At 57.7% G+C, this 57,290-nt stretch carries 56 protein-coding genes (2 of these 56 running past the window's edge); 26 read left to right on the top strand and 30 right to left on the bottom strand.

The window, feature by feature from the left end; translation table 11 throughout:
- On the bottom strand, positions 1-830 hold the 5' portion of the coding sequence (locus ACK509_RS15585) for an amidohydrolase family protein (protein ID WP_410767477.1). The gene continues 526 nt to the left of window position 1, outside the view; only the first 830 of its 1,356 coding nucleotides appear in the window; it begins with the start codon at positions 828-830; its stop codon lies beyond the left edge, outside the window.
- Between the two features lie 105 nt (positions 831-935).
- Here ACK509_RS15585 and ACK509_RS15580 point away from each other — a divergent pair, with 105 nt between their 5' ends.
- Positions 936-1,550: a TetR/AcrR family transcriptional regulator gene (locus ACK509_RS15580; RefSeq protein WP_410767476.1), complete on the top strand. Its 615-nt coding sequence runs from the start codon at positions 936-938 to the stop codon at positions 1,548-1,550.
- A 458-nt stretch (positions 1,551-2,008) separates the two neighbouring features.
- On the opposite strand, the gene ACK509_RS15575 is transcribed toward ACK509_RS15580, so the two are convergent.
- Positions 2,009-3,148 carry a thiolase family protein gene (locus ACK509_RS15575; RefSeq protein ID WP_410767475.1) on the bottom strand — a complete coding sequence of 380 codons (1,140 nt, stop codon included), beginning with the start codon at positions 3,146-3,148 and terminating at the stop codon, positions 2,009-2,011.
- Complete coding sequence (locus tag ACK509_RS15570; RefSeq protein ID WP_410767474.1) at positions 3,145-4,395, bottom strand: CaiB/BaiF CoA transferase family protein; 1,251 nt, start codon at positions 4,393-4,395, stop codon at positions 3,145-3,147. The genes ACK509_RS15575 and ACK509_RS15570 overlap by 4 nt, the downstream gene beginning before the upstream one ends.
- A gap of 148 nt (positions 4,396-4,543) precedes the next feature.
- Here ACK509_RS15570 and ACK509_RS15565 point away from each other — a divergent pair, with 148 nt between their 5' ends.
- Positions 4,544-5,683 carry a 3-keto-5-aminohexanoate cleavage protein gene (locus ACK509_RS15565; RefSeq protein WP_410767473.1) on the top strand — a complete coding sequence of 380 codons (1,140 nt, stop codon included), beginning with the start codon at positions 4,544-4,546 and terminating at the stop codon, positions 5,681-5,683.
- Between the two features lie 114 nt (positions 5,684-5,797).
- Here ACK509_RS15565 and ACK509_RS15560 read toward each other — a convergent pair whose 3' ends face one another.
- The 9 genes from ACK509_RS15560 to ACK509_RS15520 form a co-directional block, all read right to left on the bottom strand.
- Positions 5,798-6,190, bottom strand: coding sequence for a DoxX family protein (locus ACK509_RS15560; protein ID WP_410767472.1), 393 nt, complete (start codon positions 6,188-6,190; stop codon positions 5,798-5,800).
- A gap of 166 nt (positions 6,191-6,356) precedes the next feature.
- Positions 6,357-7,400: a WD40/YVTN/BNR-like repeat-containing protein gene (locus ACK509_RS15555; RefSeq protein ID WP_410767471.1), complete on the bottom strand. Its 1,044-nt coding sequence runs from the start codon at positions 7,398-7,400 to the stop codon at positions 6,357-6,359.
- Positions 7,401-7,571: 171 nt separating this feature from the next.
- A complete protein-coding gene (locus ACK509_RS15550; protein WP_410767470.1) occupies positions 7,572-8,306 on the bottom strand; it encodes an ABC transporter ATP-binding protein in 735 nt (244 codons plus the stop codon).
- Complete coding sequence (locus ACK509_RS15545) at positions 8,303-9,061, bottom strand: ABC transporter ATP-binding protein (RefSeq protein ID WP_410767469.1); 759 nt, start codon at positions 9,059-9,061, stop codon at positions 8,303-8,305. Before ACK509_RS15545 ends, ACK509_RS15550 begins: the two co-directional genes overlap by 4 nt.
- A complete protein-coding gene (locus ACK509_RS15540) occupies positions 9,058-11,031 on the bottom strand; it encodes an ABC transporter permease (protein WP_410767468.1) in 1,974 nt (657 codons plus the stop codon). The genes ACK509_RS15545 and ACK509_RS15540 overlap by 4 nt, the downstream gene beginning before the upstream one ends.
- Before the next feature lie 18 nt (positions 11,032-11,049).
- Positions 11,050-12,393, bottom strand: a complete 1,344-nt coding sequence (locus ACK509_RS15535; RefSeq protein ID WP_410767467.1) for an ABC transporter substrate-binding protein — start codon at positions 12,391-12,393, stop codon at positions 11,050-11,052.
- Between the two features lie 167 nt (positions 12,394-12,560).
- Positions 12,561-13,322, bottom strand: a complete 762-nt coding sequence (locus tag ACK509_RS15530) for an IclR family transcriptional regulator (RefSeq protein WP_410767466.1) — start codon at positions 13,320-13,322, stop codon at positions 12,561-12,563.
- A gap of 659 nt (positions 13,323-13,981) precedes the next feature.
- Positions 13,982-14,548, bottom strand: coding sequence for a TATA-box-binding protein (locus ACK509_RS15525; protein ID WP_410767526.1), 567 nt, complete (start codon positions 14,546-14,548; stop codon positions 13,982-13,984).
- Between the two features lie 78 nt (positions 14,549-14,626).
- The gene (locus ACK509_RS15520) at positions 14,627-15,127 is read right to left on the bottom strand and encodes a hypothetical protein (protein WP_410767465.1); all 501 of its coding nucleotides are present in this window, start codon (positions 15,125-15,127) and stop codon (positions 14,627-14,629) included.
- A 201-nt stretch (positions 15,128-15,328) separates the two neighbouring features.
- On the opposite strand from ACK509_RS15520, the gene lhgO reads away from it, so the two are divergent.
- The 4 genes from lhgO to ACK509_RS15500 all read left to right on the top strand — a co-directional run bounded on the left by lhgO (position 15,329) and on the right by ACK509_RS15500 (position 19,431).
- A complete protein-coding gene (gene lhgO / locus ACK509_RS15515) occupies positions 15,329-16,540 on the top strand; it encodes an L-2-hydroxyglutarate oxidase (protein ID WP_410767464.1) in 1,212 nt (403 codons plus the stop codon).
- Between the two features lie 527 nt (positions 16,541-17,067).
- Positions 17,068-17,790, top strand: a complete 723-nt coding sequence (locus ACK509_RS15510; protein ID WP_410767463.1) for a class I SAM-dependent methyltransferase — start codon at positions 17,068-17,070, stop codon at positions 17,788-17,790.
- 226 nt (positions 17,791-18,016) lie between these two features.
- Positions 18,017-18,742, top strand: a complete 726-nt coding sequence (locus ACK509_RS15505) for an ABC transporter ATP-binding protein (RefSeq protein WP_410767462.1) — start codon at positions 18,017-18,019, stop codon at positions 18,740-18,742.
- Entirely contained in the window at positions 18,739-19,431 is a 693-nt protein-coding gene (locus ACK509_RS15500) for an ABC transporter ATP-binding protein (protein WP_410767461.1), read from the top strand. The genes ACK509_RS15505 and ACK509_RS15500 overlap by 4 nt, the downstream gene beginning before the upstream one ends.
- A 105-nt stretch (positions 19,432-19,536) precedes the next feature.
- On the opposite strand, the gene ACK509_RS15495 is transcribed toward ACK509_RS15500, so the two are convergent.
- The 3 genes from ACK509_RS15495 to ACK509_RS15485 all read right to left on the bottom strand — a co-directional run bounded on the left by ACK509_RS15495 (position 19,537) and on the right by ACK509_RS15485 (position 22,774).
- Positions 19,537-20,562, bottom strand: a complete 1,026-nt coding sequence (locus ACK509_RS15495) for a branched-chain amino acid ABC transporter permease (RefSeq protein WP_410767460.1) — start codon at positions 20,560-20,562, stop codon at positions 19,537-19,539.
- On the bottom strand, positions 20,559-21,419 hold the full coding sequence (locus tag ACK509_RS15490) for a branched-chain amino acid ABC transporter permease (RefSeq protein ID WP_410767459.1): 861 nt from the start codon (positions 21,417-21,419) through the stop codon (positions 20,559-20,561). Before ACK509_RS15490 ends, ACK509_RS15495 begins: the two co-directional genes overlap by 4 nt.
- An 86-nt stretch (positions 21,420-21,505) precedes the next feature.
- On the bottom strand, positions 21,506-22,774 hold the full coding sequence (locus ACK509_RS15485) for an ABC transporter substrate-binding protein (RefSeq protein WP_410767458.1): 1,269 nt from the start codon (positions 22,772-22,774) through the stop codon (positions 21,506-21,508).
- A gap of 402 nt (positions 22,775-23,176) precedes the next feature.
- Here ACK509_RS15485 and ACK509_RS15480 point away from each other — a divergent pair, with 402 nt between their 5' ends.
- The 3 genes from ACK509_RS15480 (at position 23,177) to ACK509_RS15470 (ending at position 26,304) form a co-directional block, all read left to right on the top strand.
- The gene (locus tag ACK509_RS15480) at positions 23,177-23,629 is read left to right on the top strand and encodes a MaoC family dehydratase (RefSeq protein WP_410767457.1); all 453 of its coding nucleotides are present in this window, start codon (positions 23,177-23,179) and stop codon (positions 23,627-23,629) included.
- Between the two features lie 102 nt (positions 23,630-23,731).
- On the top strand, positions 23,732-24,574 hold the full coding sequence (locus ACK509_RS15475) for an acyl-CoA thioesterase (RefSeq protein WP_410767456.1): 843 nt from the start codon (positions 23,732-23,734) through the stop codon (positions 24,572-24,574).
- Between the two features lie 104 nt (positions 24,575-24,678).
- Positions 24,679-26,304, top strand: a complete 1,626-nt coding sequence (locus ACK509_RS15470; protein WP_410767455.1) for an acyl-CoA synthetase — start codon at positions 24,679-24,681, stop codon at positions 26,302-26,304.
- Positions 26,305-26,343: 39 nt separating this feature from the next.
- On the opposite strand, the gene ACK509_RS15465 is transcribed toward ACK509_RS15470, so the two are convergent.
- The 4 genes from ACK509_RS15465 to ACK509_RS15450 all read right to left on the bottom strand — a co-directional run bounded on the left by ACK509_RS15465 (position 26,344) and on the right by ACK509_RS15450 (position 29,036).
- Positions 26,344-27,123 carry an SDR family NAD(P)-dependent oxidoreductase gene (locus tag ACK509_RS15465; RefSeq protein ID WP_410767454.1) on the bottom strand — a complete coding sequence of 260 codons (780 nt, stop codon included), beginning with the start codon at positions 27,121-27,123 and terminating at the stop codon, positions 26,344-26,346.
- 4 nt (positions 27,124-27,127) lie between these two features.
- Positions 27,128-27,949: an enoyl-CoA hydratase/isomerase family protein gene (locus tag ACK509_RS15460; protein ID WP_410767453.1), complete on the bottom strand. Its 822-nt coding sequence runs from the start codon at positions 27,947-27,949 to the stop codon at positions 27,128-27,130.
- 315 nt (positions 27,950-28,264) lie between these two features.
- The gene (locus tag ACK509_RS15455) at positions 28,265-28,549 is read right to left on the bottom strand and encodes a 2Fe-2S iron-sulfur cluster-binding protein (RefSeq protein ID WP_410767452.1); all 285 of its coding nucleotides are present in this window, start codon (positions 28,547-28,549) and stop codon (positions 28,265-28,267) included.
- 1 nt (position 28,550) lies between these two features.
- A complete protein-coding gene (locus tag ACK509_RS15450) occupies positions 28,551-29,036 on the bottom strand; it encodes a GNAT family N-acetyltransferase (RefSeq protein WP_410767451.1) in 486 nt (161 codons plus the stop codon).
- 213 nt (positions 29,037-29,249) lie between these two features.
- On the opposite strand from ACK509_RS15450, the gene ACK509_RS15445 reads away from it, so the two are divergent.
- The 5 genes from ACK509_RS15445 to ACK509_RS15425 are packed head-to-tail and all read left to right on the top strand — an operon-like array spanning position 29,250 to position 31,740.
- Positions 29,250-30,125 (top strand): Phenylacetic acid catabolic protein, encoded by an 876-nt coding sequence (locus ACK509_RS15445; RefSeq protein ID WP_410767450.1) that lies wholly within the window; start codon positions 29,250-29,252, stop codon positions 30,123-30,125.
- A gap of 1 nt (position 30,126) precedes the next feature.
- Positions 30,127-30,501, top strand: a complete 375-nt coding sequence (locus tag ACK509_RS15440) for a metal-sulfur cluster assembly factor (protein WP_410767449.1) — start codon at positions 30,127-30,129, stop codon at positions 30,499-30,501.
- Positions 30,498-30,701, top strand: coding sequence for a phenylacetic acid degradation PaaB family protein (locus ACK509_RS15435; RefSeq protein ID WP_410767448.1), 204 nt, complete (start codon positions 30,498-30,500; stop codon positions 30,699-30,701). Before ACK509_RS15440 ends, ACK509_RS15435 begins: the two co-directional genes overlap by 4 nt.
- A complete protein-coding gene (locus tag ACK509_RS15430) occupies positions 30,698-31,477 on the top strand; it encodes a Phenylacetic acid catabolic protein (RefSeq protein WP_410767447.1) in 780 nt (259 codons plus the stop codon). The genes ACK509_RS15435 and ACK509_RS15430 overlap by 4 nt, the downstream gene beginning before the upstream one ends.
- Positions 31,474-31,740 carry a hypothetical protein gene (locus tag ACK509_RS15425; RefSeq protein ID WP_410767446.1) on the top strand — a complete coding sequence of 89 codons (267 nt, stop codon included), beginning with the start codon at positions 31,474-31,476 and terminating at the stop codon, positions 31,738-31,740. The genes ACK509_RS15430 and ACK509_RS15425 overlap by 4 nt, the downstream gene beginning before the upstream one ends.
- Before the next feature lie 49 nt (positions 31,741-31,789).
- Here ACK509_RS15425 and ACK509_RS15420 read toward each other — a convergent pair whose 3' ends face one another.
- The 7 genes from ACK509_RS15420 to ACK509_RS15390 form a co-directional block, all read right to left on the bottom strand.
- The gene (locus ACK509_RS15420) at positions 31,790-32,221 is read right to left on the bottom strand and encodes a pyridoxamine 5'-phosphate oxidase family protein (RefSeq protein ID WP_410767445.1); all 432 of its coding nucleotides are present in this window, start codon (positions 32,219-32,221) and stop codon (positions 31,790-31,792) included.
- Positions 32,222-32,230: 9 nt separating this feature from the next.
- On the bottom strand, positions 32,231-33,385 hold the full coding sequence (locus ACK509_RS15415) for an acyl-CoA dehydrogenase family protein (protein ID WP_410767444.1): 1,155 nt from the start codon (positions 33,383-33,385) through the stop codon (positions 32,231-32,233).
- A 25-nt stretch (positions 33,386-33,410) separates the two neighbouring features.
- Positions 33,411-34,421 (bottom strand): MBL fold metallo-hydrolase, encoded by a 1,011-nt coding sequence (locus ACK509_RS15410; RefSeq protein ID WP_410767443.1) that lies wholly within the window; start codon positions 34,419-34,421, stop codon positions 33,411-33,413.
- Positions 34,418-35,923, bottom strand: coding sequence for a 3-octaprenyl-4-hydroxybenzoate carboxy-lyase (locus ACK509_RS15405; RefSeq protein ID WP_410767442.1), 1,506 nt, complete (start codon positions 35,921-35,923; stop codon positions 34,418-34,420). The genes ACK509_RS15410 and ACK509_RS15405 overlap by 4 nt, the downstream gene beginning before the upstream one ends.
- On the bottom strand, positions 35,920-37,434 hold the full coding sequence (locus ACK509_RS15400) for a UbiD family decarboxylase (protein WP_410767441.1): 1,515 nt from the start codon (positions 37,432-37,434) through the stop codon (positions 35,920-35,922). The genes ACK509_RS15405 and ACK509_RS15400 overlap by 4 nt, the downstream gene beginning before the upstream one ends.
- Positions 37,431-37,934 carry a hypothetical protein gene (locus ACK509_RS15395; RefSeq protein WP_410767440.1) on the bottom strand — a complete coding sequence of 168 codons (504 nt, stop codon included), beginning with the start codon at positions 37,932-37,934 and terminating at the stop codon, positions 37,431-37,433. The genes ACK509_RS15400 and ACK509_RS15395 overlap by 4 nt, the downstream gene beginning before the upstream one ends.
- Positions 37,935-38,130: 196 nt before the next feature.
- On the bottom strand, positions 38,131-38,637 hold the full coding sequence (locus ACK509_RS15390) for a gamma carbonic anhydrase family protein (protein WP_410767439.1): 507 nt from the start codon (positions 38,635-38,637) through the stop codon (positions 38,131-38,133).
- A 117-nt stretch (positions 38,638-38,754) separates the two neighbouring features.
- Between ACK509_RS15390 and ACK509_RS15385 the strand changes: the two genes are divergently transcribed.
- The 6 genes from ACK509_RS15385 (at position 38,755) to ACK509_RS15360 (ending at position 43,709) form a co-directional block, all read left to right on the top strand.
- Positions 38,755-39,633 carry a fumarylacetoacetate hydrolase family protein gene (locus ACK509_RS15385; protein WP_410767438.1) on the top strand — a complete coding sequence of 293 codons (879 nt, stop codon included), beginning with the start codon at positions 38,755-38,757 and terminating at the stop codon, positions 39,631-39,633.
- A 156-nt stretch (positions 39,634-39,789) separates the two neighbouring features.
- Positions 39,790-41,178, top strand: coding sequence for an acetate--CoA ligase family protein (locus ACK509_RS15380; RefSeq protein WP_410767437.1), 1,389 nt, complete (start codon positions 39,790-39,792; stop codon positions 41,176-41,178).
- Entirely contained in the window at positions 41,171-41,875 is a 705-nt protein-coding gene (locus ACK509_RS15375; protein ID WP_410767436.1) for an acetate--CoA ligase family protein, read from the top strand. Before ACK509_RS15380 ends, ACK509_RS15375 begins: the two co-directional genes overlap by 8 nt.
- Positions 41,872-42,279, top strand: a complete 408-nt coding sequence (locus ACK509_RS15370; RefSeq protein WP_410767435.1) for an acyl-CoA thioesterase — start codon at positions 41,872-41,874, stop codon at positions 42,277-42,279. Before ACK509_RS15375 ends, ACK509_RS15370 begins: the two co-directional genes overlap by 4 nt.
- 75 nt (positions 42,280-42,354) lie before the next feature.
- A complete protein-coding gene (locus tag ACK509_RS15365; RefSeq protein WP_410767434.1) occupies positions 42,355-42,531 on the top strand; it encodes a hypothetical protein in 177 nt (58 codons plus the stop codon).
- Between the two features lie 98 nt (positions 42,532-42,629).
- Positions 42,630-43,709: a cupin domain-containing protein gene (locus ACK509_RS15360; RefSeq protein WP_410767433.1), complete on the top strand. Its 1,080-nt coding sequence runs from the start codon at positions 42,630-42,632 to the stop codon at positions 43,707-43,709.
- Between the two features lie 101 nt (positions 43,710-43,810).
- On the opposite strand, the gene ACK509_RS15355 is transcribed toward ACK509_RS15360, so the two are convergent.
- Complete coding sequence (locus ACK509_RS15355; RefSeq protein WP_410767432.1) at positions 43,811-46,927, bottom strand: FAD-binding and (Fe-S)-binding domain-containing protein; 3,117 nt, start codon at positions 46,925-46,927, stop codon at positions 43,811-43,813.
- Between the two features lie 856 nt (positions 46,928-47,783).
- On the opposite strand from ACK509_RS15355, the gene ACK509_RS15350 reads away from it, so the two are divergent.
- Positions 47,784-48,551 carry an IclR family transcriptional regulator gene (locus ACK509_RS15350; RefSeq protein WP_410767431.1) on the top strand — a complete coding sequence of 256 codons (768 nt, stop codon included), beginning with the start codon at positions 47,784-47,786 and terminating at the stop codon, positions 48,549-48,551.
- A 44-nt stretch (positions 48,552-48,595) separates the two neighbouring features.
- Here the strand turns inward: ACK509_RS15350 and ACK509_RS15345 are convergent, their stop codons facing one another.
- Positions 48,596-49,462, bottom strand: a complete 867-nt coding sequence (locus ACK509_RS15345; RefSeq protein WP_410767430.1) for a UbiA family prenyltransferase — start codon at positions 49,460-49,462, stop codon at positions 48,596-48,598.
- 202 nt (positions 49,463-49,664) lie between these two features.
- On the opposite strand from ACK509_RS15345, the gene ACK509_RS15340 reads away from it, so the two are divergent.
- On the top strand, positions 49,665-51,209 hold the full coding sequence (locus tag ACK509_RS15340; RefSeq protein ID WP_410767429.1) for a class I adenylate-forming enzyme family protein: 1,545 nt from the start codon (positions 49,665-49,667) through the stop codon (positions 51,207-51,209).
- A gap of 57 nt (positions 51,210-51,266) precedes the next feature.
- Here the strand turns inward: ACK509_RS15340 and ACK509_RS15335 are convergent, their stop codons facing one another.
- Positions 51,267-52,679: an SLC13 family permease gene (locus tag ACK509_RS15335; RefSeq protein ID WP_410767428.1), complete on the bottom strand. Its 1,413-nt coding sequence runs from the start codon at positions 52,677-52,679 to the stop codon at positions 51,267-51,269.
- Positions 52,680-52,788: 109 nt separating this feature from the next.
- On the opposite strand from ACK509_RS15335, the gene ACK509_RS15330 reads away from it, so the two are divergent.
- The 3 genes from ACK509_RS15330 (at position 52,789) to ACK509_RS15320 (ending at position 56,481) form a co-directional block, all read left to right on the top strand.
- Positions 52,789-53,421: an MBL fold metallo-hydrolase gene (locus tag ACK509_RS15330; RefSeq protein WP_410767427.1), complete on the top strand. Its 633-nt coding sequence runs from the start codon at positions 52,789-52,791 to the stop codon at positions 53,419-53,421.
- A 111-nt stretch (positions 53,422-53,532) separates the two neighbouring features.
- Positions 53,533-54,762 carry an FAD-dependent monooxygenase gene (locus ACK509_RS15325; RefSeq protein WP_410767426.1) on the top strand — a complete coding sequence of 410 codons (1,230 nt, stop codon included), beginning with the start codon at positions 53,533-53,535 and terminating at the stop codon, positions 54,760-54,762.
- A gap of 228 nt (positions 54,763-54,990) precedes the next feature.
- On the top strand, positions 54,991-56,481 hold the full coding sequence (locus ACK509_RS15320) for an aldehyde dehydrogenase family protein (protein ID WP_410767425.1): 1,491 nt from the start codon (positions 54,991-54,993) through the stop codon (positions 56,479-56,481).
- Positions 56,482-56,528: 47 nt separating this feature from the next.
- Here ACK509_RS15320 and ACK509_RS15315 read toward each other — a convergent pair whose 3' ends face one another.
- A complete protein-coding gene (locus ACK509_RS15315) occupies positions 56,529-56,849 on the bottom strand; it encodes a hypothetical protein (RefSeq protein ID WP_410767424.1) in 321 nt (106 codons plus the stop codon).
- Between the two features lie 351 nt (positions 56,850-57,200).
- Here ACK509_RS15315 and ACK509_RS15310 point away from each other — a divergent pair, with 351 nt between their 5' ends.
- Positions 57,201-57,290, top strand: partial view of a methylated-DNA--[protein]-cysteine S-methyltransferase gene (locus ACK509_RS15310; RefSeq protein WP_410767423.1) — the 5' portion only. 363 nt of this gene lie beyond the right edge of the window; the window shows 90 of its 453 coding nt (coding positions 1-90); its start codon is at positions 57,201-57,203; its stop codon lies off the right edge, out of view.

Raw genomic sequence — 57,290 nt, 5'->3', positions numbered from 1 at the left:
GGCGTGGCAGAGAACGAGACGCCCGCGTCGACGGCGTGTTGGATGTCTTCCTGCGTGAAGTGGTTGCCGTGGGCGACGTTCACGTCAGGGCCGAGCATGTCCGAGAGGGCACCGAAGCCCTGGTAGTCGGGGTTGTACTCGGAGGAGGTCCACTGGGCCGCACCCATATGGATGCTAGAGAGCGCTCCCAATTCGCGTGCCAGTTCCAAATCCTTGCGAGCGGTTTCGTCGGTACAGAAGTCCGGTCCTCGAAGCCCGAGTGCTAGGCTGAGCAGGTCGTCGTCGCGTATCTTCTCGTCGTAGAGAGTACGAATGTTTTCTTCGGGGAGACCGACGTCGCTGTTGTACCACCACTTCGCCGCGTCGTCACCCGGTGGGCCGTAGGTGTACACCGTGCGCAGTCTAGCATCCTTCAGCGCGTCAACGGCCCGTTCGCCGTGTTCGAGTGTGTTGGGGTACGACCAGTCCAGAGCCGTGGTCGTCCCAGTATAGAGCTTCTCCAGTGCGCCGAAGAGCCCGCCGAGATACATGTCTTCGGGCTGGTAGAGTCCGGTGATATTGCCGAGCATGTGTTCGAAGTATTCACCCATCAGCGACCAGTCCCCGGCGATGCCCCTGACTTGCGTCTGTGCGAGGTGGATGTGTGAATCGACGAATCCGGGGAGTACGATGTGGTCCGACGCGTCGATTACCTCGGTGTTATCTGTCGAAAGGCGGTGACCGATTTCGACGATTTCTCCGTCCTCGATGAGGATGTCGGCGTCCTCGAGGTCACCGATATCCGAATCGAGTGAAACAACAGTCCCGCTCTGGATGACTGTGCGTGACATAGTCGTCTGTAATCATGGACCATGACATTAAATAATTTACCGTGCGGTAAACTAGACGAGCGACTGCAGAACAACCACTATGTTCCCCCACGAAAATCGTTCCATATGAATACCCCCACCGACGAACGCGCCACCTCCGACACGCAGGAGGCCATCATGGAAGCAACGTTTCGAGCGCTGAGTAAACACGGCTACAACGACCTGCGAATGCGCGACATCGGCGAGGAGATGGAGATGACTCGACAGGTCATCCACTACCACTTCGACGGCAAGTACGACCTCATGTCGCACTTTCTCGAGTACATCATCGAACAGTACGAAGGAAGCGTCGAAGTCGACTCGGACGCCCCACCCCGTGAAGAACTCGACGCGCGCATCGACCAGTGTCTCTTTGGCCCGAAGTTCGACGACTTCGGCCACTGGGACCGCATGAAAGTCTACCACGAATTGTTCACCTACGCGCAGAACGACGAGCGTCATCGCGAAATGTTCAACACGCACTACGGGCGAATTCGCTCGAGCATCACCGAAGTCGTCGAAGAAGGAATCGAACAAGGTGTCTTCCGTGACGTCGATGCCAGTCGAATGGGTCAACTCATCACCGACATCATCCACGCTGCACGCGGCCGCAAACTCTCGCTCGGACACGACGACGCTCCCGACGAGACCCGAGCAGCTATCGACGAGTTCATCCTCGAATCACTCACATTTGACGAGTAATCGCCTTTCGAACAGACGACGCTGCGACGCTGTTCATCGGTTGGGCGTGCCTTCCTTTCTCTCCACCTCCTTGTTCGTTGGTCGCCGTGTCGGGAGATACGCTTATTCACTCACGGCAGTCAGGCGTGGATTGGAATGCTCGTCACCCGACCGTAACCGATACTCTCCTGCAAACCCCACTCGGTCACCGACTGACACACGCTCTGTGAGTTGCGCAATTAGCTGTACGTCTTCGAACCGTGTAAGACCGAGCCAATTCGGGCTTCGAATGTCTGGTGGTGTCACTTCGACTGTCGTCGCTGCGACCACGGTTCCCTCACCGAGTGTGTAGGTTTCGACGTGTTCACCACGACAGTTCGGGCAACAACTCCGTGTGTAATACCACCGCTGGTCGCAACTCGAACACTGGAAGGCTTCATCGACTCGCAGTCGTTGACCTGAATCGCTTGTGTGTCGCTTCATGCTTCTAATATCGTACAGACGCTGTTGTTTCCGAACCCCGCGACGTTGATTGCGAAGGCAGTACTGGCGTTTGGCACCTGCCGATTCGGTGGAAGGTCGCCGCGAAGTTGCCAGACGAGTTCGATGATTTGAGACAAGCCAGTTGCACCGAGTGGATGCCCACGCGCTTTCAACCCACCACCGGGGTTGACCGGGAGACGGCCATCTCGCCGTGTCTCGCCCTCCATAACCGCTTGCCACGCCGTTCCAGGTTGGTAAAATCCCAGTTCTTCGAGTTCGAGGAGTTCCAAGATGGTGAACGCGTCGTGAATACAGACGACATCCATATCGTCCGGTGTCATCCCTGCGTCGTCGAACGTTCGTTCGCCCGCTTCCCGGACGCTCTCGATTTCGAGCGGGTCCGGTCGTTCCGCAACAGCGTGGGTTCCGGTCGCACTGCCAACACTCAGTATCTGCACATCGTTCATTGTCTCTCGGGTAAGGAGGACAGCGGCAGCCCCATCGGTCATTGGACAACAATCGTAGAGACGGAGTGGGTCGGCGATGACGGGGGATTCGAGCGCGTCTGCGACGCTAATCGTCTTCCGGAACTGCGCCACTGGGTTGTCGGCCGCGTTAGCGTGGTTCTTCGCGGCGACCGTCGCGAGCGTCTCTCGTGGGACGTCGTATCGGTCGAGGTACACACCCGCAGCAAGTCCCCCAAACGATGGGAGAGTGAGTCCTTGTGCATACTCGCGTTCGTGGGTGACTCGGCTGATAGCTTCCGTAACGTTTGCAGTCTCACCCACAGACATCTTCTCGGCACCGACGACGAGCGCAACGTCGGATTGGCCGCTCTGTATCGCCGCGACCCCCCTGTGAAGTGCACTCGCGCCCGTCGCACTCGTGTTCTCTACTCGGTCAGCAGCGACGCCTTCGATGCCAAGCGACGACGTGAGTGCGTTTCCGAGTCCCGCTTGCAACCCGAGCGAATCTGCGAGTGCCGTACCGACGTGAAGTGACGTCACCTCAGAGGCGCGATAACCCGCGTCGTCGAGTGCCCGTGTCGCTGCGAGACTCGCCATCTCGACGATTGAGTACGGTAACTCACTGCGAAAGTTGGTCATGCCGACACCCGGTATCGTCACCCCAGTCATTCGCTCTCGTCGTTGGCAGTCGATTGACTCCCGAACACTCCCATCGCCTCGAACTCGTCCAGTTCGGCTTCCGAGTAGTCGAGGTCACGGAACACGTCGCGGTTGTGTTCTCCGAGAAGTGGAGGTGCCATGTCGAATCCGCTGTCACTGTTCGCGAATTTGAGTGGATGCTCGATGACCGGAATCGTCCCGAGTTCGGGATGTTCGATTTCGGAGATTGCTCCGCGAGCATCCACCTGTGGGTTGTTGAGGGCTTCTTCGACTTCGTACACCGGACCTGCAGGTACGCCACCTTCTTCGGCGATAATTTCTATCCATTCGTCTGTCGTCTTCTCACCGAGCGTGGCCTCGATTTCCGTTTCTAACTCGTCTTGGTGTGCGACACGGTCGGCGTTCGTCTCGAAGCGGTCGTCTACGGGGAGGTCGTTGCGGTCGATGACTTCACACAGCTCGTGCCAGAGCTTCTCGTTTAGGATACAGACGTTGAGATAGCCATCGGCTGTCTCGAACGTCTGGTAGGGAGCAAGTACCGGGTCTTTCGTTCCCATGCGAGTCGGCGTTTCGTCCGCGAATACCTGTCCTGCCTGCTTGGTGAGCCACGGCAACGTCGCTTCGAGCATTCCGAGGTCGATGTACTCCCCTTCCCCCGTCTGTTCACGTCGGTAGAGCGCAGAGGTCGCACCGAACGCCGCCCACATCGCGGTGATGAGGTCAGTTATCGGCAAGCCGACCTTGACTGGCTGTCGCCCTTCTTCGCCAGTCACGCTCATGATGCCGCTCATCCCCTGAATGAGGAGGTCGTACCCAGACCGCTCTGCCCACGGACCAGTCTGGCCGAACGCGGAGATAGCGAGATAGATTACCTCTTCGTTGTGGGCGTTGATCGTCTCGTAATCGACGCCAAGTCGCTCGGCAGTCCCGGGTCGGTAGTTCTGAATGAAGACGTCCGCGTGTTCCGCCAACTCGTACAGCGCCTCGCGCGCTCGGTCGTTCTTCAGATTGAGTTCGAGACTCCGCTTTCCGTAGTTGACCGTCCAGTAGTACGGGGATTCACCCTGGATGAACGGCGGCCCAGAGTGACGAATCGCATCCCCGTATCCCGGTTGTTCGACCTTGACGACCTCTGCACCGAGATTCGCCAACATCGCAGAGCAAAAGCCGCCCGTAACGAACGTCGAGAGGTCGAGGACGGTGATGCCCTCCAGAATCTTCTCTTTCTGTTCCGCTGATGTGCTAGATTGTGACATGATAATTGCCTCGCTAGTGGAATCGTGCGATTGTTATTGACACACGTGCTATCCTGTATCGGTACTATTGGGTACCACACGGTAAAGCTATCGGGAAAACGAGTGTCTCGTGGTAACTGTTTTATCAACCGCCCGTATTGATTGTGGTATGAGTTCGCACAGTGGTGAGAGCCATCAGCACAGCCAACAGGCCAGCAGTGGAACCGAGGAGAACCCAGTCACAGACGAGCAGTACGGCGTTTTGAAGACGGAAAACGACCCACGACCGAAAGAACAGATTATCTCGACTATCGCTCGACGTCATCCCATCGAACTCGAAGAACGAATCGATACGCTCGCCAAACCACTCATCATCGAGTGTGCGAGTCCGGGATGGCAACCTGACGAGTGGCCACCCGAAGATGCATACCCCGAGGGATTGCCGCCAAATTACACAGAGCCGGGAGACACCCGATACCCTGCCGTCCCGTGTTCACTCGAAGACCAGGCTGACGAAATCATCGCCGCCGCCGAGGCCGGTTGTGCAGCAGCACACATCCACCCCCGCGACCCGGAAGACTGTCTTGGGACAGATGACGTGGACATGCTCGCGGACATCTATCGGCGCATCTTCGAAGAGACCGACGTCGTCTCCGTGCAGCACTCGTGGAAAATCACGCCCGACAACAGCATCGACTACATCGACATGGCTGAACAGAAACTCGCCGCAGCTGGCGGGAGCAACAAGTACATCCAAGGAAGCGTGATGCTCTGGCCACCGTTCGACTCCTACCCGAAGAAGTACACAGAACGGATGCGGGAAGGTGTCGAGTTCTACCGCGAACACGGAATCAAGCCGATTCACAAAGTTCGAAGCTCGTACAACACCCGCCGACTCTATCGCGACCTGAACGCCACTGGCCTCCTCGACGACGACGATGGCCCGCTCTGTGTATTTCACGACATGGGCCACCCATTTGGATGGCCACTCGACCAAGACCCGTGGATGCCTATCGAGATGATTACCAGCCTCGAACAGACGAAACAGCGCTTCCCTGACGACACCGTCATCGGCGTCTGTTCGGGTGGTCGCAACTGGCTTCCCATCACGATTGAGGCGATTCTCCGCGGCGTCGATTACGTCCGGGTTGGCATCGAGGACTACTACTGGATGTACCCGCACAGAGACGACGTCATCCAAGAGAACATCGAGGTCGTGAACAAGATTGTGGACTTCTGTAACCTGATTGGCCGCGAAGTTGCGACCCCGGCACAAGCACGAGAAATAATGGGTATCGAGCTGACCTGAGCGGTTCGCCGAAGGTCCGTATCCAAATTATAGAACACATCCACACAGAACTGGCACTCATTTAGACTGCCATCGCTCGGTTCACAGTGCCGAAAAGAACCAGATACGTACGACTCAGTCGTCTTTTGCTGCTTCGTCGAGGAGTGCGATTGCACCACCGATGAGAGCGACGTTCTTACAGAAATTTATCTTGTTCCCGTGGCGTTCCTCGCCTTCCAGTTCCCAGAAGTTGTGGATTGCAGGGGTCGTTCCGACGAAGAAGACGATAACGGCACCAGCGGCCAGTTTGGGGAATCTCCACAGGAGTAGGAACACGTTCGCAACCAGGAGCATCCCCGTCGTAAAGGGGACGAGAAACTCCGGAATTGGGACTCCCTTCTCTCGGGCGATTTCGACTCGTATCTCGTTGTGACGGAAGCCATCCACAGACATGTAGATGAGTATGCCACTGTAGAGGAGTCGGGCGAGCAGCGGCGGAGCGGTATTCGAAGGTGATGAGTCGGTCATTGGTTTGCGCGCAGTACAGTCGTTACAGCTGTTCGAAGCACTTCACTGTCGGGTGTCATCGTATAGCAAATACAGCAGTCCGAGAGCATATATTTGTATCGCCGGTGGCGGAATAGAGACCAGTCTCGGTCTCGGACCTTGGTCGAAAAGGTGTCAGAAGGTGGCGTTAGACCGTCGCAATGAATCCGATGTTCGCTGGAACGCGTCCCACGTCGTGATACGTTCCCCCGTCGTCGCGGCGCATGATACAGCCCTCGATGTCGTCGCGCTGGTCAGGAACGTCGAAGAGTCCGGAACCACAGATGACATCTCCCTCGTAGACGTCCCACGTTTCGATGACTTGTGTCTCTTCTGTGGGGTACGAGACCCGGTCTAAGGTCCTCCCGAAGTTCGTCGATTCGAAGAGGGCAGCGCCGTGGTCGTCGTGGACCCATTCGGGTGGTGCTTCTTCACCCCCACCGAAGAAGAGCGTCCCATCGTGAACGAACGCGTTTCGGATGTACGAGTAGGGGTTTCCAACGTCGATACGTGTCCACGAGTCGCCGCCGTCCACTGTTCGATACAACCCACCGACCCCGACAGCGTGGCCGAGTCCGATTTTCTCGATCGTGTGGTCGAGATAGCCGGTCGCCGCCAACCAGACGTCCTCGGTAATGGGTATAATCTCGTGGATGTCGTCGATGATGGTGTCACGTCGGTCGAGCCACGTCTGTCCGCCGTCACGGCTGAGGTGGATACCGCCAGCCTCGACCCCAGCAATGAGTTGCTCGGGGCGACCGGGGACAGACTTCAAGCACCGAAGCCGAGCATAGTGCGGGTCGATTGGCGACTCCCAGTGGCCTCGGGACGGTAAATCACGGAACCCCTTCATCTCCATCCACGTCTCACCGTCGTCCACAGACCGATAGACGTAGGGGTCGTTCGTCCCGGCGTACAAGGCATCTTGTGTGGAGAGAATGGACCACACTTGGCTTTCTCCGGCGTGCCAGTACCGGCTTCCGAGGGGTACACCGAGATTCTCCCACGTGTGCCCACCGTCCGAGGAACGGAACGCGCCCGTCGTCGACGAGACGAAGATATCGTCTGTGTGGTCGAACGTTTCGACGCCGGTGACCATCCCACAGTCGAGAACTCGTTCGGCCTCGTCTCGTTCGAACGGAATATCACTCACACGGTACAGCCCGTCATCTGTGCCGATTAACAACGACATACATTGACTCTCATGGTACATGGTATTAAATAACTAGGTGGTCGGGGCAGGTAAAAATCAGGGACATCGCAGTACAGCGGAGGCGACGAAGACCAGTCGTACGGGAGTCAGTAGAGAAGCAGAGGCACCTGACCCACCACGCTCCGTGTTCGAAGGGCGTCGAGCAGGCGTTTACAGGTCGTCTGTAATCGACGCACCGACACCGAGGTACTGCTGCTGTGTTTCGTCGTCTGCTTGAAGCGCCGTTGTCGTCCCTTCGTAGACGATTTCGCCTTTGTTCAGGATGTAGTTCCGGTCGGAGACTTCGAGTACGGCGTTGAGGTTTTGCTCGACGAGGAGGATTGGAATCCCCTGGTCGCTAACGTGTTCGATGATATCGAGAACGTCTTCGACGATCTGGGGGGCGAGCCCCTCTGTCGGTTCGTCGAGCAACAGAAGTTTGGTTTGTCCGACGACAGCGCGAGCGATGACGAGCATCTGTTGTTCGCCCCCACTCAGATGAGACGCTAACTGTCCGCTCCGCTCTTCCAGGCGTGGAAGTAACTCGTACACCTCTTCGATGGAGAACACACCGTCGTCTCGGTTCACTCGTCCCATTTCGAGGTTCTCTGCGACGGTGAGGTCTGGGAAGATTGCTCGTTCTTCGGCGACGTAGCTCACGCCGAGCCTGCTAATCTCGTGGTCCGGAAGTGACGTGATGTCAGTTCCGTCGAATTCGATAGTTCCCTCGAAAGGCTTGATGACACCGGAGATGGACCGAAGCGTCGTCGTCTTCCCGGCACCGTTGCGGCCGAGGAGTGCGACGACCTCGCCGTTGCCGACTTCGAGCGAAACGTCACGAAGTACCTGGCTCTTTCCGTAGGCGCTGTTGATGCGCTCGACTGTGAGCAGTGCATCGTCGGTCATGCGTACTCACCTCGGGTGCCGAGGTAGGCTTTCTGGACGGCTGGGTCGTTCTGTATCTCTTCGGGCGGTCCGTTTGCGAGGATGCCACCCTCACTGAGGACCGTTATCTGGTCCGAGATTCCCATGACGATTTCGAGGTCGTGTTCGATGAGGACAGGCGTGATGCCTCGGTCCGCAGAGACACGCTGAATCATGCGAACGGTTTCGACCGACTCTTCTTTGCCCATTCCTGCGGTTGGTTCGTCGAGGAGGAACAGTTCTGGTTCGACTGCGACACCGAGACCGATATCGAGCTTTCGGCGGTCACCGTGACTCAATTCGTCGGCGCGTGCATCCGCGAGGTCGGTCAACCCGATATCTTCGAGGATGGCATCCGCGGCGGCTGTGGGCCCCGAAAGGGAGTCAGCGCGTTTCCAAAACGCATCGTGGTCGTCATCGAGCGACTGTGCCGCGATACGAAGGTTCTCTCGGACGGTCAACCCCTCGAAGAGGTCGGCGATTTGGAACGACCGGCTGATTCCACGTCGAACGATTTGTCGCGGGGGAAGGTCCGTGATATCTTCGTCTTTGAAGTAGACCGTTCCTTCGCTCGGGTCGAGCAAGCCGGTGATGAGGTTGAAGAGCGTCGATTTCCCCGCACCGTTCGGCCCAATCACCGAGTGAATTTCGTCGCGCTCGATGCGCAGGTCAACGTCGTTGACCGCAGTTAGTAATCCGAATCGCTTCGTCAGTCCGTCTGTGTAGAGTAGGCTCATTGGTTTTCACCGGAGACAGTCTCCTCAGTTGCTGGCGTACTCGTCGTTCGTTGGGCGTCGATTCGCTCTCGAACCGAGATTCCGATGCTCACCAGTCCGCGCGGCGCGAACAACACGGTGAGTACGAGGAACAACCCGAGGACGAAGCGCCACTGCTCGGTGTACGTCGAGAGTACGTGGTCGAGTCCGACGAGGACCGCCCCGCCGATAATCGGGCCGTAGAGCGTCCCGGTCCCACCGAGTACCATCGCGAACAGTGCATCACCGGAGACGAACCAGTAGAGTGTGTTCGGACTCACGAACGTCTGATAGGTGACGAACAGTGCGCCCGCAACACCACCGACCGCACCGGAGAATGCGAAGGCACGGCGCTTGTACTTGTTCGCGTCGTATCCGAGGAACGATGCACGTCGCTCGCTCTCACGGATTGCTGTCAGTACGCGCCCAAACGGCGAGTCCATGACGCGGACGGCAAGGAAGTAACACGCCGCGAGACAGACCAACGCGAGGTAGTAGAACGCGATTGGATTGGCGAGGTCGATGACTTGGAAGAGCCGAATATCGGGGATTCCAGTCAACCCGTTGCTTCCTCCAGTGAGTTCGGGAATCGTGAACGAGAGTTGGTAGAGCAACTGTGCGGACGCGAACGTAATCATCGCGAAGTACACACCAGTCAATCGTATCGAGAGTGCGCCGATAACCCACGCGAGTACCGTCGTTACCAGTACAGCGACGAGGAGTGCGAGAACGAACGAGTTCGTGACGTGAATCGTCGTCAGGCCGACTGCATAGGCACCGACACCGAAGAAGGCGGCGTGACCGAACGATATCAGTCCGATGTAGCCCATGACGATGTCCAGACTCAGCGCGAACAGGCCCCAGATGAACATCAGCGAGATGAGTCCGAGGACGTACGGCGAGAACACGCGGTGGACACCCAACGGAACGAGTACGAGAAGTCCAAGCAGTGCGAGTACTCGACGGTCGGTGAGTGGAATCGGGTTGATGGTCTCGTCGAACGAGAGTTTCGCAACTTCGTCCCGAATCTCGTACGAACCGAGGATTCCCTGCGGTCTGAACAAGAGGATACCGAACATGATGAGATAGATGAGAAAGCCACTCAGTTCGGGGACCAGGACGTTTCCGATGGTCTGTAACATCCCGATGATGAGCGCTGCGACGACCGAGCCGAGGTAGCTTCCGAGGCCACCGACGGCAACGACGATGAACGCGATGACCAGAATTTCGTTCCCCATCGAGGGATTGACGTTGAGGAAGGGAGCGGCGAGGACGCCTGCTGCGCCAGCGAGGAGCGACCCGAGTGCGAAGACGAGGGTGAAATACTTCGCCATATCGACACCCATGACGCGGACAGTCTGCTGGTCCTGCGCACCTGCACGGACGATGAGTCCGAACTTGGTGTACCGGAACAACAGCCACGTCGCAATCGCCAGCAGGCCGCCCGCGAGGATGGTGAAGAGACGGTACTTCGGGTAGAAAATCGGCCCGAGTTGGACCGCACCGCTGAGGATTTCAGGCGTGTTGATGAGTTGCTGACCGCCACCCCAGATGAACTCGACGGCGTCCGTGATGATGAGGACGAGGCCGAACGTCAACAGGACGTGGTACAGTGGGCCGCGGTCGTAGATTCGATTGAGTGTCGCTCGTTCTAATCCAGCACCAATGAGCGCGACACCGATTGGTGCGAGAAACAGCGCAACGAAGAAACTCCCCGTCGCTCCGATGACGACGAGCGCGAGGTACGCACCAACCATGTAGAACGCCCCGTGGGCGAAGTTGAGGATGTCGGTGATACCGAAGATGACGGACATCCCAGATGCGAGCAGTACGTACAGCACGCCCAGTGCAAGCCCGTTCAAGAGTTGTAACAGGATGAGTTCCATGCTGAACCCACCTTGCAACGGAGTGAGGGTGTTCGCACCGAAGAGTGAGATGGTTGTTAACTCCATGTTCATGTGCTGTGGTCCTTACAGTGACGGCATCTCACAGCCACCGTTGGCGCACGATTCGGTGATTTCGTCGGCGGGTCGAACCTCGCTCACACTGAGTGCTGGCCAATCGTACTCCTCTGGTGCGACGATTTTACCGACGGGGTAGTCACGAACTGCTTGGTGGTCGCACTCGCGCATCGTGACTGGTCCCATCGCCTCTTCGGATTCGAGATCTGCCATCCCCGAGACGATATCCGCAGTTGCGGTCGAACCGGACTTTTCGGCGGCTTGTGCGTACAATCGAAGGCTACTCCACATCACCGCTCCGGGGTCGTCCGGTGGGGCGTCGTACGCGTCGTTGTAGGCGGCGACTAGCTCTGCGTTGGCTGGAGTGTCGTATTTGTACGAATATCGGATGATAGTGTAGGTATCGACTGCGGCCATCCCGGCACCTTGGCGCAACGGTTGTTGGGAGTTGAGCGGACTCATGATGTCCATCTGATTTTTGAGGCCGAACTGGTCGGCCTGCTTCAGGAAGTTGATGGAGTCGGAGCCACTGAGCGCAGTCAGCACCCAATCGGCGTTCGAGGACTGCATCTGACTGATGTACGACGAATAGTCCGACGTTCCGAGAGGAGTTTTGGTCACGTTGACGATGTTAGACCCCTCGGTGTTCTCGATGACCGATTGCCACGTATCACGAATCGACTGTCCGAAGCTGTAATCCGCGTAGTGAATCCAGACGTTTTGGCCGAGGTTATCTAGTGCCCACGGTGCGCCAGCACGCGCGTCTTGGTCCGCAGAGAACTGATATCGGAACGTCGTCGGTTTGCACTCTGCACCAGTAATCGAGTTCGAACCCCCGTAGGTGTAGTATGGGACGCCAGCACTGTAGGCGTAATCAGCCACCGAGAGGCTGACCGCCCCGGAGACAGCACCCATCAGCACGTCGACGTCGTCGGACTCGACGAGCTTTCTGGCTTTTTCTCGCCCCACCGCAGGGTCAGTCTGGGTATCTTCGAACACGCCAACGACGTTGCGTCCGTTGATACCGCCGAACTCGTCGTTGACGTGTTGGACTGCGAGTTGTGCACCTCGTTGTTCGGCCTCGCCGGGGGCCGATAGCGGCCCCGAAAGTGGAACGACGAATCCAACCTTCAAATCGTTCGAGCCCGATTCCGAAGTTGTCTCCTCTTGTTGTGTTCCAGTCTCTTCTTGGCCACCTCCACTTCCTCCACCACTCCCCCCGCCTCCGCCTGATTCTTGCTGTCCTGCACAACCAGCAAGCCCGGCGAGGCCGACTGTCCCGGCGACTCCGACGTGTTTCAGTAGTTGGCGACGGCTCGGGTAGCTACTCGTTCTCTTGGCGTTTGGTGCCATACCGCAAACGATTTTATTATCACTATTAAATCTTTGGTATGGTGGAATATCCAGATAGACAGTTTCTACTGCCGGGTTTGGCGAAGACCTCCGACGAAATCTGCGTACAAACAGACTTCGAAATTCCCGCAAATCGGGAATTGATGTGGCGGGTGAAGATGTGGGAATCAGGCGTGTTCGATGTGGAGTTCGAGTTCGTTCGTCGCACCGAGTACCGCATCGGGAAGTTCCTGTTCTAACCGGTCGCCTTTCAGCCTCGTCGCAGGTCCCGAGATACTGAGCGCGCCGACGACCTCGCCGTTCTTGCCACGAACGGCTGCTCCGACCGCATGCACACCAGCAGTCGATTCTTCGAGATTAAGTGAGTACCCGCGTTCGCGGACCTCTCTGAGAGCGTTCCGAAGTTCGCCGCGGTCAGTAATTGTATTCGGTCCCGTCTTGGAGAGGTCGAGTGAATCGATGAGGCGGTCGCGTTCTGTCTTCGGCAGATTAGCTATGATTGCTTTTCCGGCGGCGCTCGAATGAATCGGTCCACGGCGACCAGTGTATGCACCGGTTTGAACCGCACTTTCACCCGTCTGCGTGTAGAGGTAGACGCGCTCGTCCTGCTCTTTGATGATGAACTGTACTCGCTCGTTCGTCTTCGCGGCGAGACTGTCTACCTTCGCTTTTATCATTGGATACGCTGTGACGTTGCGCCGGAGTTGCCCACCCATCGTCAAGAGTTTAAATCCGAGACGGTAGGAGCTTCCATCCTTAACGACGTATCCTCGGCCTTGGAGCGTCGTCAGATGCCGATGGACCGTGCTGTTGGTCAGTCCGAGTTTCGTCTCAAGTTCTTCGACTGTCTGTCCGCCTTGCTCGAAGAGGACGTCCATGATGTCGAAGGACGTTTCGGTCGTCTTTACCTTTGAGCTGGATTTTCCCATCTTGACCGTACATCTCACTCATGGAATAAATAATTCCCGCATACTCGGAATCGAGAAATGCTCGTCTGTGTTCTGCGTGTGACCACCAAGTACCTCAACTCGAAGGTACGACACCGAGCAGCCTTACCGTACAGTCGAGTAGTGAGTGTCAGTGACTCTTTGCTGTGAGCCTTCCGTTCCCGCGTAACGGGAATATTGTACCGTTTTGGTCCAATTAGTGGACATATAGCCGGATTTCCCAGTCGATTAGGAGATGCTCTAAAGTAATATTTCCCGCTTTCTGGGAAGCAAACGGGAGTGGGTCTATCGAGTGGACTGGAACTAGTGAAATTGGTGACGGGGTGATTTAAATTACAGAGATAGGCATGTAATGTGTGGCTGAAATTGGTTCGGTCCACGACCGCAACATCTACGCTGGAAATAATCAAACTAATTCTTATTTATTTATTATTTATACCCGCAGTAGATTCTTGCGGTTTTTTAGCATTGAAATTTCGAATGTGTAGAGAGAGGTAGCCAGCGTTTTCACAATATTATTACGATAGACGATAAACACAATATTGTTTCTTATTTTCTGTTACTCGGGGGCCCCACACTGAGAACCGACAAGAGAGGTCGTTTTGTTGAATGGTCGTGTCTAAACCGAGCTGAATCGCCGGTTAGCCGAGCAATCCGAGCGATTCAATTTTGTCGCTGACGACATCGATGGCTTCGCGCGCGTGTTCGACTTGCTTTGCGCCGGTGATGACAATCTTTCCCGAACCGAACAGCAACACGACCACCTTCGGTTCATCGATACGGTAGACGAGACCGGGGAACTGCTCGGGCTCGTATTCGACGTTTTCGAGACCCAGTCCGATGGCGAGTGCGTTCAAGTTGAGAGTCGTTCCGAGGTCGGCACTCGAAACGATGTTCTGAATCGTTACCTCCTCTCGATTGTCGGTCGGAATACCGAGGTCGCTCAACTCACCGAAGACGGTTTCGAGTGCTTTGTCGACGTCGGCCACACTGCTCGCTCCTGTACAGACGATCTTACCGGAGCGGAAGATGAGATTCGCAGCGCGTGGGTCCTGCGTCCGGTAGACGAGACCAGGGAAGTTCTCGGGGTCGTAGTCAGACCCAGTAAGGTCCAATGAGAGTGACTCTAAGTCCAACTCTAAGCCGACCGCCGTGGATGCGACGACGTTTTGAATTTCGAGGGAGTCGAGGCGGGCTTCGTGAGACATCATACAGTTATTTTATATACTGATACTTAAAGAACTTCACCGATTTTCAGACATACTTGATACCACATCTACACCTAGCTACTCCTCTTCTTTGGCATCTTGTACGTCGGTGAGGACGTCGTCGCGGGCGTTGAACTGGGAGCCAAACATATCGACGACGCCGTCTTCTGAGTCCCACGAGACGTAGTAGTTGGTGAGTACGCCAGCAACCGTCTCACCAAGGTTGTCGAGTTCGCCGTTAATCGCTGAAACGGTCTCCCACGAGTCGAATGAGTCGAACGTCTCCGAGGTTTCCCAGTCGTCGGGGATTTTCGGCGCAGTGTATTCGATGCGCTGTCGTTCGTCGTCCCAGTAGAAATCGAACTCCGCGAGTAACCCTAACTCAACGACGACGTCGTACTCTGTCTCGGTGAGTGACGTGTCGATCGTCCACTCGGTGAATCCTTCACCCCAGGCGTTCTCTGTCCCTGTGAGGTATGCGCGTATTTCGGCCCGACGAGTACCATCCGAGACGTACTCGTCGTCGCGGGCCTCTCGATAACTTGACGGTGGGTTGGGTGTTGGCACATCAAGGCCCATACCGAAGATAACGTGTCGAGTGGGAATAAACACTCTCTCAGTGTACTCTTTCTGGGCCAGGAGGCTCGAATGCAGGATGTACACGCATGCACGAGTTATCGCACATCCAACAATCGGGTACGTTCGGATAATCGAGAGACAGAGAACTACTTGGAGCGACATGACTAATGCACAGGTTCGCATTGCTGAGCCTACCGAGCAATGATTCAGCACGACGTGACTATTGTTGGTGGTGGGTGTGTCGGACTCTCTACAGCGAAACATCTCTCAGAGCAAACCGACCTCGATATCGCCATCCTGGAGAAAGAACACCACTTAGCCGCCCACCAGAGCGGTCGCAACTCGGGCGTACTCCACCCAGGGTTCAACTACCCACCCGGGTCGGACAAAGCCCGATTCGCAACTGATGGGACAAAGCGGATGAAAGAGTATTGCGGTACCCACGACATCCCATGCGACGAACTGGGTGTTCTCGTCGTTGCGAAAAATGACCGAGAAGAGTCTCATCTCCAAACACTCGCATCACAGGCAGACGCGAATGGCGTCGAGTACGAACTACTGAACTCCCAGAAAGCAATTCAGGCGCACGAGCCACATGCGGTCGGCCAAGCCGCGTTCTACGCACCACAAGCGGCATCGGTCGATTCCCAACAGTACGTCTACGCGCTCGCAAGAGAGGTGCAGAGCGCGGGCGTTTCGCTCTACACCGGCCACGAGGTCGAAGCCATTGAATCGTTGTCAGCGGGCTATCTACTCACGACGAGCAACAGCACGATTGAAACGTCACTGCTGGTCAACGCCGCCGGACTCCACGCTGATACGCTGGCACAACAAGTCGGTGTCGGCGACGGCTATCAGGTCGTCCCCTTCCGCGGCGAGTACTACGAGGTCGCCCCCGAACGGACAGAGGTGTGCCGCACGATGATTTATCCGACACCTGACCCCGAACTCCCATTCCTTGGGGTTCACTACACACGTCGAACAGACGGGAAAGTTATCGTCGGCCCCAACGCAGTACTCGCGTTTGGCCGTGAAGCCTACCACAATACCGACGTAGACCTTCGAGAGCTTGGCGAGACACTGAGCTACGGTGGCTTCAGACGCCTGCTCGCGTCCAAAACGATGCTTTCTGTCGCGTGGTCGGAACTCAACAAATCCTATCGGAAACAGAAGTTTACCGAGGCCGCCCAGCGCCTCGTGCCGAGCATCAGAGAAGACGACTTACAGAAGAGTTACGCAGGTATTCGCGCGCAACTCGTGACCGACGACGGGAAACTCGTGAAAGACCCACTCACAATCGAGACAGACGACGCTGTTCACGTCCTCAACGCCGTCTCTCCTGGTCTTACGTCCTCACTTCCGTTCGGTGAACACATTGCGACGCTCATCTCCGAAAAGGCGGTGAGAGCGTAATTCAGATATCTCTTGAGAGCGGTCGAAGGAGGTATCGTGGTCGTAAAAAACAATGTTTCTGAAGGAGTAATTCGCCAATAGTATTGTTTGAAATATGCAATATAAATTTGTAGAACTTTGAATCGAATTGTGGTATGAAATATGGTTCATAACCCATATATAAGCAATTTTCGGCAAGCTAGAGATTCATTTTTTAGAATTCTTGTATGGATATTAAGAACCGCATTTTACTACACCAACACACCCAAAGATTCCATTCAGATGCCCCTAATAGGCTAATACCCAATTCTAATTCCAAACATCAATATTGCGAGTTTTTGCAATATTTCTCCCGATGAAAATGCATCACAACCTGAGTCGTTCACGGTATCAGGACCGGCCTACTCCACTCCCGTGACTACGATACAAAGGCAGTCGTTTTCAGCCGTCTGGCTTAACAGAGCAGCTTCTAATGTTGACGACCACAAGTGATAACTCAAAATCATAATCACAACGGTTAATCTAAAGTGGGAGACACAATCGTGTTCATGCCACCTGACGAGAGTCCGACCGTAGAGGGCGCATACGACAAATTGGCGCAGACGTACGAGGCACAAGAAGACGACCCGTACTGCACGGACCTTGAGTTTCCTGCGATGACGGAACTCATTCCGGACATAGCGGGCAAACGAATCCTTGATGCGGGTTGTGGACACGGTCGGTACGCGGAGTGGTTAGTCGAACAGGGAGCGGACGTCGTCGCTGTTGACCAGAACGCCAAGATGCTCGAACAAGCGAGACGACGTATCGGTGACCGAGCAGAGATTCACCGCGGTGATATCACACAGCCTCTCGAATTCGCCGACGGAAGTGACTTCGACGGAGTCGTTTGCGGCCTTGCGCTCCACTACATCGAAGACTGGCGGGAGGCCTTCACAGAGTTCGCTCGCGTCCTCCGACCAGGTGGTTTTCTCGTGTTCTCGGCGCAACATCCAGTCGATGAGTACATCGCGTTCGACGCCGAGAACTACTTCGAAATCGAACAGGAAGTGATGACGTGGTTGGCCTCCGGTGAGGAGGTTGATGTCCCATTCTATCGCCGACCATTCTCCGAGGTCATCAATCCACTCATCGAAACTGGGTTCAAACTGGACGAACTAGTCGAGCCGAAACCGACAGAGGCGTTCAAGGAGAAGAAGCCCGAATCCTACGAAAAGCGACTGAAATACCCGACGTTCCTGTGTGTCCGAGCGGCGAAATTCGAACAGTGACTGCGTGTGGGGGACAAGACAAATGAGTCGCTTCTGACTGTGCGTCCGTTCACTGCTCAGTGGTGTGACGTCAAACCTCAGCGCGTCGTTCTTTCAACTGTCACAAGTATAATTCGAAGATTTCAGGGCGGAAATGACGATTTATTGAACCCAGAAGTGCAGAAAACGCCCGCTGCTGCCGACCGTTCGAGTAAACATTATAACGATGGGCAGACGTCACTGTATCATGTTAGCAGTAACCGACCTCCGGAAGGAGTTCGGCGGACTAGTGGCAGTTGACGATGTCACCTTCGAAATTGGTGATGAAGAGATCGTTGGGCTTATCGGCCCGAACGGAGCCGGAAAAACGACGCTGTTCAACAGTATCACCGGCGTCCTTCAACCGGAAGACGGAACGCGCGTCGAGTTCGACGGCACGAACATCGTCACCCTAGAGACACACGCGATTGCCCGAAGGGGACTGGTTCGGACGTTCCAGATTGTGCGCGTGTTCGACGAGATGACTGTCTTCGAGAACGTGATGACAGGTGCGCTCTTCGGAAACGAAGAGTCCGTCTCCGAAGCAGAAGCCGAAGAGCGTTCCCGAGATGCCTTAGAGTTCATCGGACTCGCAGACAAGGCAGAGATGACGACGGGCAACCTTCCTATCGCACAGAAGAAGCAACTCGAACTGGCACGGGCACTCGCCTCACGACCACGTCTGCTCCTCCTCGACGAGATTGCGAGCGGACTCACTCCCGGTGAAATCGCCGAACTCACCGATACGATTCGCCGACTCCGTGACGAACGCGGCATCTCGGTCTTCTGGATCGAGCACATCATGGACGCAATCATGGGCGTTGCCGACCGAATTATCGTCCTGAACAGCGGGAAGAAACTCGCGGAGGGAACTCCCGACGAGATTCGAGATAATCAGGAAGTCGTCGAGGCCTACCTGGGTGACGAGGCATGATCGAAGTAGACGAGATAGACGTGTCCTACGGCAACATTCAGGTGATATGGGACCTGTCGTTCGAAATCTCCGAGGAGGACCGTGTCGTCTCCATCGTCGGCCCGAACGGCGCAGGCAAATCAACGCTCCTCAGTGTGATGTCGGGACTCCACCCTGTCGATGACGGCACCGTGACCGCGTGGGGAGACGACGTCTCGAAGATGGACCCCTCCGAAGTCGTCGAACACGGATTCGTCCACGTCTCCGAGGAGCGAAACCTGTTCGGTGATATGACGGTCCGCGAGAACCTGGAGATGGGGGCGTACACACAGCGGAAGCATCTCGAAGAGACGATGCAAGAGGTATTCGACCTCTTTCCGATTCTGGAAGAGCGACAAAATCAGCGGGCTGCGTCTATGAGTGGTGGACAACAGCAGATGCTCGCTATCGGTCGCGGGTTGATGGCGAAGCCGAAGATTTTGGCGCTCGACGAACCATCTGAAGGACTGGCACCGAAGATTACGAACCGCGTATTCGAGAAGATCGACGAGATCAGTGAGGACGTGACCATCCTCCTCATCGAACAACACGTCCACAAAGCGTTGGGGCTGGCCGACCGAGCATACCTTCTGGAGAACGGTGAGATAATCATAGAGGACACGGGACCTGGGCTCTTAGAATCCGACCACATCAAAGAAGCGTACCTGTAACGCCGACGCTGACGCTGACGCTACTTTTTTACGTTCTCTATTCGCTGTCTTCTCGACAGTCTACAGAACGACGGTAGTGCGAAAAAAGAATGCCTGCTTGTGGTGTTATCGCCCGCTCTCGACGTCTGTTCCACCCCCTTCTCGATTATTGAGTCCAACGTCCGCGAGTACGTCTTGTACCGACCGGACGACGCCCTGACGGAAGTAGAGGAACAGCACGATGAGGAGTGCGCCAAAGATGGCTGACTGCCAAGACTGGAGGCTCTGAGCTGAACTCAGGAACTCCTCGACGCCGACGATGATGACGGCGCCGACGATTGGCCCCAGCGTGGTTCGCAAGCCACCGACGACGAGGACGATGAGGACGATGACGTCCACGGCGAGGAAGGTGAAGCTACCCGGGAGGATGTACCCAGACTCACGGGCTAAGAATGCACCAATCACACCGATGAGGAACGCGGCAACGAATCCAGCGATGGTCTTGTAGCGAACCACGTCGATGCCGATAGACTCAGCGGCAACCTCGTCCTCTCGGATGGCGTCGAATGCGATACCGTACTTCGAGTGGACGAGACGGAGGTAGAATCCGAGCGTCACCACGAGCAAGAGCAATACGACGTAGTAGAGGACGAGTTTCGTCTCGATACCGATCGCCTCAGCGACGACATCGAGCCCAAAGTACTCGTACGGGAAGCCAGTCGAACCGCCGGTGATGTCACGGGCACCCACGAATATCTCGCTGAACACGAGTTGCAGGTTCAGCGTGAGAATCGAGATGAGGACGACCGTGAAGTTCCGCTTAGCGGAGACGTAACTGACGAGCAGGCCGATAAGGCCACACGCCAGTGCTGCAACAGCTAACGTAATCCACGCGGAGATACCCAGCGCATCGGCTAACAGTGCCGTCGTGTAGGCTCCGAAGCCAGCTAATCCCCCAACGAAGAGGAACAGTTGGTCCGTGTGCCCGAACACGATGTTGAGCGCGACGGCGAACAGCGCGATGAGCAGCAAGTGTGTGAGTACACTCTCGTAGTAACTACTGCCGAGGACCACGAGCGGTGCGAGTGCGAACAGCGCCGCAACGATAGCGACGTTGCGAACTTCGGTTCGAAGTGCTGGTCTGGAACTCATGATATCGCCTCCGGTCGGACGAGAAGAACGACAATCGCAGTCGCAAACAGGATTATCGTCGCGATGTACGACCCGACGAAGAAGTTAGCGAACTGGTTGACGAGTCCGAGGAGGACGCCTGCGGTAATCGCACCCACCAAACTCCGGACACCGCCGACGATGGAGATAATGAGTGCAAACGTCGTGAATTGGAACCCGTTCGACACCGCAACTGCCGAACCAGCGGCGAAGACTAACCCACCGAGACCTGCCACAGCGGCAGAGAGAACGAAGATGAGCGTCCGGATACGCCGCGGGTTGACACCAACGAGGCGTGCGCCACGCTCGTCTTGGAACACCGTGCGGGTCGCTTTCCCGAGGAACGTGCCCCGTAAGAACCCGAACAAGGTGGCGAGGACGACAGCCCCGATTGCGATGATGACGAGCGAACTCCCGGTGAGTGACGCACCCGCGACAGAGACGGTCCCAATGTCTAACGGAAGCGTGTACCGCGACGGGAAGTAATTGATGAGGACACCGTCGAGGAACACTGTCAACCCGAGTGTCGTGAAGATACCGAGGAGGATACGTTCCTCTCCCTCAGAACGATAGACGAGCGAGAGCATCGTCCGGTCTACGAGCAAGCCGAATGCTGCAACTGCAACGAGCGCGACGACGCCACCGACGACGAGACCCATGCCGCTGTTGACCGCGAACGTCGCCACGAGTACCGCCAGTACGGCGAACGTACCGATAGCGAGGTTGAGGACCTCACCGAGGCCAAAGACGAGCGTGATGCCGACGCCCAGCAAGGCGAGGAACACGCCAAAGGCGAGTCCATCGACCGCGATGCCAAGTAGTGTACTAGTCGCTACCATTTATGACTCCGACATCACCAACCGTTCAGCACCCCCACTCGAACGGGTGGACGGCGCGACAGTACTGCACCGAGCAGATGGTCTCATCATTGGTCTGCTGGGAGTGCGGGCAGCGGTTCGGTTCGGAACTGCTCTTCGAAGCCGAAATCGCCATCCGGGAAGTACGAAGGTGCTTCCGACGTCAGTTGACTGTAAATCTGGACCTGGTTCTTCAGCTCGCCGTTCTCTGTGTACTCGATTGGGTTTGCGAACAGCGTGTCGAACTTGATGTTCCGGATTGCGTCGCCGATTGCCACCGGGTCCGCCGAGCCAGCGTTCTCGATCGCCTGGGCCAGCATTTTGCCCGAGACGTACCCGTAGGCGGTGTGCGTGTCGAACTGACTTCCCGTTGCTTCGCCGAATCGCTGTGCGACTTCTGCGAACTCGTCGCTGTACACGTCCGTGTTGTGGACGTGAGTGAATCCACCGTCGAACGCGAGGTCGCCGAGTGCCCCCGCGATGACGCCCGGCGGGAAGCCAGGTCCGGTGAGAACCTCTGGTGCGTACCCGAGTTCGTTCATCTGGTTAGCGATGGTGAGTGACCCCGGTGGGTGACCCGTTGCGACCATCATCTCGAGGTCGTCTGGGAACTTCCGAATGAACGATTTGAAGTCACTTGCACCGACCGGTGCAGCCTCGATGGTGACATCCGTGCCGAAGTATTCCTCAATCCCTTCTTCGACGGAGCGTCCCCAGGCGTAGTCGCCGATGATTGCGCCGACTTTCGAGTAACCTGCGTCTTCGACGAGACTCGCCTGTGCCTGCATCGACGTCGCCGCAGGGAGCAGTCCAACGCGGAACGTGTACGTCGTCTCGGGGGTAATCGCTTGATTCGTCCCCGACATGTGCAGGAGCATCGGAACTTCGAGTTCCTGTGCGGTTCGTGCAGTTCGAATACCGACGTCAGAAGAGACGGGGCCGACCGTCGCCACCGCGTTCTCCTGTTCGACGAAGCGACGGAAGGTCGAGTCTGCCGCTGCGGCGTCACTCTTCGTGTCTGCCTCGACGATTTCGAGTTGTCGGTCGAGGACACCGCCGTCACTGTTGATTTCCTCGATTGCGAACGCTAATCCTGCCTTGTGAGCGTTCCCCCAGGGCGTGAATGGACCCGAGAGAGGTTGCAGGGAGCCGATAACGATTGGGTCGCTCGAACCTCCACCAGAGCCACCGTCTGCTGTCGTGTCGTCGTTGCCGCCGTCCGAGCCTCCAGAGTCACCATCGGAACTGCCACCAGTACATCCGGCGAGGAGTCCAGCGCCCGCGACACCACTTAGCTTCACAAAGTTTCGTCTGTGCATCAGTTTTCGCTTAACCATGACGTTCACAATTATTCACTCCGTTAAAAATCTTTGCAGTGTGTTCTCGTCTGTGATGCCAGTAAAATTTCAGCAGGGAGAGATGTTGAAGCGCAGGATTTTCAAATCTAGTGGGTGCCGAAGTAGCAGAGAGGGGTGTAAAAGGTGCAGAGATTGACCGCTACCGGCGAAGAGACTGACGACGTTGCCGCCGATTTCCCGTTGATTTGAGACGGCATGAGGATGTGACCGGTGAACCAGTCGGCGAGACGGAGAGGCCGTCGGATGAAGCACTCTCGCTCATCCGTGAGTTCGACCCAGACGGCTTCTGGACGAGGAATTGAGATAAAAGCAAAGGCTCAGTTTGGGCGTTTCTTCGCTGACGCAAGCACTTATTAATCTGTTCGCGCGACGTACTGGTCGATGCCACTACGCTACTACGAAGACATCCCTGTCGGCGATGTTCACGACTTGGGTTCCTACGAGGCCGACCGGTCAGAACTGTTGGCGTTCGCCGAGCGCTACGACCCACAGCCAATTCACGTTGACCCAGAGATTGCAGCAGAAACGATGTATGGTGGAGTCATCGCGAGTGGCTGGCATACGGCGAGTTCGTGCATGCGGTTGCTTGTGGATGGATTTCTCGCAGAAACAGAGACACTGGGGTCGTTCGGCCTCGAAGAACTCCGCTGGAGAAATCCAGTCTACCCCGGCGACGAGGTGTCGGTCGAGGTTCGAATTCTCGAAAAGACTGAGTCTACCAGTCGGGATGACCGTGGATACATCACGTCTGAAACGGAGGCGACGAACCAAGACGGCGAGGAAGTCGTCTATTGGCGGGCGACGAACATCTTCCTGAAAGACCCAGACGAATGACGTCGTGTAGTAAGTGACCACCTGCCCAACTGTCAGACGAGAGATGCCGACGTCCTTGCCGAAAACTGAATGCTATTATATAATCATGGTAATTACGCACACGTGCGTACTATTGACAAGCATCCCGTTCGCTTCGGCGAGCTAGCTGGACCACTCGTTCACGGCGCGATGTTCTTCGACTGGCAACTCGTCTCGACGCAGGAATTCGCCCGTGGGATGGAGTATTCGTTCGAAGATCTCGTTGCCGACGGTGCAATCCCCTATGCACCCGTCGGACTCGACACGAGCATATATCGATATCCAACCTTTGGTGAGACAGTTTCGGCCGACGTCATCGTGACCCACGTTGGTGACTCGAGTCTCAAATTGATATACGAGATGACCGATGGAGACGGCGAGACGCTTTCGACAGCGCAGATGACACACGTCACGATTGCACCCGAGGGGGGCGCACTCGCCCACCCGACAGGTGTACGAGAGCGACTCGCAGAACGCCAAACAAAACGAACCGTCGATGTCGGGCCCGCCGAAGAGCCGAGTAGTGACGAGACGTACCCAACGTTCGAAGGAACCTTTAGCGTGAATTCGCCCCATATCGAATCTTCGGAACTCGCGTACTTCGAGGAGTACCCACGCTTTGCTGACATCGCACTCGAATCGCATCTCGCGGACGATGGACTGAGTCTGGCTAAACTCGCCGGTGACAAACAGCCATTCCGCATCCGCGACTGGCACTGGGAGTTCAAGTCCCCGGTCCGATTCAACTCAGAACTCGCTGTAGAGTGCGATGTGCAGGAGGTCACCGAAGACACGGTTCGAGTCAACCATACGTTCCGGACCGAAGGGAAGGTTCGGATACAGGGCGTCACAGAGTACGGCTGTTTCGACCGCGAAGGAAATCCGACGACGTTCACCGCAGAGATGCTTGCACCCTTCGAGGCATAGTCGGACAAAGCCACGTAACGCCCACCGAGGCCCCGAAAAAGAGTTGATTTGATGGCACCAACCACAATCTATTTGACGATTAATACTGATGCTTCAGTCACGCGATGCAAGAGAAAATACCAGAGTCATATCTGCCAGAGGAGGGACCCCAGCTCGTACACGCACTACCAGAAACCCACTATCCACAGGAGATTAACGTTGCGACCGAGCTCGTCGACCAACACGTTTCGGAAGGCCGCGGGGACAACGTCGCAATTTGCTTCGAAGACGAAGAGGTCACGTACGCCGAACTACAGGAACAGGTCAACCGCCTCGGGAACGGTCTGCTCGAACAGGGCGTCGAACCGGGCGACCGCGTAGTCGTCCGGTTCACGAATCGTCCCGAGGCAATCGTCGCGTGTCTCGCCGCCCAGAAAATCGGCGCAGTGGCGCTACCCTCGATGAAGCTCCTCCGCGCGGCAGAACTCGTCCACATTATCAATAACGCTGAGGCATCAACTGTCGTCGTTTACGACGCCCTTCTCGAAGAGATTGACCTCGCGCTTCCGAAAACAGAGAGCGTCGAGAACGTCATCGTCGTCGAGCGTAACGGTGTCGAACACGACCACACGGATTACGACGAACTGACATCGGCTGCCGACGACGAACTGGAAGCCTACGAGACCGAACGCGACGACCTCGCGCTCATGCTCTACACCTCGGGGACGACTGGCGAGCCAAAGGGGACGGTCCACACTCACCGGAAGCTCTTGGCGACTGCTGACAGCTACGCTGAATACTGTCTCAACCCGACCGAAGACGACGTGTTCGGTGGCAACCCACCACTGCCGTTCGCCTACGGATACGGTGACTTGGTGACGTTCCCACTCCGGTTCGGTGCGACCACGAGCCTCGTCGAGAACGCAACCCCCGGTGACCTGCTCGAAGCCGTCGAAGCCCATGGTATCACGATTCTCTGCTCGATCCCGACGGCGTACAACCAAATCCTCGAGAAATACCCAGATGCCCCAGAGGAGTACGACACGTCCTCACTCCGGATGGCAGTCAGTGCAGGTGAACCACTGACTCACAGCACGTTCAACGCGTTCAAAGACAGTTATGGCGTCGAGATTTACGACGGCATCGGTACGACCGAAATGCTCCACATCTTCGTGAGTCACCGAGAGGGACAAGAAATCGACCCCGGTGCGACGGGATACCCCGTCCCAGGATACGAGTGTAAGGTCATCGACCCCGACACGGGCGAGGAACTCCCACGCGGCGAAGCCGGTATGCTCGCCGTTCGCGGCCCGACAGGGATCACCTACTGGAACCGCCCCGAAAAGCAGCGGAAGGCACTCGTCGATGGATGGAGCCTCCCCGGAGACATCTACATCCACCGTGAGGACGGACGACTCGAGTACAAGTCACGGAAAGATGACCTCATCATCTCCAGCGGCTACAACATCCCCGGCCCAGAGGTCGAAGCGGTTCTCCAAGAACGCGACGAAGTCTCGGAGGTCGCTGTCGTCGGTGTGCCCGACGAAGAACGCGGACAAGTCGTCAAAGCGTTCATCATCGTCGCAGACGGGTTCGAAGGAAACGACGAATTGACCGACTCACTCCAGAATCACGTCAAGAACACGCTCGCACCGTACAAATACCCACGCCGGGTCGAGTACGTAGACGAACTCCCACGGACCGAGACCGGGAAGATTCAGCGCGTGAAGCTCCGCGAACGCGAGCAGTAACGACCAGAAACGCGAAAATTTTTCGACGAATTTGCGTGCCTACCGCCGGATGTAGCCGCCGTCAACGTGAATGGTTTCGCCAGCAATCCAACTCGCGGCGTCGCTTGCGAGGAACACGACTGCGTTCGCAATCTCTTCGGGTTGACCGACGCGCCCGAGTGCGTACGACTCGCCTAATTTCTCACGATACTTCTCTATCCACTCTGTGGTCGAAGGCGTCTCGACGGTGCCCGGACAGACACAGTTGACACGAACGCCCGACCCGCCGACTTCCTTGGCCATCGTCTTGGTGAACGACCGGTTCGCAGCCTTGGCCGCACCGTACACGGCCAGTCCGGGGTCGTTTCCACGATAGGAGGAACTCGCGTAGTTGATGACGACACCGTCGTTCCGTTCGACCATTCCGGGGAGCGCGGCGTGCGTGCAGTTGAGCGTCCCGTACAGTGAGACACGGAGTTTCTTGTCCCAGTCGGCAGGTTCGGAATCGAGGAACCGCTTTACGCCTGCCAGTCCTGCGTTGTTGACCAAGATATCGAGTGAACCGAACTCCTCGACAGTCGCCTCGACCATTGCGACTGCAGCGTCGTACTCGGAAACGTCGATTTCGAGACCAACTGATTGGACACCGTACTCTTGGGTGAGGCGATCTGCGACGGCTTGTGCTCCTTCTTCGTCGAGGTCGGCGATGACGACATTCGCACCGAGTGCGGCGAACGCCTCACCAACGGCCTCGCCGATACCCTGGGCCGCTCCAGTCACACAGACGGTCTTGTCAGTGAAGTCAAACGCGTCACGGATATCTGCCGACTCAGCGGTCACGGCCTCACTTCCCCTCGAATTGTGGCTGTTCGTCAGTGCCGAACGCATCGATTGCCTTCGCATAGTCGTCCGATTGTGCGAGCGCGGGCCACGCGTGGCTGCCGTACTCGATACCAGCGTCGTAGCCGACGTTGCGCGTGATGTTGACAGCTTGCTTGATAGAGCGGAGCGCAAGTGGTGGCTTGCTCGTCAGTTTCGATGCCAGTTCGTCAACTCGCTCTTGGAGTTCGTCGCTGTCGGCAACGAGGTCGGTCAGGATACCGTCTTCGGCGACTTCAGCGGCGCTGAGATTGTCCCCTGTCATCGTGATCTCTTTTGCCCGGCTTGCACCGACGATGGTGGTCAGACGCTGTGCTGCGGCACCGCCAGGGAGGACACCGAAGTTGACCTCAGGTTGGCCGAAAGATGCGTTTTCGGTGGCAAAGCGGAAGTCACAGGACATCACAATCTCGAATCCACCGCCGAGACAGAGACCATCGACAGAGACGATGACGGGCGCATCGTACTCTTCGAACGCCGCACACATCTCACAGAAGAGGTCGGGGACTCGCTTTTTCTCGTGATAGGTCGAGAAGTTGGTCATCTCACCGACGTCCAATCCAGCACAGAAGGCCTTGTCACCTGCCGCATCGACGAGTACCGCACGGACAGCGAGACCATCGGCCTCGTCGTCCAGCGCCTGGAACGCATCGAAGGCGTCGATGAGTTCGTGTTGCATCTGGATGTTGATGGCGTTCATCGCCTTTGGACGGTCGAGCGTGATACGCCCCAGTCCGGATTCTTCGTCGTAGGACCAGTCGATAGTCTCGTAGTTCGTATCAGACATCGCCTATCAGTTTCACACCGGTCCATTAATACTTAACGACGGCCGAATCGACCCCGCTCGTAAGTGGAGTATACAATTCCGTATACAATGACGATGAGTGCGAACAGTTGTGTGGACTGCTGGCAGAACTCGGCCTGCAAATTACAACTCTAGAATTGTAATGGGCACTGGTGACCCATATTGACCCAATTACGAGTAAAAACCATGAGAAATTGTATACAAAAGCGTATACACAAATTGTAACAGAAGTGGAATCAGCACTCTTCGACGAACGACGCGAAAAAGGCGACCGTGAAAAGAAGTTACGCAGTGAGATTAGGGACCACAGTTCGAACGGAGTTTGAGGTCCGAGCGCGCCTTTGCGACGCACGTGAGGACGTAGCCCTCCTCTTTTTCTGACTCCGAGAGGAACATCGCTTCGACCTGATCCACTTCGCCTTCGACAACCTGTAGCGCCGAGCAGACGCCACAGACTCCCATCCGACATTGGTACGCGAGGTCCACGCCAACCTCTTCGGCAACCTCCAAGATTGGCCTGTCGTCGGGGACCTGGATGGTACGACCCTCGTCGACAAACTCGACTTCGTAGTATTCGACCATGTTAGAGGCGTTCTTCGTAGACGAGTTCGACGGGGTCCAGCCCGTGCGACTCAAGCATCTTCGCGGCGGCCTCGTCGCCAGCCAGAACATCGATTCGGTAATAATTGACCGCGCGTGGGCCTTGTTTGAACCACTCGGCGGCCGCATCGAGTAACTCCCCAGCAACGCCCTCCCCACGGTACTCTTCGCGCACGAAGAGGCCGTGAACGTATCCGTGATTCTCCAGTCGGAAGATTGGGTGATCGCCCATCACACGGGCTTCGAGGACCCCAATCGGGGCGTCGTCTTCGTCGTTCTCGGCTAAGATGACAGTCCCGTACTTCGAGTCAACGAGCTGATTCTCGAAGTATCGAAGCCAGCGTTCGTCGGCTTGGTCGCTGTGTCCGTATCGGTCGTCGAAGCTCGATAGATGGCTCGTGAATCCGTGCCACAGTTCTAGGATTTCGTCTCCATCGGCTTCATTAGCGTGTCGTGTCCGAATTCCCATACTATGTGTACTATACCCATCTGCCTAAAATATTCGTATCAAATTGAGCCTCCGATTATCTTATCCCCGAACTGTCACCTACAATTGACACCTACGTAACGTGTGAGAATGAGAGAAACATTAATTAACTCACGCTCCAACAACCAAACAGCAGCCCTTAGACAAGCCATGCCAACGGAAAAACAATTTAAAAACCAGCTACAGAACGGTCGCATGATCGAAGACGAGTCCGAGATGACCGAGGGATACAAGAAAGCACTCAAAGCGACACTCAAAGTCTCTGCCGACACGGAACTCATGAGCGCCCCCGCGTACTACGAGATGTCGATGAACGCACCGACGCTCGACGCTCGTGCATCCTGTATCAGTGTCATTCAGGACGAACTCGGCCACGGACACATCGCCTACCGACTGCTCGAAGACCTCGGTGAGGACCGCCAAGAACTCATCTACGAGCGCGAACCCCACGAGTTCAGAAACACGTACGGGTTCGACCAGCACCTCGAAACGTTCGCCGAACTCGTGTGTGCACACGGCCTGTTCGACCGTGCGGGAATGGTACTCCTGAGCGACATCGAAGCGAACACCTCGTACGCACCGTGGAAACGTGCGCTTCGCAAAGTCGGCAAGGAAGAACAGTTCCACCTTCGTCACGGTGAGACGTGGATGCGCCGACTGTCCAATAAGTCCGACAAGACGAAACAGCGAGTGCAGGACGCCGTCGATTGGATGTTCCCGATGGGAATCGAATGGTTCGGAATGTCTGACGAGAAGAAACACAACACGGCGCAACTCGACTACCGCATCAAGGGGAAGACCAACGACGAACTCCGTCAAGAGTGGATGAGCCACACTGTCCCGCTCGCCGAGGAACTTGGTGTCGATGTGCCTGCACACTACGACGAAGAAGCAGACGAGTACGTCCTCGAATACGACATGCCCGTCGCCTTCGACGCAGAGAACAAAGAATGGCACTTCGACGAACCAATCAGCTGGGACGACGTACTCGACCGCTGGCGCTCGCGCGGCCCCGCGAACGAAAAGTACGTCAACCTGCTCCAGTCCGGGAAATTAGAGGTCGAAGTCTAACATGAGCGCACACACCGCAGATGTCGGCACGACCGGATTCGCAATTGGACCGGGAGACGACGCCGACGAATTCGAACAAGAACTGTGGGCGACCGTCGATGAGGTTCCGGACCCGCACATCCCCGTCAGTCTCGTCGATATGGCGATGATTTACGACATCGAAGCCGATGGTGGCGACATCACCGTCACGATGACGTACCCATGTATGGGCTGTCCAGCCTACGACATGATTCAAGACGACGTCCGTGCAGTCCTTCGGACGGTTCGCGGAGTCACCGACGTCACTATCGAGGTGACGTGGGACCCCGTCTGGTCGAAAGACATGCTCACCGACCGCGCACGCGAAGAACTTCGAGAAGCAGGTATCGGACTATGAAGTACCACGTATTCACCCGAAACAGACCAGGAGACGACATGATTCACGCAGGAACAGTACAAGCAGATTCAGACCGTCTCGCCCGCATCTACGCCCATCGTACCTACGACGAAGAGGCGTGGGATTTCATGGGCGTCGTACGCGAAGACAATCTGCTCGAAGTCGACGAAGAACCAATCTCGAGCGGGAGAGTAGCATGAGCGGAGACCAAGAGGCTGGCTGGCCGGACGTCGCACGCGACTACGTCCAAGCCATCGCCGACACGAAACTTCTGCTCGGCCAGCGATACGGCGAGTGGATGCTGAAGGGCCCGAACCTCGAAGACGACATCTCGGGGGCGTCCAACGGCCAAGACGAAATCGGACAGGTGCGCCAGTTGTTCCGCCTGCTCGAAAAACAGGGCGTCGACCGAGACTGGCTCGAGACCGACCGCAGTCCAGAAGAGTACGCGAACGCCCAACCACTCGACGAAGAAGCCGAAGCGTGGCCGACCTTCATGGTCCAGGTCGCGCTCATCGACCGCGCCGCGTGGTTACTCCTCGATGCCATCCAGCACGACGACTTCAAAGGGATGGTTCAGAAGATGGGCGAAGACGAGTACTTCCACCTGGAACACCACGACGCTCGCCTCGAAACGCTCGCCGACACCCAGCCGAAAGCAGTCGAGGCCGCACTCGAACAGTACTTCCCGGGCGCACTCGCGTTCATCGGACCAGCAACCTACGACGAAAGCGAAGACCCACTCATCGACGCTGGCTTCACCGACCGCCCAATCGCTGAGATTCGTGGTGCGTTCCGCGAACACTACGAGGACCTGTTCGCAGGGTCTGACGTGACGGTTCCCTCGCTCGAAGACGACGTCCCGGACCCAGCATCGTGGGACGAGACGCGACGTCGTAGCGGCGACGGTCACGTCGACTCCAGTGTCGTAGACCAGCTCCAGGGTGTCACCAACCGCGAGTACGTCATCAAATGAGTTCGACCGACTCATTCCCCAACAAGGTTAACCCCGGACGCGACCACGAGAGCAACACGATGAACGACGAAGACGGAGACAGCGACTCACCCGAAATCGTCTGCCCATTCTGTGGCTCGGCGGACAACGAGCGTGAATCGAGATTCGGCGGCGAAGTCTCGAAGAGCCAATACTACTGCAACGGGTGTCACACCGTCTTCGAGCGCATCAAATACGACGGTGCGACGCCTTCGACGGGTCGCGAGCGCGACGGGACGCGCTGAGCCTGAGCCGAAACAAAACAAGATACACGCTGCCTGCCGGTCGTCTTTTCTAGCCGAGTTTCCGGAAGTCCCACGAGACAGTTTTCTCGGGAGTCAGTTCGACCTTGACACGTTCGTGGCCGCTCGCGTCGGGAATCGATTTGACCGTTCCAAACAGCGCACGCTCGATGTCTTTCACGAACTCGGAGTCAGTGACGACACGTGCGTCGCCGCGCCATTGCACTCCGCGATGCTCTGCGTACTCGTCTTCCCCGGCGTCGACGATTGCTGCCGCGACACCCGTCGCCTTGATGTTCGAGACCTTGACCGAGTCCGCATCGGTCTCGAAACAGAGTTTTCCATCGACGATAGCGAATGCGACCGGAACGACGTGTGGGAGGCCATCAGGTCCAACGGTGGCGACACGGGCGACGTCGGCCTCTTCGAAGAGGACTGCCTGTTCCTCCTCGGTGAGCGCGATTCGGTCGTAATTTCGGGGCATGGGTGACGTTCAGAGCCCCAGTGCCTTGCTCGCCACAGTCGTCTTCTGAATCTCTGAAGTGCCGCCAATGATAGAGAGGATACGAGCGTCGCGGTAGTATCGTTCGAGTGGGTAGTCCGTCCGGTAGCCCTTTCCTCCGTAGACTTGCATGGCATTGCGCGCACAGAACTCTGCGGCGTCGCTCGCAGTGAACTTCGCGCGCGAAGAGACACGTGTATCGCTCTCTCCATCAGCAATTCGGACGGCTGAATCGTAGACGAGACTTCGGGCAGACTCCAGTCGAGAATCCATGTCGGCGATGAGGACTTGTACTGCCTGATACTCCCCGACTGCCTTTCCGCCTTGTTCGCGGTCGCCAGCGTAGTCCACAGCGTGGTCGAAGGCGGCCCGGCCGATGCCACATCCAATGGCTCCTAATCCCGTCCGAGCCATATCGATAGTACCCATCGCAATACGGAATCCCTGACCAATCGAACCAAGGAGTGCGTCTGCATCGACCTCGACGTCGTCGAACGTCGAATCACCCGTGATGTGGCCGTGCATCCCGAGATACTCGCCGCGTTCGAACGTGAAGCCGTCGGCGTCGTCCGGACTTGGAACGAGGAAGACGCTCACGCCGTGTGAGTCCTCCGGTTGGGGAGTTCTTCGTGCGACGACGAGGTGAACGTCGGCGACACCAGCGTTCGTCCCGAACGACTTCTCCCCAGAGATTCGATAGCCGTCATCGGTTGCCTCGGCGACGGTCTGGAGTTCGGTCGGAGAGGAACCGGCACCGGGTTCGGTCAACAGCATCGAACCAACCGCGTCGCCCGCGACCATATCGGGGAGGAGACGCTCGCGTTGTTCGTCGGTGCCGAAGTTCAACACGGGAAGCATCGCGAAGGTGTGGCCTTGAATCGTCTCTGCGACCGCGCCACTCTCCGCTGCGATTCGCTCGATTGCGAGACAGTACGAGAGGAAGTCGCCGCCGAGTCCGCCGTACTCTTCGGGAATGAGAATTCCTAACAGACCAGCGTCGCCAGCACGCTCGATGACATCGCGTGGGAACTCTCGTGTTCGTTCTATTTCTTCCGCACGCGGGGCAAGTGATTCAGTCGCAAAGGATTCCGCACGGTCCAGAACGTCGTAGTGCTCCTCGGAGAGAGCACGGTCAAGTAGCGACATACATTCCCTTCGTAAGTCAAGTACCTTATCTGTACCGTGAGTGTACCTCCGAATCGACAAGAACGTCACTGAAATCGGGAACCGCAACGTCAGTTCGGACGTACCGGTCAGACTCATCACCGACCTGTTCTGCCAGTCCTCGGGCGACGGCGAACTCCAGATGCGCTGACGCTTCTCCAGCTCCCATCTTGGCATGGATACCCTGCATCTCACCAAAGAGCGACCGAGCGACCGACCACGGAGTCCGCCCGTCACTCTCTGAACCAGGGAGTTCAGCGAGTACGTTCAACACCCGTTCGGCGTGGTGGTCACGAATCACGTCGATGCGGGCAGTGAGTTCGACGGTCGAACCGTGGCCGGGGAAGGCGTTCGGTGAAACCGAACCCGGTTCGACGCGCTCGGTCAACCGGTCGAGTGTATCGAGGTACGTCGTGAGCGAGTTAGTCATCCGCGTATCCGTTCCACCGACGTTGGGCGTGTACATCGGTAAGACTGCGTCACCGAGAAAGAGGGAATCCCCGGCGTCGAGGGCGAGGTGTCCAGCGGTGTGTCCGGGTGCGTGAACGACTTCGACGTCGCCGACCGAATCTCCGTCGGTAAGCGCTGTGACTGGGCACTCGTCTGGCATCGGCGATGGGGTATCTCCCGCTCGAACTGCCGTGACGATATCGTCGGGGACGCCCCACTCGCGGAGACGACGTGCATCACGGTCGATGCGGCGTGTTCGTTCCGTAGTGTAGTCTGCGACCAACGGTGCGTCGTTCTCGTGCATAACTAGCTCTGCACCAGATGCCGAAACCAGCCGCGGAGCCAAACCGGCGTGGTCTGCGTGCCAGTGCGTGACGACGACCGTCTCGACCGACTCGACAGGGAGACCCGTGGTCGAGAGACCGGTCGTCAGAACGTCCCAGGAGTCGTCTCCCGGTGGGCCGGGGTCGATGACGAGTCCACGGTCCGGTAACACGTAGGTGCTGTTCTCGCCCTCAGGGCTGGCTGCCGTGTGAGCGATGCGTTCGACCGTCTTCTCGTCGGTCATTTGTCGTCACCCACTGTATCAGAATCTTGCCTTCCACGTGGTTCGTGTTCGCTCCCGTGGGCGAAACCCATCGCATCCCACTCTTCTCGAACGGCCGTACGAAGGTCTTCGGGGTACATCGTCTCGAAGGTGACTCGCGGAGCGATGTACTCTTCGTCCCACCGAGGGTCCCATGCGGCGTTGACGTAGACGTTCGCACCAGTGGACCCATCTCGCCGATAGTATGGTGCGCGTGCCGCCGGTGCCGCCGAGTCAGAGAATTCCCAATCGTTCGCTGGGTGTGCTTTCACCCAGATGTCGTCGAACGCGCGAGCGAGGTCCATCGGAGGTGTCTCAGTATCGAGGACGACGACCTTGTCGAAGAGTCGTGAGAACGAAAAGAGGGTGTTGGCGAGTTGCCACTCGAAACCTGCATAGAGGATGTCGCTGGCGACGAGACAGATGCCGAGTCCGGCCTCCGCAGGGAGCGCAAGCCACTCGACGGGCGAGACGCCCCAGTAGTTGTTCACGCGGCCATACAAGCGGGCGGACTCGACCATCGAGAGGAGGGCGCGACCATCGGCCATCGGCGCGCCAGTCGGGGAGAACGGGACGATGGGGTCTTCGCGTGTCAAAACGCGCTCCGCACGTGCCTCGATTGTCGCCGTCGAAACCACGTATTCCCATGGCTCGCGGCCTTTCTCAGGGGTCTGGGTTTCGTTGTCGATGGGACTGCTGTCTGTGACTTTCGCTTCGACGATTACCTCGCTCTCCGCAGGGACCGGCCCGATACCCGTCGCCGCTACCGGAACAGGTCCGAACGCGTTCGCGATAAACGGCGCACCAGCGACTTGCGTCTCGCCGGTCCATCGCATGATTGCACCCACCAACGCCGCCGGTGGCGTGCCGAGTGCAAGCGAAAGCGTCGTTCCTTCTCTGAGGTCTGTCGAGACCTTCGCTGGCACCGAAAGTTTGAGCCCGTTGCTCCCCTGAATCGACCCCCGGACAGGGAACCATTCGACGGAGCCAACAGTGACGTCTTCTCCGACCGATTCGTCGGCAGTGCCGCCTGTCTCACTCAACTCGGTTGTGTACGCACCGACGCCGAGGGTAATCGCTGGTACCCCAGGGTCGTGGACCGCTGGGAGTCCAAGTGACCGGAGGTCGGTCTTGGATTCCGTCGCTGCAGGAGGCGTGACCTCGGGTTTCGGTCCACCACGTCGGGCGGCAACCAACGCATCGAGAACGTCGAGGTAGCCTGCGTCGTAGCCAAGACCCAATGCCGCGGCGATACGTGACCACGGTTCGCGTGAGCGCACAGTGAGTCGGTCGGGTCCGCCGACTCCGCCAGCCAATAATCGAGCGTGCCCTCCGGCGTCGGTGAGGAGGACGGCTGGACCGTTCTCTCGTGCTGCTTCTGCGGCAACTGCAAACGCGGTGTCTGCCCAGTGCGTTCGCTCGTCGATTCGAATCAGGTCTCCCACCCCGTCGAGGACGCCGAGGTGGTCGCGAATATTATTCATTGCCGGTCACCTCGTCCGAATCCGTCGATGGTGACACCGGCGTCTGAGAGGATTTCACGGGCACGCTCTCGGATGAAGTCGTCGTCAACCACATCGGTCTCGTGTGTGAGTGCGTCGTCACCCGAAGTAGCGTCGATGTACGCTTTCGTGGTCTTGGTTTTCGAGGTTCCCGTCTCGTCGTCTCCTTTCTCTTCTGGTGTTTGGTAGATGTTGAGCGGCACTTTCGGCATGGCGACGGTCCCGAACTGGTGGAAGTCGGACTCTGGGTCGGCGTGAAGGGCGAGTGCTTCGAGTACCTCTCGGGTCGATAACGGGTCCACATCTGAATCGACGAACACGAAGAAGTCCACGTGGAGCATCCCCCACGTAGTGAAGATGAAGTTCGCCAGTTCGTGGAGGTAGCCGGGTCGAGAAACGTCGGTCGAAACGACGTACACGGTTCGCGGAGTGAATCGCCATGGGACGCATTTTTCGACGTCGTAGCCCGCCGTTCGCAGGCCGAGCGTGGCGTCGGGTCCGACACAGGCAACTTCCACGGTTGCGCTCGTGTTCAGCGTGTGGCCGACACCTGAGCCTTCCACACAGAACGGAATCATCGGCTGCTTGCGGTGGGTAATCGCATCGACCTCGAGGACTGGCATCGACCGACGGGGGCCGTGCATGTAGCCGAAGTAGTCACCGAACGGGCCTTCGTCGAGACGTTTGTTCGGCACGACGTGCCCTTCGACGACGATTTCGGCGTTCGCTGGCACCAACAGGTCGTTCGTCTCGCACTCGACGAGTTCGACTGGTTTGCGTTTCAGACCGCCTGCGAATCCCGCCTCGTCGCGCCCGGTTGGAATCCACATCGAGGAGGTCATCTGTGTCGCAGGCTCGCCGCCGATGACGAGTGCAACCGGCATCCGCTCTCCTTGGCGTTCGTACTTGTAGTAGTAGATGTTGGGTGTCTGCTCGCCCGCGAGAAGGAGGAGACTCGCGTGCTTGCCGTCTTGAACCATCGCTCGGTGTGACGACCAGTCAGACCACGTCGATTCGGGGTCCTTGACGACCATCGTGTGGAGATTCGAGTAGCGACCGCCGTCACCAGCGTGGATGTACGGCCACGGGAGCGAAAGCAAGTCAGCGTCTCGGCCACGCTGAACTACTTCCTTACATGGTGCGTCCGAGGGAGCTATCGTCTCGGGGGAAATCGGCTGTTGAAGCCTGTCGATGACTGTCTCGTAGTATTCATCCGCAGGGAGGCCTGTTGGGAGGCCAAGTGCAAGCGCAACACGGTCCCACGGCCGAGTTCGACTCCCTCGGTAGGGGTCGCCGACGAGCCGAGCATCGAGACCGGTGTTCGAGACTGACTCGAAGATTGGAATCCGGTCGTCACGTTGGTTCGCGAGCATCGTAATCGCACTCGCTTCGAGGTCCCACGACACCGAGCGCTCGATTCGAGTGACTGCATCCCGTTCGTCGAGACGGTCCAAGTACTCCCTGAAACTCTCGGCGGGCGAACTGGTACTCACTTACCATCCCCCCCGATGAGTTGTCTCGAAAGGTCCTCCTGTTCGAGGGTCGTTCGACGCTCGACGTAGCGTTCGAGGAGTTCGGGGCGTGTCTCGGCGAGGTGTTGTCGCACGAACGTGCGGACCGCTTCGGAGACAGAGTCGTACTCACCGGTCTCGACGAGGTACGTGACGAGTGCGCGAACGTCCTCGCTTCGCACAGTCACGACGTCGGACTTCGTTCGACTCTCTTCGATACAGCGGTCGAGAATCTGGTCGTCGATTGGGGTGACGTCGATGTCGGCCTCGATGACCTCGATATACCACTGTTCTTCGGTGTTCTCGTGGGGGCCACGGAGAACCGTCAGTGGAATCGGTTCGTCGAGTTCACCACGGTCTTGCGAGAGGCGTGCGCGCGTCTGAAAAATCTCCTTCGTCTCTTGATTCGTCACCTGTATCGTCACTTCACCGCTCGTATCGGCCGGAAGGTGGTCCTCTGAGGTGATATACTGAGAACTCATTTCGCAACCCCGCGTGCTTCGACCAGTCGTGCCATTAGCAGAACGCTCGTACTACTGGTTGATAAAATCATCGCGCGCGTTTTACTGCGATTGAAGCCTCAATGCGCGAGAATACGATGAGAGTATACTCGATCAGTATACCGCAAGTCGTGTGGGTTACTTTTCGCCCGCACGTACTCGAATCAGGACAGAAGCCTCACGCTTCGTCGTCGAGATTGTGGCCGAGGAACTCCCTCCCGAGTTCGACGTAGTGGTCACGCGTCTCGGCGATTTTCGTGAGTTGGTCGTCGGTGAGTGGCCGGGTCTTCGCAGGAACTCCGTACGCGAGGTGGCCTTCGGGGACGGTCTGGTCGTGGGTGACGACGGCGTGTGCAGCGACGATACTGTTCGATTCGACAGTCGCCCCACCGAGGACGCAACTCCCGATTCCAATGAGCGCGTTGTCCTCAACGGTCGCGTAATCGACGACTGCGCCGTGACCGATGCTCACACCATCACCAATCGTCGCGCCGTGGAGCATCGTGAACTCTTGGACGTTCGTGTCCGCACCAACTGTGACAGCGCCGCGGTCACCACGGAGACAGACGAACGGCCAAATACTGGCACGTGGGCCGATTGCCACATCGCCCACGAGATACGTGAGGTCTGCGACGAACGCACTCTCGTCTAATATCGGTTCGTTCCCGTCGAATGGGTACTGCATTACATGCACGTGTGGGGTCGGATACCATAGTGATTCCCGTCTCATCGAGTGGAACATATCACCAGTTCTACCCGAACCGGTGTAATTTAAACACCTGCATGTGAATCTACGGACGAAATGAGGTTCGTTCGATTCAACCAGAGCCAACTCGGCCTGCTGACCGACGACAGTGAGGGAATCATCGACTTGACTGACCGTCTTGGTCTCACGAGCGAGGAACCGCTCGTCGAATATATGAAAGGAGACTACGACGCGAGCGAATACGCGGATGCTGACGCCGACTACGACGTTGCAGACGTCACGCTCGAAGCGCCGGTCGGCCGCCCCGGAAAAGTAATCGCCGCACCGCTCAACTACGAGAACCACATCGCAGAGGCAATCGCCGACAAGGACATCACGACCGACGAGTGGTTCTCCATCAAAGACAAGGGTTACTTCCTGAAAGCGCCGTCGAGCGTCATCGGCCCCTCCGAAGACATCGTTATCCCGTTCAAGGACCGCCGTATCGACCACGAGGTCGAACTCGGCTTCATCATGGGCGCAGAGTCCAAAGACGTCTCGAACGAGGAAGCCTGGGAGAACATCTTCGGGTACACCATCCTCCTCGACATCTCCGTGCGCGGCGACCAAGACCGCTCGAACCGCAAGTCCTACGACACCTTCACCGTCGTCGGCCCGTGTGTCGTCACCCCCGACGAGGTCGGCGACCCACAGAGCCTCGACCTCGAACTCTCTGTGAACGGTGAAGTTCGCCAGTCGGACAACACGAGTGACATGGTCTACACGTGCGCAGACGTCGTTCAGTACGCCTCTATCGGCGCGACTATCGAAGTCGGAGACGTCATCACCACCGGGACGCCCGAAGGTGTCGGCCCGCTCGCAGACGGTGACGTCGTGGACGCGAACATCGAAAACATCGGCTCGATGTCCATCGACGTCGTGGAGCGCGACGTTGCGTTCGAGGACGTAGACGTACAGAAACACGGCCAGAACTAACCAGCCTCTCTTTTTTTCAGCCAGCGTCGAGCATGCGAGAGTAGTTGCTACTTTGCAGTCCCGCAGTTTTCGGCATCTCCAGCGAGTCGCCAGCGACGAGTGAGCAGTGTAACCGGCGTCGAAAGCACTATGCTCCTGTTCTGATTATGGGAAAATGTGACACACGCATTCGAACTCGGCAGACTCTTCGATCCATCGTCTATCGCGGTGGTCGGAGCGTCTACGAAAGAGGGAAAAATCGGGTACGAGGCGATGGAGAACGTCCACGACTTCGGCGGACGGGTCTATCCTGTCAACCCGTCCGCAGAGGGAGATATTTTCGGCGAACCGTTCGTCGCGTCCGTAACCGACATCGACGACGACGTAGACCTCGCGTTGCTCTGCGTCCCCGCACCAATCGTTCCAAACGTCATCGAAGAGTGTGGCGAGGCGGGAATCGGTGCCGCAGTCATCTACTCAGGCGGCTTCGCCGAGGCAGGCGAAGAGGGTGCAGAGATACAGCGACGGATGACCGAAATCGCCAACGAACACAATATCGCACTCCTCGGCCCGAACACGAGCGGGTTCGTCGTTCCACGGACAGAACTCTATGGTTCGTTCGCGACTGGCGTCGAGAGTTTCCCAGCAGGCGGCGTCGCCATCGTCGCTCAAAGCGGTGGCGTCGCCCATTCTATCGCGTTTCAGGCGACTCGTGAGCGTCGTGGAATCTCGGCGATGGTCGGGCTCGGAAACCGTGCGAACGTCGGCTTCGAGGAGGTCATCGAGTACTTCGATTCGGACCCAGAAACGGGAGCAATTATCCTGCACGTCGAAGGGACCGACGATGCACGTTCTCTGATGCAAACCTGCTACGACGCAGACACCCCTATCTTCGCGTACAAAGTCGGAGAGGCCGACGTCGGCGACTTCGCCGAGTCCCACACCGGCGCACTCACCGGTGACCACGCACTCTACCAGGCTGGATTCGCACAGTACGGCGTCCCGACAGTCGGCTCTTCGAGTCAACTCTTGGATGCCGGGCACGTCGCCGCGAGCGCGCCGCTACCGGACGGGACGAACGTCGGCGTCGTGACTGCTCAGGCCGGACCGGGTATCATCATCGCAGACCGCTTGAAGCAAGCAGGCGTCTCACTGCCAGCACTCGAAGCCGAGACGACCGAGACGGTGAACGAAATCCTTCCGGGTATCACGTACTCAGCGAACCCCGTCGATACGGGCCGACCGATGCCCGAGTTCGGAGAAGTCGTCCGCGCCGTTGCGACGGACGAGAACATCGACGCCGTACTCGTCTACGAACTGCACGAGGCCGCACTCGGCTTCCCTGCAAAAGAACTCGATGGCCTCGCCGAGGAAGTCGAAAAGCCAATCGTGTTCGCAACGGCCGGACCAGAGGCCGACCTCGCACCGGACCGAGCGGAACTCGAAGGAATCGGCGTGCCTGTCTTCGAATCACCGGAGCGGGCTGCCGACGCCATCGTTGCGCTCGCCAGGTACGCACAGGTCAGTGAAGAGGCTGCGCCCGCGGGGGTGATCGACAATGCGTGAAGGCGAGCATCCAATCGAGCAAGCACGCGCTGACGGTCGGGCGACACTCACCGAAGCAGAAGCCAAGACGCTCCTCTCCGACGCAGGAATCGAGACGCCGGACTTCGAGGTCGCATCGTCACCAGCAGAAGCTGCCGAGGCTGCCGAACGCATCGGCTTCCCGGTCGTCCTCAAAGTCTCCTCACCCGACGTGACCCACAAGAGCGAGTGGATGGGTGGACTCGGTGTGACAGTCGGTGTGGCAGACACAGACGAGGCCGCCGGAGTCGCCGCAGACATTCTCGATGCCGCCGAAGAGGCAGGCATCGACGCCGACGTACTCGTCGAAGCGGCCGCAGACGTCGATGCGGGAACCGAGGTCATCGTCGGTGGGCTTCGAGACCCATCGTTCGGTCCCGTCGTCCTCACCGGTCTCGGTGGCGTCTTCACAGAGATATTCGAAGACACGACCCACCGCCTCGCGCCCATTAGCGACGAGACGGCCCGAGCGGCCATTCAAGAACTGCAATCTGTTCCACTGCTCGAAGGCTACCGCGGAAGCGAGCGAGCAGATCTCGACGCACTCGCCGGTGTGATTCGACGTGTTGGCGACCTCCTCGTCGAGTACGACGAGATAGCCGAAATCGACGTGAATCCCGTCCTCGCCACCGGAGACGGTGCGATGGCACTGGACGCACTGGTGGTACTCGAAGAATGAGTTCGTTCGAACACACGTGGACCGTTCGCTTCTCCGATACGGACCCGTTCGGCATCGCACACTACCCGCGAATCGTCGATACGGTCCACGAGACTGCGGATATATTCATGCAAGAAATCGACTTCCCATTCTGGGAGATTTCTATCGAACACGGCTTCGGATTGCCACTCGTCAAGATGGACTTCGAATTCGAGCGACCGATGGAGGCCGGTGACGACATCGTTATCTCTGTCGTTCCCTCGCTCGGAACGCGGAGTCTCCGGTTCGACTACGTCGCACGAAAGGACGGCGAAGTCGCGTTCACCGGATACGAGACACGTGTCTGTGCGAGCAAAGACGACGTCAGTTCGCGCGACATCCCCGACGACCTTCGAGCGGCAATCGAGCCGTACACCGAGTCCTAGCGCACTCCGTATCACATTTCCCTCCGTTGCAGTCGCTGACGACATATTTTTGTGACTACCGGCCCGTGTGAACGTATGGCAGAGTTCGACAATATCTACTCGGAATCGAATCCATTCGTTCGAGCGCACTTCGACTGTCCACAGTGCAGCGGGAAACTCTGGGAGTACGCCATTCAGCGGCAGATGGTCTGCGAAGACTGTCGTAATCTGTTCCCTTCAGAAGACATCTTCGACGCGCAAGTGAAGCAATAATCCGAACAGAAGAAGAATGGCGTTCTTACGGGGTTGAGACCCCGTAAATCGAGAACTGACCCATACATTTATCACTAATCCTCCAGAATATTTTCACCATGGCCGAACAAGAGCCAGAGAAACTCTTAGAGATGAGTGCCGATACACAGGCACTCCTCGAGGAGAACGACCTCCGACCACTCTGGGAAGTCGAGAAGGACCTGGGGAACCACTTCAACGACCTCGAACCGGATATCTGGAAATGGGACGACATCAAGGCGTCTATCGATGCAATCGAGAAGGACGTACCGATTGCTGAACTCCCGCCAGGGTTCCAGCGGCGCGTCGCGGTCCCAATCAACACAGGGTACGGAAACGCTATCTCGAACACCATCTACGTCGGTGTTCAGACCGTCTCACCAGGTGAAACAGCACCCTCCCATCGACACGGGGCGAACGCCCTTCGCTTCACCATCGACGGCAGCGAAGATATGAAGACAGTCGTCGCAGGTGAGGAGTTCCCGATGCGGGATAACGACCTCATCACGACACCCCAGTGGGAGTGGCACGACCACGTCAACGACTCCGACGAAACTGCTGCGTGGCTCGACGTTCTCGACCTCCCACTCGTCCTCGACTCGCTCAACGCCCGCAACACCTTCGAGAACCACGAACTCGAACGCCAACCTGTCACGAAAACGCAGGGCTACTGGGAGTCGCAGTACGGTCGCGCCCGACCATACGAGGACTCGAAGGAAGATGGTATTCCCGGTCCGTTCGAAGGAAACTGTGCGGCGACGCCACCGTACCGGTTTAGCTGGAAGGATACGCTCCAGACCCTCAGACAACGAGCAGACAACGATGACCCAGACCCACACGACGGATACAGTCTCTCCTACGTCAACCCGGCGACGGGGAACGCACCACTGTTCCCGACGATGTCCTTCCGCGCACAGTTACTCCAAGAAGAGACCGACCCCCACTTCCACAACGCCGTGGACGTGTACTTCGTCATCGAAGGCGAGGGCGCAACCCACGTCGGCGACGAGGTACTCGAATGGGGCGAACGCGACATCTTCGTCGTGCCGCCGGACGAGATTCACCACCACGACCCAGACGACGAAGCAATCCTCCTCGGGATGACAGACCGCCCGGTGTTCGAAGCGTTCAACTTCTACGCCGAGGCCGAACCAAATTAAGCGTTCGACGGGCCGCCGTATCTGAACTCTCTCGTTCTCTCTTCGAAAGATAACCGACGACAGCAGTATCGAACCGGTCCGAAAACGATTTTAAAACGGTGCTACTTCGAGAGTGCGTAGGCCAGCAGTTCGACGGGTGTCGGCGGTTCGTCACCGTCGAGTGACGTTCCGGCGAGCGGACTGGTCGTCGGGATTGGCGTGATGCGCCCGTCGCCGAGTTGCGTGCGGCAGGATGCACCGGGTGCCGTGACGACTTCGGCGTGACTCCCTTCGACCTGTTCGAAGAGGATGTCGCCGATGGCCTTCGACATGGAGTAGTGTTCTTTCTCGTAACCGAAGCTTCCTGCCATCCCACAGCAGCCCGAGTCGAGGGGGTCCACGTCGTACCCAGCGCGGCGGAGGGCACCGACTGCGTGGTGGTCTTTCTTCACTGCCTTCTGGTGGCAGTGGCCGTGGTACGCGAGCGTAGTTTCGGGGGTATCCCAGTCGATGTCCTCGTCGAGACGGAACGTGTCGATGTACTCGCAGGCCCCGTAGGTGTTCGCAGCGACGAGTTCGACCGACTCGCCCGAGAGCAAGTCGAGCGCGTCAGATTGGAACATCACGGCGTCCGAGGGTTCGGCGAGGACGACGTCCCATCCGTCGTTCACTCGGGGCGCGAGTTCGGTGACGTTCTCGCCGACTGCGTCGCGAGCTTTCTCGACGAAGCCTTTCGAGAGCGGTGGCCGACCGCTGTTCGTTCGGCGTGCCACGTCGACGTGGACGCCAGCGGCTTCGAGTACACGAATCGCCGCTTTCCCGACTTCCGGATGGCTAAAGTTCGTGTACGTGTCTGCGAAGAAGACGGCTTTCCGAGTGGCCTCTGCTTCTGCGACACGCGACCCACCTCTGGTTTCGAACCAGTCTTGGAGCGTCTCGCGCTGGAAGTTTGGAAGCGAGCGTTCGCGGGCGATGCCGATGGTCTTCTCAGTGAGCGTTCCTGCACCGGGGAGTGATTGTGCGAGATTCGACAGCGGAGCGAGTGCGCTTCCAACGCGGGAGAGTGTATCGACGTTTGCAAAGAGTTTGTCACGAAGACTCGAACCGTGTTCTTGGTGTCGAGCGTGCATGACTTCGGTCTTGAGCTTCGCCATATCGACCTCGCTGGGGCAGTCGCGGGCACAACCCTTACACCCGATACAGAGGTCGAGGACCTCTTCGACGAACTCGTCTCCGGTCGGGTCGTCTGGGAGGTCACCACTCATCGCCTGGCGGAGCAGGTTCGCACGCCCACGGGTGGCGGTTATCTCTTCGTCCGCAGCGCGGTAGGTGGGGCACATCACGCCGCCGGTTGTCTCCTGATTGCCGCGGCAGCCACCGCATCCGTGGCAGAGTTCGACCATTCCTTGCATCCCGTTCTCGTTTGCCCAGTTGAGCGCGGGGGCGAATCCTGCATCGTAGTCGTAGGAGTCGTCGTAGCGAAGGTGCTCGGTCATGTCGTGGCGCTTTACGCCGGGGGAGTCGGCACTCTCCGAAACCTCTGTTTCACTCAACCCACAGACGTTCCCCGGATTGAGGAGCCAATCGGGGTCGAACGCGGTTTTGAGACGTCGGAACGACTCCCAGAGCGTGTCGCCGTAGAGTTTGTGATTCCACTGGGTACGAGCGCGTCCGTCACCGTGTTCGCCGGAGACACTCCCACCGAACTCGACGACCATGTCGGTCACTTCGTCCGCGATTTCGACCATGTGTTCGCGGTCGATGAGTGCCTTCGTGTTGACGAGCGGGCGGACGTGTAGCACGCCGGGGCCTGCGTGTGCGTAGAAGGCGCAGTCCACGTCGCGGTCTTTGTCGGCGAGGAGGGACTGGAATCGTTCGACGAATTCGGGAAGGTGTGTCGGTGGGACCGCACAGTCCTCGATAAAACTGATGTGTTTCTCGTCGGAGGTTCGCGAGAGGAGGATTGGAAGCCCAGCCTTCCGGAGCGTCCAGAATTGGGTCCGGTCGGCGTCGTCGTGAGCTTCGAGTCCTTCGAACGCGAGGGTCTGGTCGGCGTATTCGTCGCTGTCTTCGACTTCGCTATCGACACTCGGCACGCGGTCTGCGAGGAGGTGTGCAGTTTGCTCGCGGCCGTGGTCGTCGTCGTCCGCGTAGAATTCGACGAGGAGTGCGGCCTCGGCATCGGAGGGGACGAGTGCGGCGACGTCTTCGAACTCGGCCGTGTTACGAGCTAATCCAAGAAGAACATCGTCGATGAGTTCGACGGCCGCAGGCTCGTGTTCGAGGACGTGCTGGACGTCGGTCACAGCATCGAGGACAGTCTCGTAGAAGAGAAGCGAGACTGCTTTCGTCTCCGGAAGCGGTTCGAGCGAGACCTCCGCTTCGGTGACCAGTGCGAGTGTACCTTCGCTTCCAGCGAGCAACCGGGCGAGGTTGACAGAGCCACTCTCGGCCTCTTCGATGAGTACGTCGAGGTTGTAACCCGAGACGTTGCGCTTCAGGTCAGGGAACCGTTCGTGGACCGCAGATGCATCCTCGTCGATGATGCGGACGACTTCGGCGTAGACTCGTTCGAGAAGGTCGCCTTCGGCGTCGGCATCAGCGCGAAGTTCTGAGAGGTCTGTCTCACCGAGTGTGGTCACAGTTCCGTCTGCGAGGACGACTTCGCAGGATTCGACGTAGGCATCGGTCTTCCCGTAGACGAGTGAGTGTGCCCCCGTCGAGTTGTTGCCGATAGCGCCGCCGACGACGCTCCGATTTCCGGCCGCGGGGTCGGGTGCGAATTTCAATCCGTCCGGGGCGAGTGCGGCGTTCAGGTCCTCTAAGATGACTCCGGCTTGCACCTGCGCTCGCTGGACATCGGGAGCGATATCGACGATGTCCGTCATGTACCGGGTTACATCGAGAACGACCGCTTCGTTGACTGCCTGACCGGCGAGGCTCGTTCCGCCTCCTCGGGGCAGGACTGGAATCTCGTTGTCGGCACAGTAGGAGACGACAGCAGAGACGTCCTGCGTCGATTTCGGAAACACGACGCCGATGGGCGTGATTTCGTAGGCGCTCGCATCCGTGGCGTACAACTGTCTGGTGTAGGTGTCGAACCGAACGTCGCCCGCGATGCGCGTTTCGATAGCATCGACGAGTTCCGGTCGCTCGACTTCGTCCGAGACGTAGTCGTAATTGGCCCGTGAATCAGTCGTAGGGCCAACACTCTCGGGAGTGACTGACGGCTTAGACATCGTCGAGGGTTCCACATCGTTCACGCGACGCTACGACTCGTTGGCGTACACACGCACGCCGAATGCTGGTCCTACTCATGGACGTACCCCGCTGAAGTCTCTCGGGCGTACTGCGGTTCGCCCACTATCGATACGGTGGGTTAGCATGGTTGGTCGTGGGTATATCACACATGGTCATAAGTCTGACCGTCTTTCGAGTTCGAAAGGTGCCGGCAGTGGTGAAGAAGGCCGAGAGTGTGAACAGCCACACAAGATATTCGGTGTCGCCGAACAAAATAGTACGAATATTAATTCTAATTACAGCCCACAATCGGGTTTTTGATGGTCATATGGACACTTCTTGGAGGTAGTGTGTTGTATTGGGCACTCTTACTCGCGAAGGGACTAGAGACCAAGTTACCACCCAGTGTGCGATAGTCTTTACAACCGTACGTTTGTCATGTGTGTGATGATTTCCCGGGTGAATCGCGATACATTCGTGTGAGCGTTCGAAAGCCACGTATTCGTTCCCCGCGTTTGTGTGTGAGGTAACTACTACAGTCGATGCGTACTCCGGGTTGACGAGTGTACACCAAGAGTTGCCACGCAGAGGTCACTGAGAGCGCTCTACGAGACAGAATCGGATGAGATTCATGCAATTCGGCCTCACCGAACGTGCTTTTTACAAATATCCGATTCAATTAAAAATCAAGACGAATTCTGTACAAACATTCATTGGAGTTCTTCATGGCAAACTCTGACAAATCTGTCGTTTGGTCACACCGAAAACCAAAATGTTCTGTTAGCGGTCGTCTCTAACGAGGTTAACAGTCGAACGACTGAAAGACTTAGTAGTGAGCGCGTTACACAGTGATTTGTGAAAGACGGTCACACCGAACGACGGATGGTGAAGTCGGATGAGACGCTCCTCTCTATCATCGACTACCTCCGCGAGGTCGATGGAGCGGGAGTCACAGAGATTGCGAACCACCTCAATTTGGCGAAGAGTACGGTCTACGACCATCTCGTGACTATGTACGAGTACGGCTTCGTCGTCAAACGTGGGCAGAAATACCACCTCGGACTGCAGTTCTTTAGATACGGACAGTACGTCCGAAACCAGTTCAAAATCTACGAGGCAGCAAAGCCGGTCGTGGACCGTCTCACCGACCTCACCGGAGAGATGGTCTGGTTAATCGCACACGAAAACGGTCGAATCATGTATCTATATGGACACGCTGGAGCGACCGATATCAACGCAAACAGCCTCATCGGGTCGTGGGCGTACATGCACTGCAACTCGGCAGGGAAGGCGATACTCGCTCATCTCGCTGACTCTGAAGTCGATGCAATCATCGAACGACATGGCCTTCCCGCCCGCACCGAGAGTACGACGACTGACCCCGACAAACTCCGAGAAGAACTCACACGTATCCGTCAACAGGGATTCGCGTTGAACATGGGTGAAGACCTCGAAGGGATTCACGCGATTGGCGTTCCGCTCTTGTTCGACGAGGAAGTCCAAGGAGCGCTTGCAGTCGCCGGGCCAGCACACCGAGTCACCAGAGAGCGCTGTGAAGGAGAGCTTTCCGAACAGTTGTTCGCTGCGCGAAACGACATCGAACTGAATCTCGTCTACAGATAACGACACGTCGTTCGTCTTTCTACACAGTCCCATCCTGAGCGAGGTTACAACAACCAAGAGATGATTGGTTCGACCGTACACTTCGTTGCGAGACATTGTGAGAGAAACAGCACGACAGAAATCGGGTAGACGAACACCATCTGTCGCACGACGACTCGTTCCGCGACCGACCCGAATGCGACGACACCACCACCGAAGAGAATCGGCACCGACGCGAGCGCAAGTTGTGGGAGTATCGACTGACTGACGAACATCGCAACGAGTCCCCCTGCAACGAGAAAGAATCCCGAACTCACCGCCATCGCTCGACGTTTGCCGAAGACGACTGGGACAGTGTGTTTGTCGATGCGCTCGTCGAAATCGAGGTCGAGGCGGTCGAGAGAGACTTTGACTCCTGCCAACATAACGACGAACAACACCGCAAGTGCGACCACTCCCGAACCGAGCGACTGCTGTTGTGCGAGATAGCCACCGACGAGAGCGAGTGCGATACCGACTGGGTAGTCGAGCGTGACCGCAATCGTGTTTTTATCCAGAAGGGGCGCGTGAAGCACCGCAAGTACCCAAAGAGCGACGACGGACCCAGCAGACGAAAATCTGCCATCGAATGCCAGCACACCCGCCAGCGACAGACACACCGCACTGGCGACAGCGAATCCAAACTGTGCCTCTCGGATCGACAACAGTGGGGGCTCTTCAGCACGGACGTAGGCGTCTACGTACTCGTCAACGACGTGGGCAGTGTAGAGTGCCGCGCCAACGGCGAGCGCATGAACGACAGCAGTGAAAAGCGAAAGCGACGTCGACAGGAGACCACCGAAGACCGACATACCGACTGCAGGTACCATGAACGTCGGCTTTACCTGCGAGTGCAGTCCGCCGACGGAGGGGGTGTCGTTTTCTGTGGTCATACGTTCATTTGGGGAATGTTCGCAAAAAGTGTGACTCGTTCAGACGAACAGATTACCAAAATACAGCAAGAATAGAGAAGACGTCCAGTGAACGTTGTCGTAACTAACTGGTTTTCCAAACGAATTTGGTATTGTGTCAGATAACAATAACCGATACAATTAATATTCGTTGCTGATGTTGGTTATCACACTTCATACACGCATGAGATTTCTAACTGCATTTGAACGCACTGTTCGAGTGTACGGGGCGGATACAGCGCTCATCACAGAAGACGGGGAGACGTACACCTACGCCGAGTTCGACCGCCGGAGTACACAACTGACACACGCACTCACCGAACGGCTCGGCGACGCACCGTGTGCAGTCCTCGCGTTGAACGGCGTTCTCGCCGCCGAGTCCATGATTATGGGCCACAAACGAGGCGTCCCAACCGTGCAACTATCGTTCCGAGGAAAGCCGGACGAACTGGTCAGGATGGCAAACGTCGCCGACTCGAAGGGGATTCTCTTCGACGATGCCAACGCTGAAACAGCGTTGAAAATGCTCGAACTGGGAGCGTTCGAGGTGGCGATTCACGCAGGTGAGAAGGACATCGACGCGGAAGAAGTCGAATCCTACGAGGACGTTCTCGAATCAGCACCCGACCACGTTGATGCGGAACTCCCAATGGGCGAAGAGACGAGTATCTTCTTCACCAGCGGGACGACGAGTCGGCCCAAGGCCGTCTCGTTTACTGGCGAACAGATGTGGCTCGGAGCATACCAAGGCGTCATGGAACACGGCATCGAGGAGACCGACGTCGCGATTGTAACGACGCCGTGGTACCACATGGTCACCTCCGACGCGTGGCTCTATCCACACTGGCTCGCTGGCGCGACGACGGTTCTCCACTCTAGTTTCGACCCCGAAGAAGCGCTCGAACTCGTCGAAGACCACGATGCGACCGGATTGCTCGCAGTGCCAACCCAGCTCAGCGCGCTCAACGCAGTCCAAGAGCGAGAGGGCTACGACACGAGTACACTCCGATACATTCGAACTGGTGGTGCAATCGTCTCGGCCGAACTCGTCGAGCAGACGAAAGAACACCTCGCAGACGGGCTGTACAACACATACGGGATGACCGAAGGCGGGCCGAACCTCACGTTCGCACATCCGTCTGTCCAAGAAGAACACCCCGGAACGGTCGGGAAAGAGTCCTTCGCGTGGGAGGTTCGCGTCGTCGAAGCCGCGCCGATAGACGAACATCCCGACCCCGAAGCAGTGATACACCCGGGCGAGCAGGGAGAAGTCATCGCCCGCGGCCCGGGCGTCCCCGACGGCTACCTCGACAACCCCGAAAGCGAGTCGAAGACGTTCTTCGACGAATGGCTCCGGACGCGAGACGTCGCCCAAGTCGATGAAGACGGCTACCTCTACATCGTTGACCGCGTCGATAACATGTTCATCAGTGGTGGCGAGAACATCTATCCCAAGGAAGTCGAGCGCGCGCTCAAATCACACAGTGCAATCTCCGAGGCACTCGTCTTCGGGTTGGAAGACGACTACTGGGGCAGCATGGTGACTGCAATCGTCGTCACCGACGGGTCGATAACCGAAGACGAACTCGACCAGTACTGCAAATCCCACGACTCGCTGGCGAACTACAAACGACCGCGTGAGTACGCGATTCGAACCGAGCCATTCCCACGAACGGACACGGGGACGGTCCAGCGAGGGGACGTTATCCGCGAACACTTCCCCGAGTGAATCCGGAGTTCTGAATTTGGTGTTCGAATTCGAAATCGGTTGACAGCAAGTAGAGAGTTAGAATACGGCCGCGAAGATTGCGATTTGAATCGGAACGAGTACGAGAAGCGTTGCGATAGAGCAGATGACGGTCATCCGAATCAGTTCCCGAGAGTTCGCCATTTCTAAGCCGAGAATTGCGACGAGGACTGCCGATTGGTACGGGAAGAAGTAGGTGTTCAAGGCGACTGCCTCGGTCATCGCAACCGGTAACAGCGGAATCCCGGCAGAGGCGGTAAACGAGATGAGAACCGGCGTCAACACGCTCGCCACGGCGAGTCCTTCCATGACGAAGACCAGTGCGAGCGACGCGAAGACGACGAAGACCAAGACGACTACGAGCGACGCATCTGCTGGCAAGTAGGACAAGATTGTCGTCGCGGCGAGGTCTGTGAACGCAGTTTGACGGAGTCCTTCGGCGATAGCGAAAATCGCGCCGAGGAAGAAGATAATCGTGAAATCTGCTTCACGGATACGTTCGGGGGCGACGACACCGATTCGCGGCGCAAACGCGAGTAGCGTGACGACGAGCGCGCCGTACAGCGGGTGTAATCCGTGGATAGAATCGGTCGCCCAGATAGCAACGCCGACGAGCAAGTAAAGAAACATTCGGCGTTCTTCGGCGGACACCTGCATGTCGGCCGCCGAGACGACACGCTTTGTGAGACCGTCCATCTCGGTCGGTCGGTAAAGCACGTACGCGAGAAGTGTGATGACGAGCGAACGCCCAACGGCCATCACCGGGCCGAGCCAGACGAGCCACTCCATCCACCCAATCGACAGACCGGCATTCGCCTCGACGATACCAGTGATGATGATATTCGCGAGAGAACCGGTCAGTACGCCACTCGACCCCGAGAAGGTGACGAAAAGCGGTCCGAGAAAGATGCCGAGTTTCGCTCGTCGCTCGGTGAACAGTTCGCCGAGTGAGATGAGAATCGGCCCGAGGATGAGTACGCGGACGAGTGACGATGGAACGAGAACGACGAGCCCTAAGGCGGCCACAGAGGTTGCGCCGAGGACGTACCGATAGACCGTCACCGCGTCTTGGGTGCCGGACTCCGGCACAACCCGAAGGACGTACTGTTCGACGAGCGAGGCGAGTCCGCTCTGCCGGGTCGCCTCTCCGAGAAGAATCCCGAGGACGACGAGCCACGTCGCTGGCAGGCGAAACCCGACGAGTGCCAGTTGCGTCGAGAACGCGAGTCCAATCAAGCCGACGCTGAGGAGTCCGGTGAACCACGGCGCGACGGGCGCGCCAATCCACAATACGACCGAGAAAACCGTAATGGCGAGCATCGTCGCCATCTCGTCGGGGACTGGAGCGTACAGCGCGATACCCCCCGCGGCGACTATCGCAACGGGAATCGAGAACCACGACACGTCCACGTCGAGAGAGCGGTCTGGAGACAAGAACGACCGTATTGTCATGTGTGCTTACACCAAGTTGGTCGTACCACGAAGGCCGCCGTGATGTGTGTTGCGAATACACACACCGCTTCGAAAAACGCTATGTTGCTCGGTGACACACCTACTCGTAATGATAGACGAGTGTGCCCCTGACGTGTACGACCTCACGGTCGCAGAGATGAACGATGCGAGATACCGACTATTCGTCTTCGACGGCGACGTGCCGACACTGGTCGATTCGGGGTTCGAACACACCGTCGATATCGTCGTGGACGCGCTCGACGAACTCGGAATCGAACCTGAGCGACTCGTTATCACCCACGGCGACGGTGACCACATCGGTGGCCTCGAAGGACTCGCCGACCACTATGGCCTCGAAACGTGGGTTCCCGAACAGACCGGCCTCGACTCGTCGTACACACCCGACCACAGATACGGCGACGGCGACGAGGTTGGTGACTTTACTGCAGTTCACACGCCCGGGCACGCCGAAGATCATCACGTCCTCATCGACGAGCAAGCAGGCGTCGCAGTACTCGGAGATGCAGTCTTCGGGGCCGACGCTCGTGGCTTGCCTGAGGGCTATTTCGTCCTTCCGACCGGGTTCTACTCAGCAGACCTCAACACCGCAGATGCGAGTCTCGAACGCCTACTCGAGTACTCGTTCGACGTCGGCCTCGTCTATCACGGGTCGAGTGTGACCACAGCGGCGAGTTCGAAACTCGATGCGTTCGTCAACTTCGACGGCAAGCCCTCGGAGTGAACATCCCACCGGTTGCCACTCGGCTTACGTGGGAGGAATAATCACTGCACAAACAGTTTCGATTCGCTGACCATAATACATATATGGGTCCTATAGGTAGATTCATCCACTATGGGAACTGTTAGCGAGGATTCCCCAGTGCTAGTTGCAGGTGCGGGTCCAGTCGGCATGACGACGGCGCTTGCATTACACGCTCGCGGAATTCCAGTCACAATTCTCGAAGCAGAATCCGAAGACCGTGACCGCTCTGGGAGCAGAGCAATCTACGTCCACGGCTCGACACTCCGAACGCTCAATCGTGTCTCACCAGGTCTTGGAACCAGACTCGTCGAAGATGGTCTCGTGTGGCCAACGCGGCGGACGTGCTGGCGCGGCAAAGAAGTGTTCTGCCGGACGTACGATTCCCCGGGCGGGAAGGGCGACCTCCCGCACTTCACGAGCATCCCACAGGTGCGAACTGAAGAGTTCATGCACGAAGCACTCGACGAAGCCGGAATCGAGATTCACTGGGATACGGCAGTCGAAACGGTCGAATCGACAGCCGATGGCGTGACCGTCGAAACCGCAGACGGGCAGACGTGGGAGACGCCGTACCTGGTCGGTGCCGATGGCGGTGGCTCGACGGTCCGCAACGAAATCGGCGCGGAGTTCGCAGGCGACCAGTCAGAGAACTCCTTTATCATCGCCGACGTGGACGAAGTCGAAGACGACCCACTCCCGCTCGAACGCTTGTTCCACTACGACGACCCGAACGTGGGCGGACGAAACGTCCTCCTCGTTCCCTTCACCGGTGGCTGGCGGCTCGACATCCAGTGTATCGAAGGTGACGACCCCGACGAACTCTGCACCGACGAACAGATGCGTGAGTTCGTGGTCGAAGTCATGGGCGAACAGTACGCCGACAAGGTCACGTGGGTATCGAGCTACAAGTTCTTGCAGGTCATGGCCGACTCCTTTATCGACGAACATCGCCGCGTTCTCTTGGTCGGCGAGGCCGCACACCTGCTCGCGCCGTTCGGCGCACGCGGGATGAACTCGGGTGTCGCCGACGCCGACGAGGCCGCCTCTGCGATTGCGGTCGCCGCTCGTTCGCAGTACGACTCTGTTGCCCACGACGAAGTCGAACTCTTCGCGGCCCGACGCGAGAAAGCCGCGCGCTACAACCTCGATGCAGCAGGACAGGCACTCGAATATCTGCAAGGCGACGACCCCGTGACGATTCTTCGGAAGGAAGCGGCCGCCGCGCTCGCCGACTACTTCGAACCTGCTGGTGAGTACCTCGACGACGCACCGTACGGCCCACACACCCCGCCGCCGATTGTGACCACGGGTAACTACTGAACGACACCCCGCACCGCCACACCACTGGTGGCGGACTCCTCCGTCCCCGCGGCTATTCTCCTACTCGTCAGTGGCGATGAAGTGGCATACTCAGGATTACGTCCAAAGCCGTGACAGTCGCAAACGCTAGAGAGAGCCGTTGAAGCAGGTATCTCACACTATCGAAACGAGAAGTTCTCTCTGGTTTACAACCTTCTTTACTGACTGCGAAACAACATAACATTGCACATGACCGATGGTATCTCCCTCGACAGCGACTGGAATGGACTGTTCATCGACGGCAAATGGACCGACAGCGAGAGCGGCGAGACGATTGCAGTCGAAGACCCATCGACTCGTGAGTCGTTCGCGTACGTCCCTCGTGGAACCGAGGCCGACGTCGATGCGGCCTACGAAGCGGCGAGTGCGGCGCAGTCCGAGTGGGCCGCGACACCGCCAGCACAACGAGAAGAAGTAATTCACTCGCTGTTGGAGGCAATCGACGAAAACCACGAGACAATCGTCGAACTGCTTGCGCACGAAGCAGGCGGGTCGCGGATGATGGGTGAAACGTCCGTCCATCTCGCCGAAGACCAAGCCGCCGAAGCGGCGACACTCCCACGGCGGATGAAAGGCACACACGTCGCCTCCAACATCCCCGGCAAAGAGAACATCGTCGAACGCGAACCAGCGGGCGTCGTCACGGTCATCTCACCGTGGAACTTCCCGCTGAACCTCTCGATGCGTGCGGTCGCCCCGGCGATTGCGGCGGGGAACACGGTGGTTCTCAAACCATCGACCAACACGCCAATTACCGGCGGGTTGCTCTTCGCAAAACTGTTCGAAGCCGCAGGATTGCCAGACGGCGTACTGAACGTCGTCACGGGCCGTGGTTCGGAAATCGGTGACCGCGTCGCCAGCCACCCCGAGAGCAACGTCGTCGCCTTCACTGGCTCGACGCCCGTGGGGCGACGTGTTGCTTCGCTAGCCGCAGAGAATCTCGCTACACCTGCGATGGAACTCGGCGGCAACAACGCACACATCGTCACCGAAGACGCCGACCTCGACAACGCAATCGACGCCGCAGTGTTCGGGTCGTTCGTCCACCAGGGACAGGTCTGTATCTCCATCAACCGACATCTCGTCCACGAGAGCATCTACGACGAGTACGTCGAGCGATTGGTCGAGCGTGCAGAGGCCATCCCGGTCGGCTCGGCCCACGACCCGAACACAGTCGTCGGCCCGATTATCGACGAGTCACAGCGCGACGAGATGCTGGAGTACGTCGAAGAGACGGTCGAAGCGGGTGCAACCCTCGAAACCGGCGGCTCGACGGTCGAAATCGATGGCGTGGTCGATTCGCTCGTGGTCGCCCCGACTGTCCTCTCGGACGTGACAAACGACATGTCCGCGGCGTGTTTCGAACACTTCGGGCCTATCGCACCCGTGATTCCGTTCTCGGACATCGACGAAGCGGTGGAACTCGCCAACGACACCGAGTACGGACTCTCTGGCTCTGTCCACGCGGGCGGTGTCGGCGCTGGCAAAGAGATTGCCGACCGCTTGGACACCGGGATGGTCCACGTCAACGACCAGCCAATCAACGACGAGGCACACGTTCCGTTCAGCGGGACGAACGCCTCCGGTATGGGTGGCTACAACACCGAAGAGTTCCTCAACGAGATAACCGAGACGAAGTGGGTATCCTTGCAGCACGAACCACGCGAGTACCCCTTCTAATCGACAACGCGTTTTTCTTATTTTCTTACTGTGAGTGCGGCGTGCGCTTACAGACCGAGTTGTTCTGCAACCCAGTAGTCACGCGCTGCGAGAACCATCGCCTCCTCGTCGGCAAAGACAGTGTTCTCAGCGACAAAGTCGTCCCACGTGCCGTCAGGAATCAACGAGAGGCCTTCAGCAGACGAGGCATCTGACGGACTCGCTTCGACCATCTCGTCGAACGTCTCGAAATCGGTGTACTCGGTCACGAACTCCGAACTGAAGAGGTCGCCAATCGTAATCTCGCCGTGGTCGGCGAGGACGTCATCTGCGTTCGGAAGGTCGTCTGTGGCTTCGGCTTTCGCTTCCAGATTCAACTCGAACCCCATAGCAGACAGTGATAGCTGAAAGTATCTAAAACCCCATGGTAGGCAGTCGTTCGCACAGACGAGTGCGAAGACTACGGCGAGAAACAGATTCTGAGTTCAACTATTTGAATCGAAGGTGAGTGTGTTGCAATCATCGAGTTCTCCGGTTTGAACAGAGCATTCGAGAGAATTCTCATTTTGTATAAACATGGTTGAACGGTGATTGAGTGTCAATCGAGAACCAATTCTGTTCTTTTCTACGACAGATTCCATCGAGAAGCTAGTCGTAGCCGAGAGAACAGCGTTTGCGAATGTCCACACTCGCAACAGACAAGAGAGTCCAACGCCATCAAACGGGTACCGAGGCCACACATGCACGTCAGAATTTTCGATTTCGATGTTGAACTGGACGAGAGCGCTATCGACGCACCCCTCGAAACGATTCACACACAGATTGGCGAG

Origin of the sequence: Haloferax sp. DFSO60, from assembly GCF_046557615.1 — an archaeon.
Taxonomy (GTDB): Archaea; Halobacteriota; Halobacteria; order Halobacteriales; family Haloferacaceae; genus Haloferax.
This window is presented reverse-complemented; position numbering and strand designations above follow the sequence as displayed.

Coding starts and splice junctions, on each gene's coding strand:
- ACK509_RS15420 (WP_410767445.1), bottom strand. CDS start 32,221: ATGCCCCGAAATTACGACCGAATCGCGCTCACCGAGGAGGAACAGGCA.
- ACK509_RS15565 (WP_410767473.1), top strand. CDS start 4,544: ATGAGTTCGCACAGTGGTGAGAGCCATCAGCACAGCCAACAGGCCAGC.
- ACK509_RS15560 (WP_410767472.1), bottom strand. CDS start 6,190: ATGACCGACTCATCACCTTCGAATACCGCTCCGCCGCTGCTCGCCCGA.
- ACK509_RS15520 (WP_410767465.1), bottom strand. CDS start 15,127: ATGGGCCTTGATGTGCCAACACCCAACCCACCGTCAAGTTATCGAGAG.
- ACK509_RS15575 (WP_410767475.1), bottom strand. CDS start 3,148: ATGACTGGGGTGACGATACCGGGTGTCGGCATGACCAACTTTCGCAGT.
- ACK509_RS15345 (WP_410767430.1), bottom strand. CDS start 49,462: ATGACCACAGAAAACGACACCCCCTCCGTCGGCGGACTGCACTCGCAG.
- ACK509_RS15570 (WP_410767474.1), bottom strand. CDS start 4,395: ATGTCACAATCTAGCACATCAGCGGAACAGAAAGAGAAGATTCTGGAG.
- ACK509_RS15535 (WP_410767467.1), bottom strand. CDS start 12,393: ATGGCACCAAACGCCAAGAGAACGAGTAGCTACCCGAGCCGTCGCCAA.
- ACK509_RS15405 (WP_410767442.1), bottom strand. CDS start 35,923: ATGAATAATATTCGCGACCACCTCGGCGTCCTCGACGGGGTGGGAGAC.
- ACK509_RS15550 (WP_410767470.1), bottom strand. CDS start 8,306: ATGACCGACGATGCACTGCTCACAGTCGAGCGCATCAACAGCGCCTAC.
- ACK509_RS15320 (WP_410767425.1), top strand. CDS start 54,991: ATGACCGATGGTATCTCCCTCGACAGCGACTGGAATGGACTGTTCATC.
- ACK509_RS15495 (WP_410767460.1), bottom strand. CDS start 20,562: ATGAGTTCCAGACCAGCACTTCGAACCGAAGTTCGCAACGTCGCTATC.
- ACK509_RS15555 (WP_410767471.1), bottom strand. CDS start 7,400: ATGTCGTTGTTAATCGGCACAGATGACGGGCTGTACCGTGTGAGTGAT.
- ACK509_RS15425 (WP_410767446.1), top strand. CDS start 31,474: ATGAGTTCGACCGACTCATTCCCCAACAAGGTTAACCCCGGACGCGAC.
- ACK509_RS15375 (WP_410767436.1), top strand. CDS start 41,171: ATGCGTGAAGGCGAGCATCCAATCGAGCAAGCACGCGCTGACGGTCGG.
- ACK509_RS15540 (WP_410767468.1), bottom strand. CDS start 11,031: ATGGAGTTAACAACCATCTCACTCTTCGGTGCGAACACCCTCACTCCG.
- lhgO (WP_410767464.1), top strand. CDS start 15,329: ATGATTCAGCACGACGTGACTATTGTTGGTGGTGGGTGTGTCGGACTC.
- ACK509_RS15510 (WP_410767463.1), top strand. CDS start 17,068: ATGCCACCTGACGAGAGTCCGACCGTAGAGGGCGCATACGACAAATTG.
- ACK509_RS15435 (WP_410767448.1), top strand. CDS start 30,498: ATGAAGTACCACGTATTCACCCGAAACAGACCAGGAGACGACATGATT.
- ACK509_RS15315 (WP_410767424.1), bottom strand. CDS start 56,849: ATGGGGTTCGAGTTGAATCTGGAAGCGAAAGCCGAAGCCACAGACGAC.
- ACK509_RS15505 (WP_410767462.1), top strand. CDS start 18,017: ATGTTAGCAGTAACCGACCTCCGGAAGGAGTTCGGCGGACTAGTGGCA.
- ACK509_RS15490 (WP_410767459.1), bottom strand. CDS start 21,419: ATGGTAGCGACTAGTACACTACTTGGCATCGCGGTCGATGGACTCGCC.
- ACK509_RS15370 (WP_410767435.1), top strand. CDS start 41,872: ATGAGTTCGTTCGAACACACGTGGACCGTTCGCTTCTCCGATACGGAC.
- ACK509_RS15365 (WP_410767434.1), top strand. CDS start 42,355: ATGGCAGAGTTCGACAATATCTACTCGGAATCGAATCCATTCGTTCGA.
- ACK509_RS15460 (WP_410767453.1), bottom strand. CDS start 27,949: ATGTCTGATACGAACTACGAGACTATCGACTGGTCCTACGACGAAGAA.
- ACK509_RS15355 (WP_410767432.1), bottom strand. CDS start 46,927: ATGTCTAAGCCGTCAGTCACTCCCGAGAGTGTTGGCCCTACGACTGAT.
- ACK509_RS15385 (WP_410767438.1), top strand. CDS start 38,755: ATGAGGTTCGTTCGATTCAACCAGAGCCAACTCGGCCTGCTGACCGAC.
- ACK509_RS15530 (WP_410767466.1), bottom strand. CDS start 13,322: ATGGGAAAATCCAGCTCAAAGGTAAAGACGACCGAAACGTCCTTCGAC.
- ACK509_RS15330 (WP_410767427.1), top strand. CDS start 52,789: ATGATAGACGAGTGTGCCCCTGACGTGTACGACCTCACGGTCGCAGAG.
- ACK509_RS15545 (WP_410767469.1), bottom strand. CDS start 9,061: ATGAGCCTACTCTACACAGACGGACTGACGAAGCGATTCGGATTACTA.
- ACK509_RS15440 (WP_410767449.1), top strand. CDS start 30,127: ATGAGCGCACACACCGCAGATGTCGGCACGACCGGATTCGCAATTGGA.
- ACK509_RS15485 (WP_410767458.1), bottom strand. CDS start 22,774: ATGGTTAAGCGAAAACTGATGCACAGACGAAACTTTGTGAAGCTAAGT.
- ACK509_RS15430 (WP_410767447.1), top strand. CDS start 30,698: ATGAGCGGAGACCAAGAGGCTGGCTGGCCGGACGTCGCACGCGACTAC.
- ACK509_RS15325 (WP_410767426.1), top strand. CDS start 53,533: ATGGGAACTGTTAGCGAGGATTCCCCAGTGCTAGTTGCAGGTGCGGGT.
- ACK509_RS15445 (WP_410767450.1), top strand. CDS start 29,250: ATGATCGAAGACGAGTCCGAGATGACCGAGGGATACAAGAAAGCACTC.
- ACK509_RS15390 (WP_410767439.1), bottom strand. CDS start 38,637: ATGCAGTACCCATTCGACGGGAACGAACCGATATTAGACGAGAGTGCG.
- ACK509_RS15410 (WP_410767443.1), bottom strand. CDS start 34,421: ATGACCGACGAGAAGACGGTCGAACGCATCGCTCACACGGCAGCCAGC.
- ACK509_RS15395 (WP_410767440.1), bottom strand. CDS start 37,934: ATGAGTTCTCAGTATATCACCTCAGAGGACCACCTTCCGGCCGATACG.
- ACK509_RS15470 (WP_410767455.1), top strand. CDS start 24,679: ATGCAAGAGAAAATACCAGAGTCATATCTGCCAGAGGAGGGACCCCAG.
- ACK509_RS15450 (WP_410767451.1), bottom strand. CDS start 29,036: ATGGGAATTCGGACACGACACGCTAATGAAGCCGATGGAGACGAAATC.
- ACK509_RS15480 (WP_410767457.1), top strand. CDS start 23,177: ATGCCACTACGCTACTACGAAGACATCCCTGTCGGCGATGTTCACGAC.
- ACK509_RS15580 (WP_410767476.1), top strand. CDS start 936: ATGAATACCCCCACCGACGAACGCGCCACCTCCGACACGCAGGAGGCC.
- ACK509_RS15340 (WP_410767429.1), top strand. CDS start 49,665: ATGAGATTTCTAACTGCATTTGAACGCACTGTTCGAGTGTACGGGGCG.
- ACK509_RS15335 (WP_410767428.1), bottom strand. CDS start 52,679: ATGACAATACGGTCGTTCTTGTCTCCAGACCGCTCTCTCGACGTGGAC.
- ACK509_RS15360 (WP_410767433.1), top strand. CDS start 42,630: ATGGCCGAACAAGAGCCAGAGAAACTCTTAGAGATGAGTGCCGATACA.
- ACK509_RS15415 (WP_410767444.1), bottom strand. CDS start 33,385: ATGTCGCTACTTGACCGTGCTCTCTCCGAGGAGCACTACGACGTTCTG.
- ACK509_RS15500 (WP_410767461.1), top strand. CDS start 18,739: ATGATCGAAGTAGACGAGATAGACGTGTCCTACGGCAACATTCAGGTG.
- ACK509_RS15525 (WP_410767526.1), bottom strand. CDS start 14,548: ATGTCTCACGAAGCCCGCCTCGACTCCCTCGAAATTCAAAACGTCGTC.
- ACK509_RS15455 (WP_410767452.1), bottom strand. CDS start 28,549: ATGGTCGAATACTACGAAGTCGAGTTTGTCGACGAGGGTCGTACCATC.